Genomic DNA, 57,671 nt, shown 5'->3' with positions numbered 1-57,671 from the left:
CTGCACCTTGAACAGGTCCTGCGGGTAGCGCAGGTGGGCCATCAGCGACGGGGAGATGTCGGACTTCGACTTCACCGTGTGCGGGAACGCCTTCATCCACGTCTTCAGGACGGGGTCCTGGGTGTCCCACTGGTAGAGCTTGACCTCACCGCTGTACGCGTCGACGGTCGCCTTCACCGAGTTGCGGATGTAGTTGACCTGGTTCTGCTGGGCCACCACCGCGCGGTTGTCGTTGGCGGCGGTCAGCGAGTCGGCGGTGGTGTCGCCGAGGGTCGTGCGGGACGCGTACGGATAGCCGTTGGTGGTCGTGTAGGCGTCCACGATCCACTGGATCTTGCCGTCCACGACCGCCGGGTAGGCGTCGCCGTCGATGGTCAGCCACGGGGCGACCGCCTCGACGCGGTCCTTCGGCGTGCGGTTGTACAGGATCCGCGACCCGTCACCGATGGCGCCGGAGTACAGGATCTGCGGCTCGCCGAACGCGACCGCGTACGCCGCCCGGTTGAGCGGGTTGGAGAGGTTGACGCCGCTCTTGCCCTGGTAGCTGGTGGTCTTCTCACCGTTGTCGTCGGAGTAGTCGATCTCCTTCTGGGGACCGCCGACGATCGAGTACGTGGTCGTCTTCTCGCCGTAGTAGACGCGCTGCTGGTACGAGCCCAGGTCGCCCTTGGACGGCAGGTCGGACTCGGTGAACAGCGGGCGCCCCTCGGCGTCGGCGGTGGTGCCCTTGGCGGCGACCACGCCGTAGCCGTGGGTGTAGCGGAAGTGGTTGTTGATCCAGTTCTGCTTGTCCACGCCCGCGAGGTTCAGCTCGCGCAGACCGATCACCGTGTCCTGGTCGGTGCCGTTCTGGTTGTAGCGGTCGACGTCCAGGTTGGTGGGGAAGGCGTAGTACTTCCGCATCTGCTGGAGCTGCTGGAACGTCGGCGAGACGATGTTCGGGTCCAGGACGCGGATGCTGGCGGTCTTGGAGACGTCGTCGCGCAGCGTCGACTTGTCCTGGGTGGTGCTGGTGCCCGTGTACTCGCTGACCTGCGTGTCGTCGATGCCGTACGCCTCGCGGGTCGCCTTGAGGTTCTTCTGGACGTACGGCGCTTCCTTGGCCTGCTCGTTCGGCTGGACCTGGAACTTCTGCACGATCGCCGGGTAGAGCCCGCCGATCAGGATGGCCGACAGGACCATCAGGCCGAAGCCGATGACGGGCAGCTGCCAGGTGCGCCGCCACAGGGTGGCGAAGAACAGCAGGGCGCAGATGACGGCGATGCAGAACAGGATGGTCTTGGCCGGCAGGTAGGCGTTGGCGTCGACGTACCGCAGGCCGGTCCAGTTGTCGGTGGCCTTGAAGTCGCTGGACTTCACCGCGAGGCCGTACCGGTCGAGCCAGTAGGCGACCGCCTTCAGCGCGACGAAGACGCCCAGCAGCACCGACAGGTGGCCGGTGGCGGCCGCGGTGGCGCGGGCCCCGGGGCTGGTGACGCGCAGCCCGCCGTACAGGTAGTGGGTGAGCGCGGCGGCGATCAGCGACAGGATCGTGGCGGCGAAGCCGAAGCCGAGCAGGAACCGGTACCAGGGCAGGTCGAAGGCGTAGAAGGACACGTCGAGGTGGAACTGCGGGTCCTTCTGGTGGAAGGGCACGCCGTTGACCCACATCAGCCAGGTGCGCCACTGGCTGGACGCCGACGCGCCGGCGATCAGCCCGACCAGCGCCGTGATCGACAGCAGCAGCCACTTCTTGTAGGGCGCGATGCCCATGCGGTAGCGGTCGAGGCTCTGCTGCTCCATCGACATGGCGCTCAGCGGCGGCCGCAGCCGGTGGGCCAGCCAGATGTTGAACCCGACCGCGAGCGCCATCAGCAGGCCGAAGACGAAGAACAGCCCGATCTTGGTCCACAGGGTGGTGGTGAAGACCGAGGAGTACTTCACCGACCGGTACCAGAGCCAGTCGGTCCAGAACCCGGCGAACATGGTGAACGCCATGCCGAGCACGGCGAGGACGCCCAGCGTCATCAGCAGGGTCCGGACACGCCGGGACGGACGGCCCACTCTCATCCGCGGCCCTGTCGGGCCTCCGCCGCGGTCCGGCATCTGGAAAGCCAAGGTGCGCACCTCGAAGTTCGCTACTCGATCGGTCGGACCCGCGTGTTCGCCGGCCCCGTGCGGGCCCCGGTGATCGCGGCCCCACACCTATGCAACTTACTCACCGTTTACTCGGTTCCCGATCCGGGCCGGGAACGAGGCAGGATTGTGACCATGTCCAACACTCCCATGGCAGCGAGCCCCCTCACCCGGGCCGTACTCGAGATCGACGAGTACGCCTCCGGCCTCGGCTGGGACCAGCCCGCACGCCTCTTCGCCCTCGTCGACACCGCACAGCTGCGGACCCAGGAACCCGCGCTGGCCGCCCAGCTCGGTCTGGCGGACGGACCCGAGACCACCGGTCTGACCCCGATCGAGCAGGACGAGGTGCCAACGGACAAGCCGCTCGACGAGTTCCTGGCCACCATCGCCTGGCCCGGTGCGGTGACCGGCTGCGCCCTCACCATCGAACGCCTGATGCTCCCGCCGTCCGCCGAGACCCAGGTCCCCGAGGACCTCGACGAGGCGAAGCTGGCGCAGTGGGTCGCCCAGCACCCCGAGCGCCAGGAGGTCCGCATGACGGTCGCGGTGCTGCGCGACGGCTCCCGCGAGTCGGCGCTGCGCCTGCGCGAGAAGGACAGCCCCACCGAGGTGCTCACCGGCTCCGACCTGGTCCCGGGCCTCGCCCAGGCGCTCGCGGCGACGTTCGAGGACTGAGCCGGGGCGCTCGGCCGCCGGCGGCTCCGCCGCGTGCGCGGCGCTTCCCGTACGCGGTGCGTGCCGTGCGCGGTGCGTGCCGCCCGCGGTTGGTGCCGTACGCGGCCGGGGGCGCCCTCGTCGACGAGGGCGCCCCCGGTGCCGTACTGCCGTCGGGCCGGTCAGCCCTTGGTCGTGCACTTCGGCAGGGCGTCGGTGTCCCCGCTGCGGATGTCCTTCAGGGCGTCGAGGGCGTCGTCGATGGTGGAGACCTTGACGAGCCGCAGCCCGCCCGGGGTGTCCTTGGCCGCGGCCGCGCAGTTGTCGGCGGGCGTGAGGAAGTAGCGCGCGCCCTTGCTGCGCGCCCCCACCGTCTTCATCTCGATGCCGCCGATGGGCCCGACCTTGCCGTCGTCGTCGATCGTGCCCGTGCCCGCGACGAACGCGCCGCCGGTGAGGCTGCCCGGGGTGAGCTTGTCGTAGATCCCGAGGGCGAACATCAGGCCGGCGCTGGGGCCGCCGACGTCGGCGAGCTTGATGTCGATACTGAACGGGAACGTGTGGTCGGTGCCCGCGGAGATGCCGACGACGGCCCGCCGGGCGCCGCTGTCGTCCGACTTGGCGGTGGTGATCGTGACCTTCTGGGTCGTGGTCGCCGTCCGGTTCGCCTTCTCGGCGGCGGCCTGCTCCTTGGCCGGGACGATCGTGAACACGACGTCCTGACCGGGCTTGTGCCGGGTGACCAGCTTGGCCACGTCACCGGGCTCCTTGACCGCGGTGCCGTCGACGGCCTTGATGACGTCACCCGCGTGCAGCTTGCCCTCGGCAGGCGAGCCCTTCACCACCGTGGAGACGATCACCCAGGACCGCACGGGGATGTGCAGCGCCTCCAGGGCGGCGACCTTGGCGCTCTCCTGGGACTGGCTGAACTCCTCGGCGTTCTCCTGGGTCGACTGCTCCTCCGTCTTGCCGTCCGGGTAGAGCGTGTCGTGCGGCACGACCTTGTCGTCGTGGGCGAGCCAGCCGTAGACCGCCTCGACCAGGTTCATGCGGTAGTCCGCGCTGGTCACCCGCACGGTCGTCATGTTCAGGTGCCCGTCGGTCGGGTAGGTCTTGCGGCCGGCGATCTGCAGCACCGGCTCGCCGTCGTGCTCCCCGAGCGTGTTGACCGTCGGGCCCGGCGACATCTCCGCGTACGGCACGCGGATCAGCACTCCCGCGCACAGGAGCGCGATCAGGACCAGGGTCGAGGCGAGCATCGTCGCGGTGCGGCGTGGCATGCCTCGACAGTACGGGACGCCTCTGTCAGCGCACCGTCAGGGCCGCCGGGCGGGGGTCGGGGCGTCAGGACCCGGAGTGCGTCGGGGTCCTGTCCTTCTCCATCGCGGCGCGGAAGCGCGCGTACCCGTCGAGCTCGGGCCCGTCGCTGCGGGCCTTGCGGGTGCGGTTGGCCCAACTGCCCCACAGCCCTGCGAAGATCGCTGCCACCAGCGGAATCAGCAACCAGGCGAGCGCCGCCATCCCGACCTCCCAGCCCCACGTGAGCGACCGCAACTGACTGATCAGCAGATTAACCATCCGCACGGACAACGCTCACGCCGGGGGTCCGGTTACGCAACCGGAGTGCGGGGTCAGCAGGCGCCCACCCACTCCTCGGTGCCGTCGGAGAAGGTCTGGTGCTTCCAGATCGGCACCTCGTGCTTGAGGTCGTCGATCAGCTTGCGGCACGCCTCGAAGGCCTCCCCGCGGTGGGGGCACGACACGGCGACGACCACGGCCAGGTCACCCACCCCGAGGTCCCCCACCCGGTGGACGGCGGCGAGCGCCCGCACGGGGAAGTCACCGACGACCTTCTCGGCGATCCGCCGCATCTCGGCCTCGGCGCTCGGGTGGCAGGAGTACCCGAGCCGGTCGACGTCGGCGCCCCCGTCGTGGTTGCGCACGGTCCCCACGAACAGGGCGGTGCCCCCGGACGCGTCGTCCCCGACGGCGCGGAAGACCTCGTCCAGCGACAGCGGGGTGTCCCGTACGGCGATCAGCTTGATCGCGTCGGACGCGCCCTGCTCACCGGGGTGATCACTGATAGGTGCCATGCCCCCATCGTGCCCCACCACCGGAACCCCGTGGAATCGCGGAAAGCCCCGACACACGCGCGTGCGCGTTTGGAGCCTCCTACAGGCGCGTGGGCCGCAGCCGTCCTACCGCCGTCGGGCCTTGCGGGCCCGGCGCACGACGGCCGCCGCGCCGAGCAGCGCCACCGTCGCGCCCGCCGCACCGGCCGCCGTCGCGTCCTTGCGCCCGAGCCGCCGGCCGGCGACCGTGTGCCGTCCGGTGACCTCCGCCAGGAGCTCGGCCAGCACCTCCTCGTTGGTCCACCGCGCCCGCCAGCCGGCGTCGTGCAGTCGGCTGCCGCTGACCACCCACGGGTACATCGTGTAGGCGAGGTCGCCCGCCGGTGACGGGGTCAGCCCGATGCGGTGCAGCCGGGCCGCGGCGCCCAGGGCGACCGCGGACGGCAGCTCCATGCGCCGGATGCCGCTGAGCTCCTCGACCTCCTCCTGCTCCAGCCACCCGTCGCACCCGACCGCCAGCTCCCCGTCCACCTTCTCCAGGACGGCGTACTCCAGGGCGCTGCACAGGTCCTCGACGTGGCAGAACTGCCAGACGGGCCGCGAGCCGGCCACCACCAGCAACCGGGGCGACTCGAAGTACCGGGTCAGGGCGGTGTCGGTGCCGCCCACCAGGATCGCGGGCCGCACGACGGTGACGTTGAGGCCGGGATGCGCGCGCGGGGCGCGGCGGGCCAGCCGCTCGATCTCCAGCAGGTCCCCGACGCCGGTCGCCTCGGCCGTGGCGCGCAGCTCCGCGTCCTCCGACAGGGGGAGCTCGTTGTCGGGCAGCGCGCCGTACACCATCGCGGACGTACAGAGCACGACCCGGTGCACGCCGGCCGCCGCGGCGGCGGTCAGCACGGTCTGCGTGCCGCGCACGTTGTACGCCGTCCGGGCGGCGGCGTCACTCCCCAGGTCGAGATCGAGCGCGAGGTGCACGACGACGTCGGCGCCCCGCAGCTTCTCCGCGATCGCCGGGTCGCGGACGTCGAGGATGTGCCACTCCGCCGCGTCGCACTCCCCGCGCCGCTCGTCGACGGCCACGACCTGCTTGATCTCCTCGGAGGCGGCGAGCCGCTCGGTGAGCAGCGCGCCCACCCCGGTCGCGGCGCCGGTCACGGCGACGACGGGGCGCCGTCCGCCGGCGGGGGTTGTGTGGTTTCGCGCTGCGCGAACCTGCGGATCTGGGGAACTCACCAGGCGTCTCCAGCGGTTGTCATCCATACGAGCGCGAGTGACGCGTACGTACCAGGTGGCATCCATCCTGCCGCAGGCCGCGAGTCGGCGAAGCACCGAGGCCCGATCGGGTCGGGGGTGTCTACGCTGGGTGGTGTTGCAGGGCAGCCGCGCCGCCGGACGAGAACCGGTGGCCTTACCAGCCGAGGAATCCCGTGAGTGACACCCCATTCGGCTTCGGCCTTCCGCCGGAGGAGCCGGAAGACGGCGACGAGGGCAAGCAGAAGGACCCGCAGAGCGGTGGTGGTCAGGGCCCGGCCAACCCGTTCGGATTCGGGGTGCCCGGAGCGGGCGGCCCCGGCGGTGACAATCCGTTCGCGGCCATGTTCGGCTCGCTGAACCCCACCGACCTGGGCGCCGCCTTCCAGCAGCTCGGCCAGATGCTGTCCTACGAGGGCGGCCCGGTGAACTGGGACATGGCCAAGCAGATCGCCCGCCAGACCGTCGCCCAGGGCACGCCGGACGGCGTGAAGGACGCGAGCATCGGCCCCGCCGAGCGCAGCGCGGTGCAGGAGGCCGTCCGCCTGGCCGACCTGTGGCTGGACGACGTGACGTCCCTGCCGTCCGGCGCGGCCTCCGCGGTCGCCTGGTCGCGCGCGGAGTGGGTCGAGGCGACCCTGCCGGCGTGGCAGGAGCTGGTCGACCCGGTCGCCGAGCGCGTGGGCACGGCGATGGGCGACGTGCTGCCGGAGGAGATGCAGGCCATGGCCGGCCCGCTGATCGGCGTGATGCGCTCGATGGGCGGCGCGATGTTCGGCTCGCAGATCGGACAGGCCGTCGGCGTCCTCGCGGGCGAGGTCGTCGGCTCCACCGACGTCGGCCTCCCGCTCGGCCCGGCCGGCCGCGCCGCGCTGCTGCCGGCGAACATCGAGGCGTTCGGCAAGGACCTGGGCGTCCCGAAGGACGAGGTGCGGCTGTACCTGGCGCTGCGCGAGGCGGCCCACCAGCGTCTGTTCGCGCACGTGCCGTGGCTGCGCTCGCACCTGTTCGGCGCGGTCGACGGGTACGCGCGCGGGATCAAGGTCGACACCGCCAAGCTGGAGGACGTGGTCGGCCAGTTCGACCCGCAGAACCCGGAGCAGCTGCAGGACGCGCTCCAGCAGGGCATGTTCCAGCCCGAGGACACGCCCGAGCAGAAGGCCGCGCTGGCCCGTCTGGAGACGGCCCTGGCCCTCGTCGAGGGCTGGGTGGACGCCGTCGTGCACGCGGCCGCCAAGCCGCGCCTGTCGTCGGCGGACGCGCTGCGCGAGACGCTGCGCCGGCGCCGCGCCTCGGGCGGCCCGGCCGAGCAGACCTTCGCCACGCTGATCGGCCTGGAGCTGCGCCCGCGCCGGCTGCGGGACGCCTCCCGCCTGTGGGCGTCGCTGACGGACGCGCGCGGGGTCGACGGCCGTGACGCCCTGTGGGCCCACCCGGACATGCTGCCGACGGCCGGCGACCTCGACGACCCGGACGGCTTCGTCCACCGCGAGCAGATGGACTTCTCCGAGCTGGACAAGATGCTCGGCGAGGCGGCGGGCAAGCCCGACCTGACGAAGGGCCCGGAGAAGGGTTCGGAGCAGGACCCGAAGGGGACGGACGCGACGGGCGACTCCGGCACGGACGCCCGGGGCGAGGGCGACGGCGGCAAGGGCGACGGCACCGAGTGAGCCTGTACGACGACGCGGTCCTGGTCCTGAAGGAGTACGAGGGCCACCAGGACCAAGACGAGCTGCGCCGGCTCTACCTCGACCACCTGGCCGCCCATCCGGACGGCATGTGGAAGGCCTGCGGGGACGGGCACATTACGGCGAGCGCCCTGGTGATCGACCCGGAGCGGGGCCGTGCGCTGCTGACCCTGCACAGGAAGCTGCGGATGTGGCTGCAGATGGGCGGTCACTGCGAGCCGGTCGACGCCACCCTGGCCGAGGCCGCGCTGCGCGAGGGACGCGAGGAGTCGGGCATCTCCGGGCTGACGCTGCTGCCCGGGGGCCCGGTGCGCCTGGACCGCCATCTCACACCCTGTGCCTGGCACCTGGACGTGCAGTACGCCGCGCTCGCCCCGGCCGGCGCCGTGGAGGCGATCAGTGACGAGTCCCTCGACCTGCGCTGGTTCCCCTACGTGGAGGTCGCGTCGGTCGCCGACGACTCGGTCGTACGGCTGCTGGAGGCGACGCGCGCGCGGCTCTGACCGGCCGCCGGGACGCGAGGACGCGCGCGTACTCGTGCGCCGCACGTAAGGGGCGACCGCCCGGACGGTCGCCCCTTACGTGATGCCGTGTCGTTCCGGACGTCGGCCCGGAATCAGCGATCAGCGATCAGCTCCAGGCGTTGCCCTGGTTCTGTGCGCGCGCCCCGTGCTGGCCCATGCCGTACTGCGCGGCGAGGCCCTGGCCGATCTGGGCGTTCTGCGGCGGCAGCAGCTCGCTGGGCTGGACGAGCGCGAAGCCGCTGCCCATGAAGCTCAGCTCCCAGCCCTCACCGGTGGTGCCGCGCCGGCGCCACACGCCCGAGGAGTGCGTCTGGGCCTGCATCTGCACGCGCAGCCCGGTGGACCAGGCCACGATCGCGTCCGCGTCGCAGTTGACGTACTTGTCGGGCGTGACCTGCATCAGCAGCGGGGCGCCGGAGGTCATCAGGGCGACCCTGCCGCGCCCGGTGATGTTCAGCTGGTACTTCCCTGAGCCGGAGATGCCGTACACGCTGTCGACGGCGATGACCTCGTGGTGCAGCGAGGAGTCCATGGCGAGGACGTAGCTGCTGTCCACCGTGAGGCCGTCCTGCTCCACCTCCATCACGTGGATGTGCTGGGCGAGGTTGGCGAAGTACACCGTGCCCTGCCCGTGGCAGCGCATCAGGTCCAGCCCCTCGCCGGTACGCGCGCGTGCGCGGCGCTGGTTGGTGTTCTGCCACTCGGCGTCGAACTCGACGAGGCCCTGGTAGGCGACCATCGTGCCCTTGCGGGCGAGGACGTCGTCGTGGCCCTCCAGGTTGACGCGGAGCATGTGCTTGTTCTGCAGGCTCCAGCGCTCCTGGGTCTGCTGGTCGTTGTACGCGAAAAGCGGGCTCTGCATGGCGTTCTGGCTCCCCCTCAGCCCCGGAACCGGAGGCGGTCGGTGCTGTCCTCGCTGGGCTGGACGACGACGATGCCCTGGCCGGAGAAGGCCATCTGGTAGGCCTCGCCGCTGCCCCGGCCGATGAGCGACTGCGCCTTGAAGCTGCGCTTGCCCTTCACCTTCAGGTTGGGCGACCAGGCGACCAGGGCGTCCGGGTCGACGTAGGTCTCGTCCTCGCCGCCGCCGCAGTCGACGACGATCGGCTTGCCCCGGGAGGTGAGCGCGACCCAGCCCTGCCCGGAGATCTTGGTGTTCCACAGGCCCTGCCCGGCGAACTTCGCGAGCCCCTTGACCCGCTCCACGCCCCAGGTGAGGTGCGCGTCGAAGGCGAGCAGGTTGGTGGCGTTGACGGAGATGCCGTCGCCGTTGAGGTTGATGACGACCACGTCCGCGCCGTAGTCGGCGAGGTAGAGCAGGCCGTCGCCGGAGCACTTCATCAGGGGGGCGCCCTCGCCGGTCATCCAGTCGCGCGCGATCTGGCGCACGGCCGGCGGGTTGGGCTCGTACTGGACGAAGCCCTCGTAGGCGACCATCGAGCCCACGCGTGCGAGGAGGTCGTTCCCGGTCTGCAGGGCGACCTTCAGCATGTGGTTGCCGTGGTTCTCCATGCGGGCGGTGACGGGTGCGGGGGCGAAGCCCGCGAGCTGCTGGTTCATGACGGGCTCCCTCAGACCTCGTACGGCTGGACGACGATGAAGTTGCCGGGGGCGCCCCGGAACTGGGGGTTGATGCTCTCGCCGGTGTCGCCCGGGTACGCGTTGCGGCGCATCCGCACCTGGCTGGAGACGATCACCTGCGCGGCGGACGACCAGGCGACGACGGCGTTGCAGTCGGCGAACGTGGTCGGCGTGACCGGGAGCACCACGGGCGTGCCGTGCGTCTTGACGACGATGGTGCCGGTGCCCTGGAACTGCATGGTGAACAGCGCGCCGCCGGGGATGCCGTGGCCCTCGATGCGGCGGACCTCGTACTGCAGGCTCTCGTCGAAGGCGAGGACGTTCTCCGCGGAGACGCAGATGCCGTCGCCCTGGAGCTCGATGGGGTGCAGCATCGTGGAGTTCTCGGCGAGGAACACCTGTCCCTGGCCGGTGCAGCGCATCAGCTGCATCTCCTGGCCGGTGGCGTTGCCGACGATGCGGCCGGCGAACCCGGCGCCCTTGTAGCTGAAGTCGACCTTGCCCTGGTAGAGCACCATGCTGCCCTGCCGGGCCAGCACCGGCTGGCCGCCGATGCCCAGGTCGACGCGGATCAGCTTGCTGTTCTGCTGGGTCCAGCGCTGCCCGGTGGGCGTCTCCCGGAACTTCTGCAGCGCGGCGCCCACTCCGGCGCCGCCCGGGGGCGCGCCCTGCGGCACGCCGTACGCCTGCTGGCCGGGGATCTGGCCGAAGGGCGGCTGCTGGCCGTAGCCGGGGGGCGGGCCGGGCTGGCCGTAGCCGGGCGGCATCGGGGGCTGCGGGGCCTGCGGGGCCGGGGGCTGGCCGTAGCCGGGCGGCATGGGCGCGGACGGCGCCGGGGGCTGCCCGTACTGCTGCTGGGGCGGCTGGCCGTAGGGCGCGGGGACCGGGCCGGGCGGCGGGACCTGGACGCCACCGGGCGGCGTCATGGGGGCGATGAGGGTCGGCGCGCCGTGCACGGAGGGGTGGGGCGCGGGCGGCGGGGGCGGTGTGGTGCCCGGCGGGGGCGCGGGGGGCGCGAAGTGCTGCGCGGCAGGCTGCGGCTGGGGCGTGGGCGCGGCGGGAGCCGGGGCCGGGGCGGGCGGGGCGCCGAAGGCGGGCGGGGCGAACCCGGGGGCGCCACCCGCCGCGGGCTGCTGCGGCTGCGGCTGCGGCTGCGGCGGCGCGGCGGGGGCCTCCTCCTCGAGGACCTCGCCGCCGAAGTTCTTCAGCAGCGCTTCCAGGCCGCCGTCGAAGCCCTGGCCGACGGCCGCGAACCGCCACACGTCCTTCAGGTAGAAGTCGCCGAGCATCACGGCCCGCTCGGTGGTGAACTCCGAGCCGTCGAAGGAGTACCGGGCCACCTCCTCGCCGCCCGCGACGATGCGCAGGTAACCGGGGCCGATCTGCGACATCTGTCCGGCGCCGTCGATGGTCGCGGTGAAGGACAGCTTCTGGATCCGCGGCGGGATCCGGTCGAGGGTGACCCGGAAGGACTCCGTGTCGCCGGCCTGGCCGCCCAGCAGCTGGACGGACTCCTCCGGGGACTTCGGCTGGTTGAAGAAGATGAAGTAGCGGTCGTCCGAGAGCCGTTCGTCGGCGTCCAGTCCGAAGCAGCTGATGTCGAAGCTCAGGCCGGGGGCGGAGATCTGCACGCCTACGTACAGATCCGTGCCCGCGGTGAGGTCACTGATCCTGGCCTTGTGGCCGCGTTGGAATTCCCTGGCCATGCGTTACGACCGTCCCCCATCCCGAAGTGAGTGCGTCGCGCCAGGCTAACCGCAAACCCCGAGATCGAACGGTGTCGGTACAGACCCGGTACACAACGCGCGCGTGGTCACCGCGCTCACTGTCCGCGCGTGCCCGGCAGGTGCGGCAGCCGCTCGGCGGCCACCACTCCCTCCAGGTAGCCGCGGGCCCGCTCGGTGCGCGGGTAGGCCTCCAGCAACTGCCAGAAGTCGGACCCGTGACCCGGTACCAGCAGGTGGGCGAGCTCGTGCAGCAGCACGTAGTCGATGACGTACTCGGGCATGCCCTTGAGCCGGTGCGACAGGCGGATGCTGCCCTCCGCCGGGGTGCACGAGCCCCAGCGGGTGTTCTGGTTGGTCACCCAGCGCACCGAACGGGGTCGGGCCCGGCCCTCGAAGTACTGCGCGGACAGCCGCTCCGCCCGCTCGGCGAGCTCGGTGTCCCCGGGCACGCGCCGGCTCTCCTGGGCGGCCAGCTTGTCGAGCATGACGCTGACCCAGCGCTGTTCCTCGGCCTTGGACATGCGGGCAGGGATGAGCACGACGGTGCGATCGCCCTCGCGGTACGCGGAGACCGTCCGCCGTCGGCGGGTACTCCGGCGCACCTCGATCGCGCTCGCCCCCGAGCCGCTCGGCGGCTGGCTCGTCGTACTGCGCTGTGGGGTTCCGGCGCGGTGCAGTGGGTCGGCGGGCACGCCTCGACGTTACCCGCTGCACCTGGGGGAAGTCCCGGCTCCGGGACGGTTCGGGGCGCAAGCCGTACCCCCGGTGTGCGGCGTACGACGGATTAGTACGACGAATCGGGGCGCCTGTGGACAACTCGGCGCACCGCTCGGCGGACCCCGGCATGCTGACACTCGTCGGCGGAGCGAGGACCTCCCACGCCCCGCTCCGCCGGCGTACGGGACGTTCGACGGCTACGGGGGCCCTTCATGCATCCGATGGTGAAACCCGCGCTGCGGCGCGGCTGGCGTGACCTCAACACCGTGCAGTTCGGGATGACCCCGGCGCACGCGCTGACGCTCGGGCCGATGGACACGGCGACGGGCAGCTTCCTCGACCTGCTGGACGGCACCCGGGGGCTGCCGCTCCTGCGGGAGGAGGGCCGCCGGATGGACCTGCCGGACGGCCACGTCGACCTGCTGGTGCGGCGGCTGGCGCGGGCCGGGCTGGTCGACGACGCGCATGGGGGCGGTGCGGACGCGGACGCGCTGCGCGCCAGACTCGGGGTGCTGGACCGGCTGCGCCCCGACCTGGCGGCGCTGTCGCTGGTGGCGCCGGGGCCGGGCGAGGCGATGGGCCTGCTGGCCGCGCGCCGGAGGCTGCGGGTGCAGGTGCGCGGGGCCGGCCGGGTCGGCGCGGTGATCGCCTCGCTGCTGGCGGGGGCGGGCGTCGGCGAGGTCGACGTGCGGGACGGCGGCCGGGTGGAGCCGGGCGACGTGGCACCGGGCGGCCTGCCCGCCGACGCGATCGGCGAGCGCCGGGACGAGGCGGCCCGCCGGGCGGCCCGCCGGTCCGCGCCCGAACGGCCGCCCCGCCGGACCCCGGGCCCCTCGGCCGACCCGGAGCCCGACGGTTTCGCCCTCGTCGTCCTCGCCCCGCGCGACGACGTCGCCGTGCACGCCCCCGACCCGGCGGCCGCGCAGCCGCTGCTGGCGTCCGGCATCCCGCATCTGTACGCCGGGGTGGTGGAGGCCACGGGCGTCGTCGGGCCGCTGGTCCTCCCGGGGGAGACGGGCTGCGCCGGCTGTCTGCAGCAGGAGCGGGTCGACCGCGATCCGACCTGGCCGCGGCTGGTCGCCCAGTGGCGGTCGGGGCACCGGCGCCCGGTCCGCGCCTGCGACCTGGCGCTGGCCACGACGGTCGCCGGTCTGGCCGCCGCGCACGCCCTGGCCTTCCTCGACGGCCGCGGCCCGTCGAGCGCCGGGGCCCGCTGGGAGGTCTCGGCACCCACTTTCCAGTGGCATGCTCGGCCGGTGTGGGCGCACCCGGCCTGTCCGTGCGGAGCGGCGGAGGACCGTACGGAGAGCCGTCCGGAGGAAGGTGAGGGAGAACACCCCTCAAAGGACGCGGGCGCACACGCGACAATGGGGGAGCAACGGCATTCGAAGGAGTTGGGCCGTAGGGCACACACGGCGCGGCCGGCTGGGACCTGGAGGGCGCATGTCTGATCTTCCCCGCAAGGCGGTCACCCGGACCGCCAAGCTCGCCGCGCTCCCGCTCGGCTTCGCCGGCCGGGCGACCTGGGGGCTGGGCAAACGCATCGTCGGCGAGTCGGCGGAGATCGTCGGCCGCGAGCTCCAGCAGCGCACGGCCGAGCAGCTGTTCAAGGTGCTCGGTGAGCTGAAGGGCGGTGCGATGAAGTTCGGGCAGGCGCTGTCCGTCTTCGAGTCGGCGCTGCCCGAGGAGGTCGCCGGACCCTACCGGGCGGCCCTGACCAAGCTCCAGGAGGCGGCGCCGCCGATGCCGACGCGCACGGTGCACGCGGTGCTGGCGCAGCGGCTGGGCGAGGACTGGCCCCAGCTGTTCCTGGAGTTCGAGGACAAGCCGTCCGCGGCCGCGTCGATCGGCCAGGTGCACCGTGGCGTGTGGCACGACGGCCGGGAGGTCGCGGTCAAGGTCCAGTACCCGGGCGCGGGCGACGCCCTGCTGTCCGACCTCAACCAGCTCGGCCGGTTCGCGCGCCTGCTGGGTCCGCTCATCCCCGGCATGGACATCAAGCCGCTGATCGCCGAGTGGCGCGACCGCGTCTCCGAGGAGCTGGACTACGAGCTGGAGGCCGACGCCCAGCAGGCCCACGCGGAGGAGTTCGCGGGCGACCCGGACGTGGTGGTCCCGGCCGTGGTGCACCAGTGCGACCAGGTCCTGGTCACCGAGTGGATCGACGGGGTGCCGCTGTCCGAGGTGATCGCCGACGGCACGCCGGAGCAGCGCGACCGCGCCGGTCAGCTCCTGGCCCGCTTCCTGTTCTCCGGTCCGGCCCGCACCGGCCTGCTGCACGCCGACCCGCACCCGGGCAACTTCCGGCTGCTGCCCGGCGGCCCGGAGGGCGAGGACGACTGGCGCCTCGGCGTGCTGGACTTCGGCACGGTCGACCGCCTCCCGGGCGGACTGCCGGCCCCGATCGGCGAGTCGCTGCGGATGACCCTCGACGGCCACGCGGACGCCGTCTACGAGCTGCTGCGCACGGAGGGCTTCGTCAAGGAGTCCGTCGAGCTGGACCCGGACGCGGTCCTCGACTACCTGCTGCCGATCATCGAACCGGCCCAGGTGGAGGAGTTCACCTTCACCCGGGGCTGGATGCGCAGCCAGGCGGCCCGCATCGCCGACCCCCGCTCCCCCGCCTACCAGCTGGGCAAGCGGCTCAACCTGCCCCCGGCGTACCTGTTGATCCACCGCGTCACCCTCAGCACCATCGGCGTCCTGTGCCAGCTCGGCGCGACGGTCCGGCTGCGCGAGGAACTGGAGGAGTGGCTGCCGGGCTTCGTCCCGCAGGAGGAACCGCTGGACGACCGTGAGGACGGTGAGGACGGGGAGGACGGGGAGGACCGGGCGTACGCAGAGGGCGGGGCGGACGAGGACGCCGAGGACGCCGACGAGGACGGGGACTCGGTGGCGCAGGCGTGAGCCTCCGCCGGGTGCCGGTGGCGCCCGCGGCGGTCCGACGGCGGACGCGCCGCGGGGGCCGGTCCGTTCGGTCGGACCGGCCCCCGCGAGGAGAGCTTCGCCTCCCCGGGGTCGGGGAGGCCACCGCTTCAGGTGGACTGGGTCACTGCATCACGGCCATGGCGAGCGCACGGCGGGCACGCATCGAGGCGCGCTCGGCCCGGCGCTGCATCCGGCGGGCGGTGGCCAGGCGCACGGCCCGGCGTTCCCGCTCGGCCTCGTGCAGTCGCTCGTGCATATGCGCACGAGCCAGGGCTTCTGGGATGAGTTGCATCTCTCGGGTCCTGTTCTGACGCGAGTCGATCGCGCCGGTGGTGGTGACGTCTTCGGTCGCGGAGCCGGCGGGCTCGCTGGTGGACGGCTTCATCGGGGCCTGCTTCTTGGGGTCGTGCGTGAGGGGACGGTCGATGGTTCCGGTGGTGTTCATGCCGTGACCGGGTTCTTGCGCGGGCGGCCACGCGGCCGCTTCCGGGCGACGACGACCCCCTGGACGAACAGCTCGCCACCCCAGACACCCCAGGGCTCACGCCGCTCCTTGGCCCCGGCGAGGCAGGCCTCGATCAGCGGGCAGGTGCGGCACAGGGACTTGGCGTACTCGACGTCCGCGGGCGACTCGGCGAAGAAGACCTCCGGGTCGTAGGAGCGGCAGGGGACGGGCACGCCGAGGTTCTCGATGGCGTCGTCGAGCGCGGTGAGCGCGGTGAGCGGAGTGAGCGGGGTCAAGGTGGAGTCCTCCGTGAGGCCGGGCGGCGGGAGCGTTGCGGAAGGCGGTACGGACGGGGCGTGCGCTTCGAGTTGCACGGGTGGTCTTCCTCGTCTGGTCGGTCCGGCCCTGTGGGGCCGGGTGTCGGCTGGGTACCGGGTTCTTTTCTTGTCCCGAGGCCCCTTCTCTCTGCCGTCCCCGTTCGGGGAAAACAGAAGGGCCGCGGATCCCGGATGGGGTTCCGCGGCCCTGAAGGCGCCGGCCTGATCGAGATCAGGCTGGATCACTCCAGGGTTCTGGCCCACGGAAGGCCCACATCAGGTGGTGCTGCGTCGTCTGCTTCCGGAATCCGGCACCGGTCGCCGTAAAGGCATAGGCCTGCGCCTGTGCCACTACTGCTGCTTCCAGTGCCTTGGTCGGTCGCTCGTCACGCTCGCGGACGGGAAGGCCCGCAGGGGCGACGGAGGACGCCGGACGCTCGACACGAATGCCGGACAGACCGGTGCCCCGGTGGGAGGAGCCGAGCAGGCACAGGGAGACGACCGAGCGATCGGTCAGTTTGGCGCTGTTGATGGAACCGGCGTTGTTGATGCTGATCACTGGAATCGCCTCCTCTCGGCGTCTCAAGGGACCGGGCGTGAACCCGATCCGGCGGATACGCAAGTACAGCACGGAATCAGGGCCTTCGAGAAGGCCGCCGTTCCCGTGCCTAAGAACCTATGGGGATTGCTGGGGCATGTGCAAACTATTTTTTGGAAGAGTTCCGATCAGTCCGCCTCGTCCTCCCCGCCCAGGTCCTGACCTGCGCAGAGGGCCAGGACATCGGTCCCGTAGCGGTTGAGCTTGCGCACGCCGACCCCCGGGATACGGGCCAGCTCACCCGGTTCCTCGGGGACGGTCTCGGCGATGGCCATGAGGGTCTTGTCGGTGAAGACGCAGAACGCCGGCTGCCCCGAGCGCCGTGCCTGCACCGCGCGCCAGGACCGCAGCCGCTCGTACAGCCCCTCGTCCATGTCGGACGGGCAGTCCTCGCAGCGCAGCAGCTTCAGCTCCCCGGCGTCGGTCAGCGTGCGTCCGCAGACCCGGCAGCGGGCCGGGGCGCGCTGGGTGCGGCGGGGCACGGCGGGCGCGCTCGCGGTGGGTGTGCCGGCGGGGCCGCGTTCGATGCCGCCGCCGGCCCCGGCGGGACTCCGGCCGGCCGCCGTGCCGGAGCCGGGGCGCAGGCCGTCCAGGAAGCGGCTGGGCCGGCGGTTCGGACGGCCGCCGGGTGCGCGGGACAGGGCCCAGGAGACGTGGAGCCGCTCGCGGGCCCGGGTGACCCCGACGTAGAGCAGCCGGCGCTCTTCCTCGATCTGCTCGTCGGTCCTGGCGTAGGTGATCGGCATCATGCCCTCGGCGACCCCGACGAGGAACACGGCGTCCCACTCCAGGCCCTTGGCCGAGTGCAGGGAGGCGAGGGTGACGCCCTGGACGGTCGGGGCGTGCTGGGCGCCCGCCCGCTCGTCGAGTTCGGCGACGAGGTCGGCGAGGGTGGCGTCCGGCTTGGCGGCGGCGAAGTCCTGGGCGAGGTTCACCAGCGCGGCCAGCGACTCCCAGCGCTCCCGGACCGCGCCCGAGCCGGCCGGGGGCTGCGGGGTCCAGCCCTCGCCGGACAGGACGGCCCGCACCTGGGAGGGCAGGTCGACGGCGTCCTCCAGGGCGGAGTCGTTCCCGCCGAAGCGGGCGGCGCCGCGCAGCGCGATGCCCGCCTTGCGCACCTCGGGCCGGTCGAAGAAGCGCTCGGCGCCGCGCAGCTGGTAGGGGATACCGGCGTCGGCGAGCGCCTGCTCGTACGTCTCGGACTGGCCGTTGGTGCGGAACAGGACGGCGATCTCCGAGGCGGGGACGCCGGAGTCGAGGAGGTCGCGGATGCGGCGGGCGGCGCCCTCGGCCTCGGCGGGTTCGTCGGCGTACTCGGCGTAGACGGGTTCGGGTCCCGGGGAGCGCTGGGAGACCAGCTCCAGCCGGTGGTCGGCGGCCCGGCCGCGGGCCTGGGCGAGCAGGCCGTTGGCCAGGTGGACGACCTGGGGGGTGGAGCGGTAGTCGCGGACCAGCTTGACGACGGTGGCACCGGGGTGGCGGGTGCGGAAGTCGAGGAGGTGGTCGGGGGTGGCTCCGGTGAAGGAGTAGATGGTCTGGCTGGCGTCGCCGACGACGCACAGGGTGTCGCGGTCGCCCAGCCACAGCTCCAGCAGGCGCTGCTGGAGGGGGCTGACGTCCTGGTACTCGTCGACGACGAAGTGCTGGTACTGGGAGCGGACCTGCTCGGCGATGTCCTGCCGGTCCTGCAGGACGGCGACGGTCAGCAGCAGGACGTCCTCGAAGTCGATGACGGCGCGGTCCCGCTTGAGGTCCTCGTAGGCGGAGTAGAGCTGGGCGATCTCGGCGGGGTCGCGCGGGGTCTCGCGGCCGGCCTGGGCGGCGGCGCGGGGGTAGTCGGCGGGGACGGTCTGGGTGACCTTGGACCACTCGATCTCCGCGGTGACGTCCCGCAGCTCGCCGCGGTCGAGACGGATGCGGCAGGCGGCGGCCGCGTCGGCGACCAGCTGGACCTTGCGGTCGATGAGCCGGGGCAGGGAGCCACCGATCGCTTTCGGCCAGAAGTACTGCAGCTGACGCAAGGCGGCGGAGTGGAAGGTGCGGGCCTGGACGCCCTGGGCGCCGAGCTGGCGGAGCCGGCCGCGCATCTCGCCGGCGGCCCGGGCGGTGAAGGTGACGGCGAGCACGCTGGAGGGCTGGAGGATGCCGGCCCGGACGCCGTAGGCGATGCGGTGGGTGATGGCGCGGGTCTTGCCCGTGCCGGCTCCCGCCAGCACGCACACCGGTCCGTGCAGGGAGGTGGCGACCTCGCGCTGCTCGGGGTCGAGCCCTTCGAGCACCGCGTCGGCCGAGTCCGGTACCTGCGGGAAGAGGGAGGAGTGCGTTGCTGCTGTCACACCGCCATGCTGCCAGGTCGTGGGAGACGGCCGAGCCGGTTGTCCACAGGCGGGCACTGATTGTCGTACCGATGCGGCAGACGTCACGTGGGCGCGGCGGGGACCTCCGGGGACGGGCGTGCCCCGGCGGGGAATGGTCGGGCGGTGGTGTGCGTTGCTCCCCCTAGTAGGACCTGTTCCCGAGCCGGCTGAGGAGCGCGCGAGACATGCAGGGCACTGTGACGATGTACAGCACCACCTGGTGCGGCTACTGCCAGCGGCTGAAGAAGCAGCTGGACCGCGAGGGCATCGGATACACCGAGATCAACATCGAGCAGGACCCGGAGTCCGCGGCCTTCGTGGAGAAGGCGAATGGCGGGAACCAGACGGTCCCGACCGTGCTCTTCGCGGACGGTTCGACGCTGACGAACCCGTCGCTGGCGCAGGTGAAGCAGAAGATCGGCGCCTGAGCGGCCCCCGTGGACGCCTGAACGGCCATGTCGAAGGGCGGCCTCCCCGTAAGGGGGGCCGCCCTTTCGTCGTGTCCGGTCCCGGCGGCGACCTGCCTAGAGGAAGCCGCGGGTCGGCAGGGGCTTGCCGTACCAGAGCTCGATCAGCCGGGCCGCGATGGAGATGCCGTAGGGCGGCAGGACCTCGCCGGACTCGAAGGCGGCGCCCAGCTCGTCCCGGGAGAACCAGCGGGCCTCGTGGATCTCGTCGCCGTCCACGTCGATGTCGGTGGTGGTGGCGCGGGCCATGAAGCCCAGCATGAGGCTGGACGGGAAGGGCCAGGGCTGGCTCGCGATGTACTCGACCGGGCCGACGGTGACGCCGACCTCCTCGGCCACCTCGCGGCGCACCGCGTGCTCGATGGACTCGCCGGGCTCGACGAAGCCCGCGAGCGTCGAGAAGCGGCCCTCCGGCCAGTGCATCTGGCGGCCGAGGAGGATGCGGTCGTCCTCGTCCGTCACCGCCATGATCACGGCCGGGTCGGTGCGCGGGTAGTGCTCGGCGCCGCACGCGGGGCAGCGGCGGATGTGGCCGGCCGCGGCGATCACCGTGCGCTCGCCGCAGCGGGAGCAGAAGCGGTGGGTGCGCTGCCAGTTCTCCAGGCCGACGGCGTGCACCATCAGGCCGATGTCGCGCGGCGACAGCAGCAGGCCCGCCTCGCGCAGGCCGGCCGGGCGCGCGGACTGGTCGATGCGGCCGGGCAGCGCGTCCTTCTGGAGGGCGAAGTAGCTGACGCCGTCCTCGTCGATGCCGAGGAAGTAGCGGTGGGCCTCGGTGAGCGGGGCCTCGAAGGACGGGGTCATGACGAGCTCGGTGCGGCCGTCGGGTGTCTCGTCGATGAGGACCTGACCGCCGGAGACCACGAAACAGCGCGTCGTGGGGTGGCTCCACGCCGCCGCGAGCCAGGCCTCGTCGAGCCGGTGGTGCGCGGCCCGGTCGATGCCGCTCGGGGCGGTGAGCGAGAGGGGTCGATCGGCGTTCTGGTCGGTCCAGGTGGTCACGGGTGCTTCCAACTCCCCCGGTGGAACGGTGGTTTCGGGCGGGCGGTTCAGCGGGACGTGCGGCAGGGGGCGACCGGGTCCGGTGCGGGGCCGGGGTGGGGTGGTCCTCCCAGTGTGCCCCCGCCGTCGTCCGCCCCGGCCCGTGCGCAGGTGTCAGGGCGCATGGCGCCAGGTCGCGGCGAGGTCGCCCCACAGGTACGCGGTGGTCTCGACGCCCTTGAGCAGGAGGTCCAGTTCGACCTTCTCGTCGGGGGCGTGCCAGCCGTCGGACGGGACGGAGATGCCGAGGAAGACGACGGGGGCCCCGAGGACCTCCTGGAGGTCGGCGGCCGGACCGGAGCCCCCTTCGCGGGTGAAGCGGACGGGCCGGTCGAAGGCGCGCCCCATGGCGCGGGCCACCGACTGCAGCGCCGGGTGGTCCAGCGGGGTCAGGCACGGGCGCGTGGCGGGGCTGAACTCGATCTCGCTGCGGATGCCCGCGGGCAGCTGCCCGGCCGCCCAGTCGCGCACGGCCTTCTCGACGTGGTCGGGGTCCTGTCCCGCGACGAGCCGGAACGACAGCTTCACCATGGCGGAGGCGGGGATGATCGTCTTGCTGCCCGGGCCCTGGTAGCCGCCGCCGATGCCGTTGACCTCGGCGGTGGGGCGGGCCCAGATGCGCTCCAGGGTGGTGTGCCCGGCCTCGCCGTGGGTGGCGTGCGACTTGGCGGTGCGCAGCCACTGCTCCTCGTCGAAGGGCAGCTCGGCGAAGAGCGCGCGCTCGCGCTCGGTCAGCTCGACGACGCCGTCGTAGAACCCGGGGACCGCCACGCGCGCGTGCTCGTCGTGCAGCGCGGCCACCAGGCGGGCGGCCGCGGTGGCCGGGTTGGGCACGGCACCGCCGAACGACCCCGAGTGGATGTCCTGGTCCGGGCCGTACAGCCGGATCTCGCAGTCGGTGAGGCCGCGCATGCCCGTGCACACGGTGGGGGTGTCCTCGGACCACATGCCGGTGTCGGAGACGATCACGGCGTCCGCGGCGAGCCGCTCGGCGTTCGCCTCGACCAGCGCGCGGAAGTGCGGGGAGCTGGACTCCTCCTCGCCCTCGATGAGGAGCTTGAGGTGGACCGCGGGCGTGGTCCGGCCGGTGGCGGCGAGGTGGGCGCGCACGCCGAGGGTGTGGAAGAAGACCTGGCCCTTGTCGTCGGCGGCCCCGCGCGCGTACAGCCTGTTGTCGCGGACGACCGGTTCGAAGGGGTCGGTGTCCCAGCCGTCCTCGCGGGCGGCGGGCTGCACGTCGTGGTGGCCGTAGACCAGCACGGTGGGCGCCCCGGGGTCGTCGGAGGGCCACTCGGCGTAGACGGCGGGGGCGCCGGGGGTGGGCCAGACCTCGACCGTGGGGAAGCCGGTTCGGCCAAGGGCCGCGGCGAGCCAGTCCGCGCTGCGCCGTACGTCGTCCGCGTGGTCGGGCTGGGCCGACACCGACGGGATGCGCAGCCACTCGGCGAGGTCGTCGAGGAACGCGGCGCGGTGCCGCTCGATGTAGCGGCGGACGGCGCTGACGTCACTGTCAACGGATTGGCTCATGGTCACGAGCCTATCGGCCCGCGCCGGCATCCCCGCCGGGCGGTTGGGCACCGTCCGGCGGTCCGGAGCCGTCCGCGTACGCGTGCGTGAGGGCCTCTTCCTGCGTCAACAGCCGCTCCAGCGCGGCCCGGTCCGGCAGGCCGGCCGGCCGGACGACCTCCCCGGTGCGGACGTAGAGGAAGGCCGCCGTGACCGATTCCACAGGGACACCCTGCTGCTCGGCCCACGCGAGCCGGTACAGGGCGAGCTGGAGCGGGTCACCGGACCGGCCGCGGCCGGTCTTCCAGTCGACGATCTCGTACGTCGCCGTGGCGCCGTCGCCCTCCTTGTAGACGGCGTCGATGCGGCCGCGCACGACCCGGCCGGCGAGGGCGAGCTGGAAGGGCGCCTCGACCCGGTACGGGGTGCGCCGGGCGTACGCGGTGCGCTCGAACGCCTCCTTGAGGGCCTCCAGGTCCCGCTCGTCGGCGATCTCCGCGTCGCCGCCCGGCAGTTCCTCCGGGTCCAGCAGGGGCAGCGTCAGCTCCTCGAAGCGGGCCTCCACCCACGCGTGGAACCGGGTGCCCCGGCGCGCGGCCGGTTGCGGGGGGCGCGGCATGGGGCGCGCCAGGTCCCGCGCGAACCCGTCCGGGTCGGCGGCCAGGCGCATCACCTGCGAGGCGGTGAGCGTCGTCGGCAGGGGCACGTCGGTGACGGCCCGCCGGGCGCGCAGCAGCTCCCCGGTGAGCGCGTCGAGGTCGCGGTCCCAGGAGGCGACGGCGCGGGCCTCCTCGGGGGTGAGCCGGTCGCGCGCCGGGGGGACCTCGGGGGGTGCCGCCTGGTGCGGGACGGTGGGGCGCGGTCCGGGGGCGTGCGGCGGCTCGTCGTGGGGCGGCTCGTCGTAGGGCGACCCGGGGTCGTACGGCGGCTCCTGCGGTGGCGGCTCGTCGTACGGGGGTTCGTCGTACGGGGGTTCGTCGTCCTCCTCCGGGGGCGGGGGCCAGTCCGGGTCGTCGTAGGTGTCGCGCTCGTGGGCCGCGGCGGGGTGGGAGTCCTCACGGGTGGCGAGGTCGTCGAGGTGGGCCAGGACCGTCGCGGCGGCGGCGCGACGGCGGGCCAGGGCGGCGTCGTCCAAGGGCAGGGGCCAGACCTGGTCGACGGTGGCCTGGTGGAGGGTGGGGTTCTCCTCGCCCTCCTCGGGCGGGTCGGCCCAGACCTCGATCTCGCCGTGGCCGGCCGCGCAGTGCTCGTACAGGGCCAGCAGGAAGTCGGACGGGCCACGCGGCTTCTTCTGGGTGGGGCCCCACCAGTGGCCGGAGCCCAGCAGGAGGGAGCGGGGGCGGGTGAAGGTGACGTAGCCGAGGCGCAGTTCCTCCGTGTGCTGGTGGTCCTTCATCGCCTCGTGGAAGCCGCGCATGCCGCGCGCGTCCCACGACTCGACGTCGGGGAGGGTGTCGGCGTCGCCGCGCAGTGCGTGCGGGAGCACCTTGGCCTGCGAGGTCCACTTCTCGCGGCCCTGTGCGCTGGGGAAGGTGCCGGTGACCAGGCCGGGGACGGCGACGACGTCCCACTCCAGGCCCTTGGACTTGTGCGCGGTGAGCACCTTGACGGTGTTCTCGCCGCCCGGGAGCGCGTTGTCGAGGCCCTTCTCGTACTGCGCGGCGGTGCGCAGGAAGCCGAGGAAGGCCAGCAGGCTCGCCTCGTTGTCGTGGGCCGCGAAGGAGGCGGCGACGTCGAGGAAGTTGGACAGGGTCTCGCGGCGGCGGGCGGCGAGCGCGTGCGGGGACGCCGACAGCTCGACCTCGAGTCCGGTGACGGCGAGGACCCGGTGCAGGACGTCCATCAGCGGGTCGGACAGCGAGCGCCGCAGGTCGCGCAGCTCCGCGGCGAGCCGGGCGAAGCGCACGCGGGCGTCCGGCGAGAACGGCAGCCCGTCGTCGTCCCCGGCGTTGTCCAGCGGGGTCTCCAGGAACGTGTCGAGGGCGTCGGCGAGCGATATCACCTCGGCCGGGTCGACCCCCTCGACGGCCTCGGCGAGGCGGCGGTCGGGGTCGTCGGCGTCGTCCGCGCGCGCGTGGGCCACCAGCAGCCGGGCCCGCCGGCCGAGGAGGGCGAGGTCCCGCGGGCCGATGCGCCAGCGCGGGCCGGTCAGCAGGCGGACCAGGGAGGCGTTGGCGCCGGGGTCCTGGAGGACCTCGCAGACGGCGACCAGGTCGGCGATCTCCGGCAGGTGCAGCAGCCCGGACAGGCCGACCACCTCGACCGGCACGTCCCGTGCGACCAGGGCGCCCTGGATCTCGGCGAAGTCGGTCGCCGTGCGGCACAGGACGGCGATCTCGCCGGGTGGGGTGCCGGTGCGCACCAGGTGGGCGAGGGAGTCGGCGAGCCAGTCGATCTCCTCGGCGTGGGTGGGCAGCAGGGCGCAGCGCACCACGCCGTCGCGTTCGGCTCCGGGTGCCGGGCGCAGCGCCTCCACGCCCGCGTGCAGGGCGCGCAGGGGTGCGGCGAGGCCGTTGGCGAGGTCGAGGAGGCGGCCGCCGCTGCGGCGGTTCTCGCTGAGGGCCCGTCGGCCGGCGGGGTCGCCGTCGGCGTGCGCGAAGTGCTCGGGGAAGTCGTCGAGGTTGGCGACGGAGGCGCCTCGCCAGCCGTAGATGGCCTGGCAGGGGTCGCCCACGGCGGTGACCGGGTGGCCGGTGCCGTCGCCGAACAGGCCGGCCAGCAGGACGCGCTGGGCCACGGAGGTGTCCTGGTACTCGTCGAGGAGGACCACGCGGAACTCGTCGCGCAGGACGCGGCCCACCTCGGGGATGCCCGCGAGCCGCGCCGACAGGGCGATCTGGTCGCCGAAGTCGAGCAGGTCGCGCTCGCGCTTGGCCGCCCGGTAGCGGATCACCAGCTCGGCCAGGTCACGCCGGGCGGCGGCGGTCTCGGGCACCTTGCGCAGGTCGGCGTTGGTCAGTTTCGCGTTCCGCAGCGTGAGCAGCAGCTCGGCGTCCCAGGCGCGCAGCTGCTCGGGCCGCACGAGGTGTTCGGCGAGCTCGGCGTCGAGGGCGAGGAGGTCGCTGACGAGGTCGGCGAAGGAGCGGGTGAGCGCCGGGTACGGGCCGGGCGCCTCGCGCAGCACGCGCGCGGCCAGCTGGTAGCGGGTGGCGTCGGCGAGGAGGCGGGAGGTGGGCTCCAGGCCGAGGCGCAGGCCGTGGTCGGTCAGCAGCCGCCCGGCGAAGGCGTGGTAGGTGGAGATCACCGGCTCGCCGGGCGGGTTGTCCGGGTCGATGACGTCGGGGTCCGTGACGCCCGCCCTCACCAGGGCCTTGCGCACGCGCTCGGCGAGCTCTCCGGCGGCCTTGTTGGTGAAGGTCAGGCCGAGGACCTGCTCGGGGGCGACCTGCCCGGTGCCCACCAGCCACACCACGCGCGCGGCCATCACGGTCGTCTTGCCCGACCCGGCGCCGGCCACGATCACCTGCGGCGCGGGCGGCGCGGTGATGCAGGCCGTCTGCTCCGGGGTGAACGGGATGCCGAGGAGCTCCTTGAGCTGCTCGGGGTCGGTGATACGGGCGGGCATGTCGTCAGAGGCTAGCGGCGGGCACTGACAGCCGAGGCCGCTTCCGTGCTGCGGGACGACAGACGTGCAGGTCAGCAGGGGTGGTGCGATACGTCACTCCCGTTGACCGGGCCCTCCGTCCCGTCCCACGGCACTGCCGGTTCCCCGCTCCTCGTCACTCGACGACGTGGCGTCCCTCGGGCCGTGCGCTGCACGACGCCCGGAACGCGCAGTGGGTGCAGTGCTGGCCGGCCGAGGGGGTGAACCGTTCGTCGAGGACCTTGCCGGCCGCCGTGGCGAGCAGGTCGCCGACCCACTCCCCCTGCAACGGCTCCTGCGCCTGCACCTTGGGCAGGGTCTCGCCGCCGTCGCGCTGGGCGGCGCCCTGGCGGAGGTGGACGAGTTCCGCGCCGCCGGGCTCGGGACGCGCGCCGTCGAACACGTCGTCGACGGCGCCCGCGCGGACCGCCAGCTGGTAGACGGCCAGCTGGGGGTGGCGCTCCACCTCGCGCGCGGTCGGCGCCTGCTTGCCGGTCTTGAAGTCGACGACGTAGGCGCGGCCGTCGCCGTCGGCCTCGACGCGGTCCATCTGGCCGCGGATGCGCACCTGGTAGTCGCCGGCCTCGAGGGTGACGTCGAAGTCGTGCTCGCTCGCCACCGGGGTGCGGCCGGTGCGGTCCATGACGTGCCACTTCAGGAACCGTTCGAGCGCCACGCGCGCGTGGTCCTTCTCCTGCTGCGACTTCCAGGGCGCGTCGAAGGCGAGCGCGTTCCACACGGAGTCCAGTCGTTCCATGAGCACGTCGAGGTCGGCCGGGGTGTGGCCGGAGGCGACCTCGTCGGCGAGGACGTGCACGACGTTGCCGAAGCCCTGCGCGACGGTCGCGGGCGCGTCCGCCTTCACCTCGCGGCCCAGGAACCACTGCAGGGAGCATGTGTTGGCGAGTTGGTCGAGCGCGCTGCCGGACAGCACGACGGGTTCGTCGCGGTCGCGCAGCGGCACCTTGCTCTCGGTCGGGTCCCACATGCCCCACCAGCGGTACGGGTGCGCGGACGGCACCAGCGGGCGGCCGTCCTCGTCGGTGAGCGCCGCCAGGCGGGCCAGGCGCCGCGCGGCGGCCTCCCTGAGGGGGGTGGAGGTGCGCGGGTCGACGGTGGTGGCGCGCAGTTCGGCGACGAGCGCGGCGACCGACAGGGGGCGGCGGGGGCGGCCGGTGACGTCGCGCGGTTCGACGCCGAGTTCGGCGAGGAAGCGGGAGGGTTGGTCGCCGTCGTCGGCGGGCGCCTTCACGGCGGTGACGACGAGGCGTTCGCGCGCGCGGGTGGCGGCGACGTAGAACAGGCGGCGCTCCTCGGCGAGCAGCGCGCCCGGGGTCAGCGGCTCGGCCAGCCCGTCGCGGCCGATCCGGTCGGCCTCCAGCAGCGAGCCGCGGCGGCGCAGGTCGGGCCACAGCCCCTCCTGGACGCCGGCCACGACGACCAGCCGCCACTCCAGGCCCTTGGAGCGGTGCGCGGTCATCAGGCGCACGGCGTCCGGGCGCACGGCCCGCCGGGTGAGGGTGTCGGCGGCGATGTCCTCGGCCTCGATCTGCTCCAGGAAGTTCAGGGCGCCCCGGCCTCCGGTGCGCTCCTCCGCGCGGGCGGCCGTGGCGAACAGGGCGCACACGGCGTCGAGGTCACGGTCGGCGTTGCGTCCGGCCGCGCCGCCGCGCCGGGCGGCCCGCTCCAGGCGGTTCGGCCAGGGCGTGCCCTCCCACAGGTCCCACAGCGCCTCCTCGGCGGTGCCGCCGCCGGCGAGGCGCTCGCGGGCGTTGCGGAGCAGCGCGCCGAGGCGCTGCGCCCCGCGCGCGTACGTGGGGTCGTGCACGGCCAGCCGCTCCGGCTCGGCGAGCGCCCGGGCGAGCAGTTCGTCGGAGGGCGGGGGCAGCGGGTTGCCCGCGGCGCGCTCCTCGTCGCGCAGGGCGCGCCCGAGGCGGCGCAGGTCGGCGGCGTCCATCCCGGCGAGCGGGGAGGTCAGCAGGGTGAGGGCGGTCTCGGTGTCGAGCCAGCAGGGGGTGTCCGCCTCGGCGCGGTCCTGCGGGTCGGGGTCGCGCTCGTCCGCACCTGGGTCCGCCGCATCCGCCGGGCGGCCCTCGGTGACCGGCTCGTCCGTGTCCTCCGCCGAGGCCTGCGTGTCTGCCGAGGGCCCCGTGTCCGCCGAGGGTTCCGCGTCTGCCGAGGGCTCAGCAGCCCCTGCCACGGGGTCCGCAGCCCCCGTCGAGGCCCCGGCGGCCCCCGTCGAGACCTGGGCGCCCCCGGACGTGCCTCCGCCGTCCTCCGTCCGTTCCCCCGCCTCCGCCGTGGCCACCGCCCGCAGCGCCGTCAGCAGGGGGGCGACGGCCGGTTCGTGGCGCAGCGGCAGGTCGTCGCCGTCGATGTCGAGGGGGACGCCGGCGGACGTGAGGGCGCGGCGGACCGTGGGGATGGTGCGGGCGCCCGCGCGCACGAGGACGGCCATCTCGCCCCAGGGCACGCCGTCCTCGAGGTGGGCCCGGCGCAGGATGTCGGCGACGTTGTCCAGTTCGGTGCCGGGCGTCGGGTACGTGTACGCCTCGACGCGGCCGCCGTCGCGCACGGGGGCGAGGTCCCGGTGGGCGCGCACCTTCTCGGCCGGGAGGCGGGTCAGCGGCATGCGCTGGGTGAGCAGCCGGGTGGCGGCGAGCAGCGCGGCTCCGGAGCGGCGGGAGACGCGCAGCACGTCGACCGGTGCCGGGCGGCCGTCGCTGCGGGGGAACGCGCGCGGGAAGTCGAGGATGCCGTTCACGTCGGCGCCCCGGAACGCGTAGATCGACTGGTCGGGGTCGCCGAACGCGACCAGGGTGCGGCCACCGCCCGCGAGCGCGTGCAGCAGGCGTACCTGGGCGGGGTCGGTGTCCTGGTACTCGTCGACGTAGACGGCGTCGTACTGCGCGGCGAGCCGCGGGGCGGTCTCGGGGCGGCGGGCGAGGAGCACCGCGCGGTGGACGAGTTCGGCGTAGTCGAGGACGCCCTGGAGGTCGAGCACGTCCAGGTACTCGGCGAGGAAGGCGGCCGCGGCGCGCCAGTCGGGGCGGCCGATGCGGCGCGCGAAGGCGTCCAGCGCGCCGGGGTCGAGTCCCAGTTCGCGGCTGCGGGCGAGCACCGCGCGGACCTCGTCGGCGAACCCGCGCGTGGTGAGGCAGGCGCGCAGGTCGTCGGGCCAGCGCACATGCGCGAGGCCGAGGCGCTGGAGGTCGACCTGGCCGGCGAGCAGTTCACGGACCGTGACGTCCTGCTCGGGGCCGGACAGCAGGCGCAGGGGCTCGACGAACAGGTCGCTGTCCTGGTGGGCGCGGACCAGGGCATAGGAGAACGAGTGGAAGGTGGTCGCCTGGGGGGCGTGGGCGGCACCCATGCGCAGGGCCATGCGGTCGCGCAGCTCGACGGCGGCCTTGCGGCTGAAGGTGAGCACCAGGATCCGCGCGGGGTCGGCGCCGCGGGCGACGCGCGCGGCCACGGACTCCACCAGGGTGGTGGTCTTCCCGGTGCCCGGACCTGCGAGGACGAGCAGCGGCCCGGCCCGGTGGTCAACCACGGCGCGCTGGGCTGCGTCCAGTTCAGGGGGATCCACACGGGCCGCAGGAGTGCGGACCAGTCGGTAAGCGCCACGGCTCCCCTGCCGCGCCTGGGGGTGCGGCAGTCGTCCGGTGGAGGAGGAGGAGCTCACGTGGTTCGCCGGTCCTGGTGGGTGTGCTGGTGGTCGGTCCGCCGCTCGTGCCGGGCGGTGGTCGCGGGATGAGGGGGACGCGTGCAGCCGACGCTACGCCCGGGACTTCACCGGAAGCAGGACTTCCGGTTCTTCCCATCGGCCTCGCGGGTCACGTGCGCCCCTCGCCCCTCGAACGTACGTCATGCCACGGATGTGCCCTTCTTCCCCCGTTCGGAGCAGAGGTCACTCGGTGCGCCGTCCGATGGCGGAAGCTGTCAGGTGTGACCCTGCGCGTGTTCGCCGCCGTCCCAGCGCGCCCGTCTCATGTCGAGGCGCGGCAGGTGGCCCTCGGCGGCCCGGCCCGCCTCCTTCAGCGGGGTGCCCTCCGTCCGGTAGCGGCCGAGGGCGTCCAGCTCGTGCCCGGGCAGCAGCACGCCGTCGGCGCGCACCACGCGCCACCAGGGGACGGCTCCGCCGTAGAGGGCCATCACCCGGCCGACCTGGCGGGGCCCGCCCTCCTGGAGCCACTCCGCGACGTCCCCGTACGTCATGACCCGGCCCGGCGGGATCCGCTCGGCCACGTCGAGGACCCGCTCGGCGTACTCCGGCAGGGCGTCGGTGTACTCCGGGCGGGCGTCGTCGTCCGGAGGGCTCAGCTCGCTCATCCGCCCCATCCTGCCCCACCCCACCGACAGTGCGACGGGCCGGCGACGGTGGGTGACCCTCGCCCCGCGGCGCCGCTTCGGGCAGACTGTGCGCCCCCGCACGCGCACCCTGAATGCCCCGAGTGTCGGTGGGACGTGCCACCATCGTGCGGGCGGTGACCGGTGATACGAGATCAAGAAGAGTCGATGAAGCAGCAGGGTGCGCACCCCGAGGACGCGGAGGAGACCTCCGCTGCTGCGTCACGCCCGGACACCGCGAAGAAGGCCGCTTCCGCAGGTCGGAACGGCAAGGGGGAGCCCTCCGCGGACGCCGGAGACCCTCCGCGCGCACCTGCCCCTGAAGCCGGGGACACCGCGGACGCGGAATGCGGGGAGGTGACGCACGTCGACGAGGTCGAGGGCGACGAGCCGCTGCTCCCCGCACGCGTGCACCGCCCCTCCGACCTCATGCGGCTGCTGGTGGGCGTGCTCGCCGTGGTGGTCCTGCTCGCCGTCGCGGCATTCGCCCACGGCACCACCTCCGGCCTCGAACAGGACATCAACAAGGGCACCGGCCAGGCGCCCGACCTGCTGATCAAGTTCGCCGGGCTGGTGTCCAGCATCGCGATCCTGCTGGTGCCGGTCGCGTTCGCGATCGAGCGGCTGATCAAACGGGACGGGCTGCGGATCGCCGACGGCGTGCTCGCCGCGGTGCTGGCCCACGGTGTGACGCTCGCCACCGACCTGTGGGTGGCCAAGGCGGCCCCCACTTCCATCCAGGACGCGCTGACCCAACCCTCCCCCGGTGACGTCCACGCCCTGACCGACCCGGTGCACGGCTACCTGGCCCCGGTCATCGCGTACATGACCGCCGTCGGCATGTCCCGCCGCCCGCGCTGGCGCGCGGTGCTGTGGATCGTGCTGATGCTCGACGCCTTCTCGATGCTGGTCACCGGGTACACCACACCGTTCTCGATCATCCTCACCGTCCTGATCGGCTGGAGCGTGGCGTACGGCACCCTGTACGCCGTCGGCTCGCCGAACGTCCGGCCCACCGGGCGCACCCTCATGGCGGGCCTGCGGACGGTCGGGTTCCACCCGGTGAGCGCGGCCCGGGAGGAGATGGCGGCGGAGACCGCGGAGAACGGCGACCGCGGCCGGCGCTATTTCGTCACCCTGGAGGACGGCCCGCCCCTGGACGTCACGGTCGTCGACCGTGAGCAGCAGGCGCAGGGCTTCTTCTACCGCGCGTGGCGCAACCTGACCCTGCGCGGCTTCGCGACCCGCAGCAGCCTCCAGTCGCTGCGCCAGGCGCTGGAGCAGGAGGCCCTGCTGGCCTACGCGGCGATCGCGGCCGGCGCCAACGCGCCCAAGCTCATCGCCACGAGCGAGCTGGGACCCGACGCCGTGATGCTCGTCTACGAGCACACCGGCGGGCGCACCCTGGACTCGCTGGCGGACGAGGAGATCACCGACGACCTGCTGCGCTCCACCTGGCGCCAGGTGGAGGCCCTGCAGTCACGGCGCATCGCGCACCGCAGGCTGGCCGGCGACGCGATCCTGGTGGATCGTTCCGGCGCGGTGATCCTCACCGATCTGCGCGGCGGTGAGATCGCGGCCGGTGACCTGCTGCTGCGCATGGACGTCGCCCAGCTGGTCACGACGCTCGCCCTGCGGGCCGGGGCCGAGCGGGCGGTGGCGTCGGCGGTGGACGTGCTGGGGCCGGACACCGTGGCGGACTGCCTGCCGATGCTCCAGCCGATCGCGCTGACCCGCTCCACGCGCGCGACGCTGCGCCGGCTGGCCCGGGAGCGCGCGCAGCGCGAGCGCGAGGCGGTCCTGGAGGCGTCCCGGCTGTCCCGGCAGGTCCGCGCGGAGGGCGACGGGGAGGACAGCGCGGAGACCGTCCCGGAGATGACCGGCAAGAAGGCCGTTCGCGCGCAGGCGCGGGCCGACAAGCGGGCGATCGACGAGGCGCTGGAGGAGGCGCGCGAGGAGGACCTGCTGACGCAGATCCGCCACCAGGTGCTGCGCATCCGGCCCCAGGCGCCGGTCGAGCCGGCCCGCCTGGAGCGGGTGCGGCCGCGCACGCTGATGAGCTTCATCGCCGGGGCGATCGGCGCGTACTTCCTGCTGACGCAGCTCACCCACATCGAGTTCGGGCCGCTCGTCGCGAACGCGCAGTGGGGCTGGGTCGCGATGGCCGTGCTGTTCTCCGCGCTGAGCTACGTGGCCGCCGCGATGAGCCTGCTCGGCTTCGTGCCGGAGCGGGTGCCGTTCCCGCGGACGATGGCGGCGCAGGTCGCCGGGTCGTTCGTGAAGATCGTGGCGCCCGCCGCGGTGGGCGGTGTCGCGCTGAACACGCGCTTCCTGCAGCGCGCGGGGGTGCGTCCGGGGCTCGCGGTGGCGAGCGTGGGCGCCTCGCAGCTGTTCGGGCTCGGGTGCCACATCCTGATGCTGCTGTCGTTCGGCTATCTGACCGGCACGGAGAAGACGCCGTCGCTGTCGCCGTCCCGCACGGTCATCGCGGGTCTGCTGACCGTGGCGGTACTGGTGCTCGTGGTGACCTCGGTGCCGTTCCTGCGGAAGTTCGTCGTCACGCGCGTGCGCTCGCTGTTCGCCGGGGTGGTGCCGCGCATGCTGGACGTGCTCGCGCGGCCGCAGAAGCTGGTCACCGGCATCGGCGGCATGCTGCTGCTGACGGCCTGCTTCGTGATGTGCCTGGACGCCTCGATCCGCGCGTTCGGTGACGACTCGACCTCGCTGAGCATCGCCAGCGTCGCCGTCGTCTTCCTCGCCGGCAACGCGCTCGGCTCGGCCGCGCCCACCCCGGGCGGTGTCGGCGCGGTGGAGGCCACGCTGACGGTCGGCCTGATCGCCGTGGGCCTGCCCAAGGAGGTCGCCGCCCCCGCCGTCCTGCTGTTCCGGCTGCTCACGCTGTGGCTGCCGGTGCTGCCGGGCTGGCTGGCGTTCACCCAGCTCACCCGCAAGGGCGCTCTCTAGCGACGGCCGGTTCCACGGCGTCCGGGTCGGTAGCCCGGACGGCCCGCGTCCCGCGCGCGTGAGGGAGTGCGGCGCCACGATGGGGTCATGCCCTCCTCGCGCCTGCGTGCCGCCGCGCTGACCGCCGTCGTCCTGCTGCCGTCGCTGGTGGCCGGGTGCTCGAACGGTGACTCCCGGGACGAGGACCTCACGGCGCAGAAGCTGCACTGGAAGGACTGCCCCGCCCCGTCGCGGGCGGAGGGCGGCGGCAGCGCCCCCACGCCCCTGCCCGACGGCGACCCGTGGCAGTGCGCCACCATGAAGGCACCGCTGAACTGGGACGACCCCAAGGGCGACACCCTGGGCATCGCGCTGATCCGCGCCAAGGCGAGCGGCGACCCCGGGCGGCGGATCGGGTCCCTGGTGTTCAACTTCGGCGGCCCCGGCGGCTCGGGCGTCACCACGCTGCCCGCGTTCGGCGAGGACTACGCGGCCCTGCGCACCCGCTACGACCTGGTGAGCTTCGACCCGCGCGGGGTCGGCCGCAGCGACGAGGTGCGGTGCGAGAACGACCAGCAGCTCGACGCCTACTTCCAGCAGGACATGACGCCCGACGACGCGGCGGAGCGCACCACGCTGCTGGACAACACCAAGCAGTTCAACGCGGCCTGCGAGAAGAACAGCAAGAAGGCCCTGCCGCACGTGCGGACCACCGACGCGGCCCGCGACATGGACCTGATGCGCCAGGTCCTCGGCGACGCGAAGATGCACTACTTCGGCATCTCCTACGGCACCGAGCTCGGCGGCGTCTACGCCCACCTCTTCCCCCGCACCGTCGGGCGGGCCGTGTTCGACGCGGTCGTCGACCCGACGCAGACGTCGGAACAGGGCGCGCTCGGCCAGGCACGCGGCTTCCAGCGCGCGCTCGACAACTACGCCGAGGACTGCACGTCGAAGACCGAGGACTGCCCGGTCGGGGACACCCCCGCGGACGTGAAGAACCGTATCGCCCGGCTGCTGGCCCAGCTCGACGCCAAGCCGCTCCCCGGCGTCTTCCCGCGCGAGCTGACCCAGAGCGCGGCGACCAACGGCATCGCGCAGGCCCTGTACTCGAAGGACTTCTGGGAGTACCTCACCGAAGGGCTGGAGCAGGCCTACGACGGGGACGGCCGCACCCTGATGCTGCTGTCCGACTCGATGAACGGCCGCGGCGAGAACGGCGAGTACAGCAACCTGGTCCCCGCCAACATCGCCATCAACTGCGCCGACGACCGGGCGCGCTACTCCCCCGCCTATGTCGAGGGCCGCCTGCCCGCCTTCCGGGCCGCGTCCCCGCTGTTCGGGGACTTCCTGGCCTGGGGCATGGTCAGCTGCACCGACTGGGCCGTCCCGGGCGCCGCCGACCACCCGGACGTCAGCGCCCCGGGATCGGCGCCGATCCTCGTCGTCGGCAACACCGGCGACCCGGCCACGCCGTACGAGGGGGCCCGGAAGATGGTGGACGCCCTCGGCGACGGCGTCGGGGTGGAGCTGACGTACAGGGGGCAGGGGCACGGCGCCTACGACAGCAAGAACAAGTGCGTGCAGGCCGCGGTGAACGGCTACCTCCTGGACGGCAAGGTGCCCGCCGCGGGGACCGTCTGCTCCTGACCGAAGCCCCGCCGAACTTCTACCGATGCACTGAATGCGCAGGTCAGAGCGTTATCCACAGGCTTCGATGGGGTCGGTTGGATCCGCCTAGTATGGCCTGACCGCCGTTCGCCGCACGGTGCGGACGGCACACGAGGGGGGAAGAGCACATGGCGCGTTTCGTACGCCTGGCGGCGCTCGGGGCCGCCGCCGCGCTGCTGGTGGGGGGCTGCAGCGGCGCGTCCGAGGACGGCAAGGACGACAAGGCCGGCGAGCGGTCACCGACCGCGCCACCGTCGACCGGCGACTCGCCGGCCACAACGGCCCTCCCCGCGTCCCTTACCGGGCAGAAGCTCGACTGGGGCCGGTGCGGGAGCACCGCAGACTCGCCCGCACCCGGCCGCGAGTGGCAGTGCACGAACCTGAGGACACCGCTGGACTGGTCCCGGCCGGACGGCCCGACGATCGATCTGGCACTGGTGCGCGCCAAGGCCCGCGGCGGCGACCGGATCGGGTCGCTGCTGTTCAACTTCGGCGGCCCCGGCGGCTCGGGCGTGTCCGCCCTGCCCGGCTTCGCCTCCACCGTCTCCTCCCTGCGTGAGCGCTACGACCTGGTCAGCTGGGACCCGCGCGGGGTGGGCGCCAGCGAGGGTGTCCGCTGCCGGAGCAACAAGGAGATCGAGGCGGCCGAGTCGATCGACGCCACCCCGGACACCCCGGCCGAGGAGCAGGCGTACCTCGCCGACGCCACCGACTTCGGCAAGGGCTGCCGGAAGGCCGCCGGTCCGCTGCTGGCGCACGTGTCGACCACGGACACCGCCCGCGACATGGACCTCATGCGCCAGGTCCTCGGGGACGCGAAGACGCACTACTTCGGCATGTCCTACGGCACCGAACTCGGCGGGGTCTACGCCCACCTGTTCCCGCAGCACGTGGGACGGGTGGTCCTCGACGCGGTGGTCGACCCGACCGCCGACACCGTGGGCCACGCCGAGAACCAGACCCTCGGCTTCCAACGGGCCCTCGACGACTACCTGAAGTCCACCGGCCAGGACCCCGAGAAGGGCACGCGGAAGATCGCCGCCCTGCTGGACCGGATCGACGCCCACCCGCTGCCGACGTCGTCGGCGCGCGAGCTGACGCAGACGCTCGCGGTCACCGGCATCATCCTGCCGCTGTATAGCGAGTCCGGCTGGCCCACCCTGACCAGCGCCCTCGACGCGGCCGAGGAGGGCGACGGCTCGGAGCTGCTGGAGCTCGCCGACTCCTACAACGAGCGGAACTCCGCGGGGAAGTACGGCACGACGGCCCACTCGCAACGGGTCATATCGTGCTTGGACGACAAGCAGCGCCCGACGCTGCAGGAGACGAAGGCGTCGCTGGCCCGGTTCGAGAAGATCTCGCCCGTCTTCGGCGACTTCCTGGGCTGGGACACGGCCGGCTGGTGCCACGACTGGCCGGTGGCCGGGCAGTTCGACACCCCGGAGGTGAGCGCGCCGCGGGCGGCGCCGATCCTGCTGGTGGGCAACACCGGCGACCCGGCGACGCCGTACGAGGGTGCGCGCAGGATGGCCGACGAGCTGGGCAAGGGTGTCGGGGTGCTGCTCACCTGGAAGGGCGAGGGGCACGGGGCCTACGGCAACGGCAGCTCATGCGTCGACTCGGCGGTGGACGCGTACCTGCTCAAGGGCACGGTGCCGAAGGACGGCAAGGTCTGCTCATGACGACGGCGGGGGCCCCGGGCACCCGTGGTGCGCGAGGCCCCCGCCGCTGGGACCGGGAGTCCGGCTCAGTAGACCGGCTTGCTCGGTTCGATCTGGTTGACCCAGCAGATCACGCCGCCGCCGACGTGGACGGCGTCGGAGAAGCCCGCGGACTTCAGCACGGCGAGGACTTCCGCACTGCGGACACCCGTCTTGCAGTGCAAGACGATCTTCTTGTCCTGCGGCAGGCCCTCCAGGGCGGTGCCGAGGAGGAACTCGTTCTTGGGGATCAGCCGGGCGCCCGGGATGGAGACGATCTCGTACTCGTTCGGCTCGCGGACGTCGATGATCTCGATGTTCTCGCCGTCGTCGATCCACTCCTTGAGCTGCTTGGGAGTGATCGTCGAGTCGGCGGCCGCCGCCTGGGCCTCCTCGGACACGACGCCGCAGAAGGCCTCGTAGTCGATGAGCTCGGTGACGGTCGGGTTCTCGCCGCAGACCGCGCAGTCGGGGTCCTTGCGCACCTTGACCTGGCGGTACTGCATCTCCAGGGCGTCGTAGATCATCAGTCGGCCGACCAGCGGCTCGCCGATGCCCGCGAGGAGCTTGATGGCCTCGTTGACCTGGATGGAGCCGATGGACGCGCACAGCACGCCCAGGACGCCGCCCTCGGCGCAGGAGGGGACCATGCCGGGGGGCGGGGGCTCCGGGTAGAGGCAGCGGTAGCAGGGGCCGTGCTCGGACCAGAACACCGACGCCTGGCCGTCGAAGCGGTAGATCGAGCCCCACACGTACGGCTTGTTCAGCAGCACGCAGGCGTCGTTGACCAGGTAGCGGGTCGCGAAGTTGTCGGTGCCGTCGACGATCAGGTCGTACTGGCTGAAGATGTCCATCACGTTGTCGGCCTCGAGCCGCTCTTCGTGCAGGACCACGTTCACGTACGGGTTGATGCCCTTGACGGAGTCCCGCGCGGACTCGGCCTTGGAGCGGCCGATGTCGGCCTGGCTGTGGATGATCTGACGCTGGAGGTTCGACTCGTCGACCTCGTCGAACTCCACGATGCCGAGGGTGCCCACGCCCGCGGCGGCCAGGTACATCAGCGCCGGCGAGCCCAGGCCGCCGGCGCCCACACAGAGCACCTTGGCGTTCTTCAGCCGCTTCTGCCCGTCCATCCCGACGTCGGGGATGATCAGGTGGCGGGAGTACCTGCGGACCTCGTCTACGGTGAGCTCAGATGCTGGCTCGACCAGGGGTGGCAGCGACACGGGGACTCCGTTGCTCGGTCGATCACTACGGTGGTTCTGTCCGTAACACTGCCACGGCCTTTTTCATTCCGAGACACCTGTTCCGATCCGCGAGACGATTTCGTCCCAGTAGCCGGGCATGGTCTCCCACGGGTCGACGCGTCCGTGGCCGTCGGTGCGGTCCGTGAACCAGATCGTCCCGGCGCCCTGCCAGCGCGCGATCCGCAGCGCCTCCTCCAGGTGGGGACGGGGCACGCCGTGCACGAAGTGGCAGAAACGCTCGGGCGGGTGGTCGGCCGTCCACTCGGCGACCTGCGACCAGCGGTAGTCCGCCCAGCGGCCGCAGAAGGTGACGAGCTGGTCGCCGAGCTCCAGGAAGCCGGGGTGCGGGTGGGTGCCGTGGCCCAGCACGATGTGGGCATCGTCACGCAGGCCGCGCAGGGCGCCGACGGTGCGGCGGACCGTGGACAGGGCGTCGCGGTCACCGGGGCAGCGGTCCAGCAGGAAGCCGCCGACCCGGTACCAGTCGGTGAACCGCTGGGCGTCGGCGACCAGGTCGCCGCGGGAGCGGAACCCGTGGGCGGCGTCGAGGTGGCCGAGGACCCGGACGCCCGTGGTGCGCAGCCGGCCCACGGCCTCCAGACAGTGCGGGTCGGGCCGCAGGCCGGGGCCGTCGGCGACGTCGAGGACGACCCAGTGCAGGGGCGCGCCGGGGCGGGCGAGTTCGCCCCACTCGGTCGGGGCCAGCAGGGGGTGCGCGAGTCCGGGGATGCCGAACCCGGCATGGTCCCCACCACCGGTCCGGGTGCCGGCCGCGGTGCTGGTCAGATACGGCATGCGGCCTCCATCCAGATGTCGGCGAGGGACTCCTCGAGGTTGATCCGGGGCCGCCAGCCGAGCCGGTCGCGGGCGGTGCGCACGTCGGCCTGCTGCCAGCTGCCGCAGCCGTCGGGGTACGGGTACGCGACCGGGGCCGGGTGGTCGGGGTCGTGGCGCGGGTGGCCGATGGTGGCGCGCAGCGGCCCGGGCGGGCCGTCGAGTTCGTGGAGGGCGCCGCCGTACCCGGCGACCCGGGCGAGGACCGCGGCGGCGTCGCGCAGCCGCACGGCACGGCCGGAGCCGATGTTGATGACACCCTGCGCGGCGGACAGCGACGCGGCGTGCACCGCGCGGGCCACGTCACGGACGTCGACGAAGTCCCGCTGGGCGCCGAGTCCGCCGAGCTTCAGCTCGCCGTCACCGGACTGCATGGCGCGGCGCATGGCCTCGGCGAGCCGGCCCAGCGGGGAGCCGGCCGGGGTGCCGGGTCCGGCGGGCGAGAACACGCGCAGGACGACGGCGTCGAGGCCCGAGCCGAGGACGAGTTCGGTCGCGGCGAGCTTGCTGACGCCGTACGGGCCGCCGGGGCGCGGGACGGCGTCCTCGGCGGTGGAGGAGCCGGGCTGGCTCGGGCCGTACTCGGCGCCGCAGCCGATCTGCACCAGCCGCGCGCCGCAGCCGCTGCGCCGCAGGGCCTCGCACACGGTGGCGACGGCGACGGTGTTGTGCCGGGTGAGTTCGCGGGCACCGCCGCGGGTGGCGCCCGCGCAGTTGACGACGACCTGGGGGTGGACCGCGTCGAGGAAGCGGGTGAGCGCGCCGGGGCTGCCGGTGGCGAGGTCGAAGCGGACGTCGGCGTCGTCGCCTCGCCCGAGCGCGGTGAGCTGGACGGCCGGGTCGGCGAGCAGGCGGTCGGCGACGAAGCGGCCGAGGTAGCCGTTGGCTCCGATCAGCAGGACCCTCATCGTGCGGCTCCCGGGGTGTGCGCGCCGGTCGCTCCGGATCGGGAGGTGGTCATCTGGTTGCTCCTTCGGGGTGTTGCGGTTGCCTGCACGTGGGGGGCGGCGAGGGCGAAGTCAGAGGGCGTCCGGGCGGGCGTGGGCCGACGCCCGGGTGAGGGTGCGGGTCGCGTGGACCAGCAGGACCAGCGCGGCGCCCCCGCACACGAGGGCCGGGACACCGGCCGGGCCCCAGGCGTCCGCGACGGTCTCGACGGGCACGGAGAGGCCCGCGCAGCGGGGCAGCCGGGCCGCGAACACGGTGGCCAGGGCGAGCGCCTGCGCGCCCACGGCCGCCGTCAGGACGAGCCTGGGGGCGCGGGTGAAGCGGTGCACGGTGAGGAGGCGGGCGAGGAACAGCAACGATCCCAGGGTGAGCGTCCTGCCGTAGGCGGGCGGCTCGCCGAGGAACGCGCCGCACAGGGCGGCCAGCCCCGCGAGCGCGCCGAGGAAAAGGGCGAACGTGCCGAGCAGCAGGGGTCGTACGGAGGCGGCGAACTCCTCCAGGCCGCGGCTGGCGGTGAGCTTGCTCCGGGCGCCCGCGACGAGGAGGTGGGCGCACCAGGCGGCGGGCGCGCACGCCAGCGCCAGCGTCAGCAGGGGCGCCGTGGGGAGCGGCCAGGGACCGTCGGCCGCCAGGGTGGGCGGGGTGTCGGGACCCCCGTGCAGGGCGGCGCGCAGGAGTCCGTCGCCGAGGGCGGCGTAGGCGAGGAGCCAGCAGGTCCGGACGACCGTGCCGTGCGCGGCGGGGTGGCGGCGGCTCAGGGGGCCGCGGCGCAGGGCGGCGTGCAGGCCGAGCGCGACGGCGAGCGTTCCGGCGACGGCGATGCCGGGACGGGTCCGGCCGTCGGTGAGCCGCAGCCCGGCGACGGTCGCGGCGCACAGCAGACCCGGCAGCAGGGACAGCAGGACCCAGTCGGCGCGGGGACGGAGGCCGGCCCCACGGGCCGCGGGCGAGGAGGACGCCCGATCCCCACTCCGGTCCCGGTCCCGGCCCGCGGGGCGGCCGGTGGTGCCCGTCGTCGGCCCGGACGGGTCGCCGTCGCGGGGGACGCGGGCGTACATCTCCTCCGCGAGGGAGAAGACGTCGCGGTGGCGGAACCGGGCGGCGGTGCGGTCGGTGACGCCGTGCGCCTCCAGGCCGGCGGCGATCTCCAAGGCGTCGACGGCGCGTGCGCACAGGTCGCGGTGACGGTGCATCAGGGCCTTGACGGGGTCGACGGCGCCACGACGCGGGGGCTTCGGCCGGGTGGCTGTGGGCCGCGAACCCGAGGCGTCGCCGACGGGGACCGCAGGGCGGCCGTCGACGGGGCCCACGGGGTCGTCCGCAGGGACCGTCGGGCCGTCCACGGGGCCCGTGGGGTCGTCCGTGAGGGCCCACTCCTCGGACCGTTCGTCCCAGGCGCCGGGGCTCGCCGGTGTGCCGGGGCGGTCCAGTTCGCCGAGTCCGCTCATCGGGCCGCCCCCTCACCCGCGGCGACCGCAGCTCCCGGTGTCATCCCCCGCACCGGCGGACCCGCCGCCCATCCCGGGCCGCGTCGCATGGCGAAGCGGGACGACAGGCCGGTCCAGCGGCCCGCGACGTGCGCCTCGGCGGGGACGGCGAACGGCAGGGGCTCGCCCGACTCGTCGAGGACGACGCGCCGGACGGGGCACTGGGAGACGACCTCCAGGTAAATGCCGTGAAATGCCGCGACGTTCTGCTCGACGGTGAACAGTTCGAGCGCGCGGGCGCGGGCGGCGGCCCCGAGGCGCGCACGGCGCTCCGGGTCGCGCAGCAACGCCACGCACGCCTCCGCGAGCGCCCGCGGATTGCGCGGCGGGACGACGAGCCCGGTGCCGCCGATGACCTCGACGACCGCGCCGACGTCGGTCGACACGGTGGCGCGTCCACAGAACATCGCCTCGACCAGGCCGGTGGGGAAGCCCTCGACGACGCTGGAGAGCACGGTGACGGCACCCGCGCCGTAGGCGTCGGCGAGCGTGGGGACCTCGGGACCGCCGATCTCCTCGAAGGAGACGGGGTTGTCGCCGACCGAGTGCAGCCCGTCGGCCTCGTCGGGGAAGAGCTGGGCGGCGAGTACGCGGCAGTGGCCGAGGTACGCCTCCCCCTCGGGGCCGGCCGGTGCGCCGATGACGCGCAGCCGGGTCCCGGGCTCCTCCTTGCGGACCTCCGCGAAGGCGTGCAGCAGGGACACCAGGTCCTTGGCCGGTTCGATCCGGCCCACCCAGACCAGGGTGTCGGGGTCGGCGGTGTCCGGCCCCTCGCCCACCTCCGCGAACGGGGTGGCGTCCATGCCCGGGTGGACCGTGCGGATCTTGGCGCGGTCGGCGCCGCAGTGCTCCTGCCAGCGACGGGCGTGCGCGTTGCCGGGGGTGATCCGGGCGGCCTGCCGGTAGATCTCGGCGGCGAGCCGGCCGTGGAAGGCGGCGAGGAGGGCGCGTACGGCGGGAGTCACCGCCCTCGCCGACGCGACCGGCCCCACCACCTCACGCCGTACGGCCCCTCGCGCGTCCCCGCCGGCGCCGGGACCGACCCCGGTTCCCCCACCGGCGCGCGAACCGACGCCGACTCCGCCACCGTCACCCGCCCCACCACCCGCAGAACGCCCCGCATCCGCACCCCCACCCGGCACCGCCGCTTCCCTCAGCCCCCCGCCGAGGTAGTGGCTCCGCAGCCGCACCCCGTACTCCGTGACCACCAGCGGCACCCCGCAGAAGTGCCGGGCGAGCAGCCCCGGCAGGGCCGCGGGGCCGCCCGAGGCGGCGTGGCAGAGGTCGACGGCGCCGAGGGCGTCGTCCTCGTACCAGTCGAGGGAGAGGGGGCGCAGAGCGCGTTCCAGGTGCGCGGTGACCGTCAGCAGGTCGGCGACGCGTGCCTCGCGCGCCGTGCGCAGCGCACCCGGCGCCCGGCAGGCGCGTTCGAGGGCGCGCACCGCCTGCTCCGAGCGGAGCGTTCCCACCAGCCCGCCCTCGTCGCGGGCGAGGTCGGCGAGCCCGTACAGGGCGTTGGCGAAACGGTCCGCCTGGGGGGTGGCAGTCTCGCGCGCGGCCTCGGCGCCGGGTCCCTCGCACAGTACGGCCGCCAACTCGCCGTAGTGCTCGGCGAAGCGCCGGCGCGCGCGCCGCCCGTGGACGACCCCGTCGTCCCCGGCCGTCCACGACGGCGCGGTGCGGACGCGGGTGACCTGCGGCGGCAGGGCGACCCGGCCCCGGCCCTCCTGGTGTTCGGTGCGGCCGAGCGCGTACAGCTCGAACTCGTGCTGCGCCAGCCCGCGCACGAGCCGGTCGCACCAGAGTCCGGCGTCACCGCTCACATACGGATGGCCACCCTCGGTCAGCAGTCCGATGCGCACTGGTGCACCCCCGATCTCCCGTTTGGGGAGCCGCCGTTGACCCGGCGGCTCGCAGCGGGACGAACGTATGCGGACAAGGCGGTGGTGCGACGGACGGTTGTCCGTCGCACCACCAAAAGGGGTGAACGGTCGTAACTTTCCCGTGCGGGGCGCGTTCCGTAGCGCTAGGAGTTCAGGCGCGCACGTACCGTCACTTCGCGCTCGGATACGGCCAGGGGTTGGGCCGGCAGTGGATGCCGTCGTGGTCGAGGAACTTGGTCTGCTGCTGCATGACCGGCGCGAGTTCGCCGTTCTTGTCGCACGTCACGTGCGCGTACCCGAGCCGGTGGCCGACCTCGTGGTTGATGAGCATCTGCCGGTAGGCGTGGATGGCGGCGCCGTACGTGCGCGAACCCTGGGCCCAGCGGTAGGCGTTGATCATCACGCGCTCGGTGGCGGCGGAGTCGCAGGAGACGTTGTCCTCGGTGGTGTCCAGCCCCGACTTGGCGCACCACTTGGCGGTGGTGCCCGGACTGGCCAGCGTGATCACGAAGTCGGGCTTGCCCGTGTGGATCCGCTCGAAGGTGCGGGCACCGCCGTGCGCCCAGCTGCGCTTGTCGTTGAGGGTCGTCTGCACGGCCTGCGCGAACAGTTCGCCGTCGAGGCCGAGCCCCTGCTCGACGTCCACGCGGTAGGTGTACTTCCGCCCCTTGCCCGGCGCCTTCGCCACGCCCGGCACGGCGTCGAACTTCCCGGACCCGGTGAGGGCGGCGCCGAGCGCGTACCGCGTGCCCATCTTCTGCTCGTACGTCAGCGGCGTGGCGCTCGGGGAGGCGGAGGGGCCCGTCCCGCCGCCGGGTGCCACGGGAGCCTGGGCGTCCGCCGCCCGGTCGGCCGCCGAGCGCGACGGGGCGGAGCCGTCGGCCTGCCCGTCGGTCACCTGTCCGGCGACGACGACGGCCAGCACGGTGGTGACGGCGGCCGCCGCGATGCCGGTGAACGCGCGGCCCTTGCCGCCCCTCGCGGGGGTGGGTTCACCGGTGGGCGGGGTGCCGTCCTCGTTGCCCTCGCCGCCCTCGCCGTCGGACGCGGTCCGCGGCGGGGCGGGGTTCCAGTCGGTGATCGAGGCGTACGGGTCTTCGGCGAGGGCCGTGGCGGCGGCGCGGCGGCGCGTGAAGACGTCGTCGCCCTCCTCGAAGGCGTCGAGGTAGTCCTGGCGCGGGCCGCCGCGCGCCGGCCGGGGAGCCGGGGGCGGAACGGGCCGCTGACGCGGCACCACCGGCCCGGCGCCGCGCGTCGTGGGCCCCCGCAAGTCCCCCCAGCCGCCCCCGCCTTCACGCTGCTCGGGATGCCCGCCACGCACCTGCGGCACACCGCGCGCGGGGGTGCCGTCGGAAAAACGCGGGACACCGCGCGCGGGAGTGCCGTCGGCGAGGCGCGGCACGCCATGGGCCGGAGTGCCGTCCGGGAAGCGGCGCGCCCCCGACGTCGGCGCCTCCTGAGCCCCCCGGGCGCCGGCCGCACCCGAGGCCCCGGGCCCACCGGACCCGGCAGCCCCTCCGGACCGGCCGCCCCATCCGGACCGGCCACCCCCACCGGACCCGTCCGCACCACCGGCCCCGCCGGACGCACTGGGCGCGCTGCTCCCACTCGGCGCGCTCGCCCCACTCGGCCCACCGGCCGTGCTCTTCTCCGCCCCCTTGGGTGCGGACCCACGTCGACTGTGGCGTCCCACCGGTCCCCTCAGCTCCTCGTGGCCGCAGTGCCCGCGGCGCCCGCGGCGCCCGTGCTGTTCGTCGTGTCCGCCGCGTCCGCCGTGTCCGCCGCGTCCGCGAGGAGTTCGCGGACCGCCGTCGCCACCGTCTCCGGGTACTCCATCATGGCCACGTGCCCCGCCTCCGGGAGGGTCAACAGGCGGCAGTCGCGGAAGGCGCGCGCGGCCCGCTGGGCCATGCGGAAGCCCACGAGCTGGTCCCGGCCGCCGTAGATGAGCAGGGTCGGTGCGAGGACGCGTTCGGCCTGGCGCCACAGCCCGTGCTGGCCGCCGAGGGTGTAGGCGTTGAGGATCCCGCGCGCGGAGCGCGTCATCGCGTCCCAGAAGTACGGCAGCCGCAGCCGCCGTTCCAGTTCCTCCACGGCGTACCGGAACGCCTCCTCCGACACCCGCCCGGGGTCGCCGTAGCAGAGCGCGAGGACCCCGCGGACGCGCTGCTCGGCCGTCCACTCGCGCGTGAAGCGGCTGAACAGGGCGGCCACTCCGGGCACGCCGAGCAGTCCCGTCGGCACGGCGGTCCGCTGGACGCGCAGTTCGGGCAGGGCGGGCGAGACGAGGGTCAGCGTGCGCACGAGGTCGGGCCGGACGGCGGCCACGCGTGTGGTGACCGCGCCGCCCAGGGAGTTGCCGAACAGGTGGACGGGGCCGCGGCCGGACGCTTCGAGGTAGCGGATCACGGCACGCGCGTGCCCCGTGATGGAGTAGTTGCCGTCGTCCGGTGGCGGCGAGTCGCCGAAGCCGGGCAGGTCGACCGCCTCGCTCGCGACGTCGCCGTCGAGCATGGCCATCAGCGCGGACCAGTTCTGCGAGGACCCGCCGAGCCCGTGCACGAACAGCGCGGGCTGGAGGCCTTCGCGCGCCGGCGGGCGCGAACGGACCGTCAAGGTGACGCCCGGCAGCCCGACCGACCGCAGTCGCTCGCCCTCGGCGACCCGCACGGGCACCGACTTGGGGAGCACGCTGGTCGGCGGTACGGACGGCAGCTCGGTCGAAGACATGCGGCAATGTTACGAGACGATCACGTCCCCCCGTCACGTGTCCGGCGTCACAGGAGTCACCCCTAACTCCCCTGGGGAACCGTGCAGAACGGGGTCGCGCGGAAGGACGGACGGACCGCGCGGATCGCCTGGCGACCGCATCGGGTGTCTCCTAGTCTCGTACAGAGGGCACCCGCGTGTGGCCCCTGCATGTCTCAGGGACGTCCGTAGGAAGGGAGCCCACCATGACCGTAGACCCCACCGATCCCGACACCTTCGCGGAGCGGGAGGCGGAGGACACCCCGGAGTTCGACGTGGAGGCGCCGGAGCACGACGCCGCCGAGCAGCAGGCCGCCCTCGCGCCGGACCGCGACGACCCGCTGGAGGACGTGGACCCGGCCCGGGCGAACGAGGCGGACCAGGTCGAACAGGCCCGTGTCGTCTCCCTCGACGAGGACGACTACCGCTGAGACGTCCACTGAGACGCTGAGACGTCCGCCGAGACGCCGGCGGAAGGGCGCGATGGCGCGCCATTCTGCCCGGCGGACCCGGCTTTGAAACCCTTCGTACGGCTTTCGTCGGCGTCCGGTCCGTGAAATTCTGCGCTGGCACCGCGCGCGCCAGGGTTACCGAAAAGTACGATGGCGGCGCGGCGCACACCGCATGTGGACGATCTTGGGAGGCGGCGTGACAGCCATCGAGCAGACAGAGGCGGCACGCCCGCGAGGTACGCGCCTGCCGCGCCGTGCCCGACGGAACCAGCTGCTGGGCGCCGCCCAGGAAGTCTTCGTGGCGCAGGGCTACCACGCGGCCGCGATGGACGACATCGCCGAGCGCGCCGGTGTCAGCAAGCCGGTGCTGTACCAGCACTTCCCCGGCAAGCTCGACCTTTACCTCGCCCTGCTGGACCAGCACTGCGAGGCGCTGATCCAGTCCGTGCGCAACGCGCTCGCGTCGACGACCGACAACAAGCAGCGCGTCCGCGCCACCATGGACGCCTACTTCGCGTACGTCGAGGACGACGGCGGCGCGTTCCGCCTGGTGTTCGAGTCGGACCTGACGAACGAGCCCGCGGTGCGCGAGCGCGTCGACAAGGTGACGAACGAGTGCGCCGAGGCGATCTGCGAGGTCATCGCCGAGGACACGGGCCTGTCCCGCGCGGAGTCCATGCTGCTCGCCTCCGGCCTCGGCGGACTGGCCCAGGTGGTGGCGCGCTCCTGGCTGCACAGCGACCGCAGCGTCCCGCGCGACGAGGCGGTCCAGCTCCTGGCCTCGCTGGCCTGGCGCGGCATCGCCGGCTTCCCGCTGCACGGCACCGAACAGCACTGAACCGGCCCGGCCGGGCGCCCGGTCGGCGTCCGGCCTATTTGTTCCCGTCGCCTGTTCGCTCCTGGCGTGGACGGCCGCACCGTGTCCGTCCCCTCACCGGGCTAATGTGTGCAGCGTACGGCGCGGACGTCCGCGCACCTCACTGACCGTCGGAGGGACATAGCCGTGGAGGTCAAGATCGGCGTGCAGCACGCGCCGCGCGAGATCGTTCTGGAGAGCGGTCAGAGTGCCGAGGAAGTCGAGCGCGTGGTGGCCGAGGCGCTGGCCGGGAAGTCGCAGCTGCTCAGCCTCACGGACGACCACGGCCGCAAGGTCCTGGTCCCGGCGGACCGCCTCGCGTACGTGGAGCTCGGCGAGCCGGCCCCGCGCAAGGTGGGCTTCGGCGCGCTCTGAGCCCGGTTCGGGCGGATGCCTCGGGAAGGGCCCGGTGACGGTGACGTCGCCGGGCCCTTCCCCCATTCGGGCTCCTGGGGTCGTTCACAGATGGCGCACGAGCCCCTCACAGGGGAGGATTGCATTCCGCAGGTCACGGGTAAGACCGGCTACGACCTTGCTGCACAGCCCGGCCGTCTGGGAGGGACCCGCATGATCTTGGAAGCGCTCGGCTCCGCTGTGCTCGGCATCGTGCTCGCATGGGCGGCGGTCCAACGCCTGTCCCACCGCCTGCCGGCCACCCGCCTGGTCTTCGCGACCGGCATCGCCGGCGCCCTGTTCGGCGACTTCGTCACCCACAGCGCGCTGGACTCCGGCTCGCTCCTGGTGAGCCTCCTCGGCGCGGTGGTCGTCTCCGCCGCCTCCGTCTCACTCCTCCTCCGCCCGTCAGGCCGCCTCCGCCACTCGGCAACGGCGTAAGCGAGGCGCCGGGGGGCGAAGGCGCAGCCGCGCCCCCGGCGCCAGGGGCGCGGGGAACTGCGCGACCAGCCCCCACCCAGCCGCAGCCGTGCAACGACAGCAGCCGCCCCTCCACGGACCGCTACGCCGCCAACCCCAGCGCAGCCATCCGCTTCGTGTGCGCCTCCGTGATCCGCGAGAACATCCTGCCGACCTCGGCGAGGTCGAACCCGTCGGCCACCCCGCCCACCAGCATCGTCGACAGCGCGTCCCGGTCCGCGACCACCCGCTGCGACTGCGACAGCGCCTCGCCCATCAGCCGCCGCGCCCACAGCGCGAGCCGGCCCCCCACCCGCGGCTCGGCGTCGATCGCGGCCCGCACCCGGTCGACGGCGAACCCGGCGTGCCCGGTGTCGTCCAGCACGGCCAGCACCAGCGCGCGGGTGTCGGCGTCGAGCCGTGCGGCGACCTCCCGGTAGAAGTCGCTGGCGATCGAGTCGCCGACGTAGGCCTTGACCAGGCCCTCCAGCCAGTCCGAGGGGGCTGTCTGACGGTGGAAGCCGTCCAGCGCGGCGACGAACGGCTCCATCGCGCGCGTGGGCTCCTCACCGATCTCGGCCAGCCGGTTGCGCAGCCGCTCGAAGTGGTGGAACTCGGCCGACGCCATCTTCGCCAGCTCCGCCTTGTCCTCCAGCGTGGGCGCCAGCTTGGCGTCCTCCGCGAGGCGCTCGAACGCCGCCAGCTCGCCGTACGCCAGTGCGCCGAGGAGGTCCACGACGGCGGCCCGGTACTGCGGGTCGGCGGCGGCCGTGGCCCAGTCCTGGGCGGCGACACCGGTCGGCGCGGGGGCGTTCTCCGCGGACGGGCCGGCAGGGGTCTCGGTGGCGTGGTCAGGCTTGTCAGAGCTCGTCATGAAGCGCACAATAGCCCGCTCACCACCCGACGGAAGCCCCTGGCCAGTCACACCGCGGCCGGTGTCAGAGGGGGTGCCGGGAGGCGTGATTCCGTGTGACGACGGCAACGTGACCGAATCGGCCGTCACGAGTGCGCGATTCCGGGGTATGGTGGTAATGCGCCTGCTGGTACATCGGCACTTCACGAGTGCGACGTACCTCGACAGGCCGCACGTATGAGGATGCCCGGTCGGTGGCCCGATCGGCTCCGACCCGACAGCCCTCCCTGACCGTACGGCACTGTGCGTACGACGATCGGAGGGAACCTCAGCGGTACGAGCGCTAGAGCGTCGGCAGTGGTCCCGATCCGTACGGCGTGCCCCTCGCGGCCCGCCCGTAGGGCAGCCGACGTCCCCCGGCACGGTCCGTCAACGACCCCCGCGCTCGCCTCGCACCGCGTACACAGAAGAGGCAGCACCCTGACTACCACGTTCAGAGATCTCGGAATCCTCCCCGAGACCGCCGAGGCCCTCGAAGCCGTCGGCATCATCACCCCCTTCCCCATCCAGGAGATGACGCTCCCCGTGGCCCTCTCGGGCACGGACGTCATCGGCCAGGCCAAGACCGGCACCGGCAAGACGCTGGGCTTCGGCCTGCCGCTGCTGGAGCGCGTGACCGTCCCCGCCGACGTCGAGGCCGGACGCGCCCGCCCCGAGGACCTCACCGACGCCCCGCAGGCGCTCGTCGTCGTCCCCACCCGCGAGCTGTGCACGCAGGTCACCAACGACCTGCTGACCGCGGGCAAGGTGCGCAACGTCCGGGTCACCGCGATCTACGGCGGCCGGGCGTACGAGCCCCAGGTCGAGGCCCTGAAGAAGGGCGTTGACGTCGTCGTCGGCACCCCGGGCCGGCTGCTGGACCTCGCGGGCCAGAAGAAGCTGGACCTCAAGCACGTCAAGTCGCTCGTCCTGGACGAGGCCGACGAGATGCTCGACCTGGGCTTCCTGCCCGACGTCGAGAAGATCATCGGCATGCTGCCGGTCAAGCGCCAGACCATGCTGTTCTCGGCGACCATGCCGGGTGCGGTCATCGGCCTCGCGCGCCGCTACATGTCGCGGCCCACGCACATCCGCGCCACGGCGCCGGACGACGAGGGCGCGACGGTCGCGAACATCAAGCAGTTCGTCTACCGCGCCCACAACATGGACAAGCCGGAGATGATCGCCCGCATCCTGCAGTCCGAGGACCGCGGGCTGGCGATGATCTTCTGCCGCACCAAGCGCACGGCCGCCGACATCGCCGAGCAGCTCCAGCGCCGCGGCTTCGCCTCCGGCGCGGTCCACGGCGACCTCGGCCAGGGCGCCCGCGAGCAGGCGCTGCGTGCCTTCCGCAACGGCAAGGTGGACGTCCTCGTCTGCACCGACGTCGCCGCGCGCGGCATCGACGTCGAGGGCGTCACCCACGTCATCAACTACCAGTCCCCCGAGGACGAGAAGACGTACCTGCACCGCGTCGGCCGCACCGGCCGCGCGGGCGCCAAGGGCACGGCGATCACGTTCGTCGACTGGGACGACATCCCGCGCTGGCAGCTGATCAACAAGGCGCTGGAGCTGAACTTCCCGGACCCGGTGGAGACGTACTCGAGCTCCCCGCACCTCTTCTCCGACCTCGGCATCCCCGAGGGCACCAAGGGCGTCCTGCCGCGCGCGGAGCGCACGCGCGCCGGGCTGGACGCCGAGGAGCTGGAGGACCTGGGCGAGCCGGGCGGCCGCGGACCGCGCGGTCGCGGTGGCCGGGGCGGCCGGCCCGGTGGCCGGGACGAGTCCCGTTCCGCCGGCCGCGAGCGCACGGACCGCTCCGACCGCTCGGACCGGTCGGAGCGCACGGACGGATCGGAGCGCACGGACCGGTCGGAGCGCACGCCGCGCCGCCGTCGCCGCACGCGCAGCGGTACGCCGCTGGACGCCACCCTGGCGCCCGCCGGCACGGCTCCCGAGGCCCCGGAGCAGGCGCCCGCGGCCGACGAGGCCGCCGGTTCCCGCACCCCGCGCCGTCGGCGCCGCACCCGCAACGGCTCCTCGGCGGAGGCCCCCGCCGTCACGACCGCTGCCGCCCCCGAGGCCGCCCAGGCCGCGGTGGCGACGGCGGAGCGCCCGGCGCTCGACATCCCGGCGCCCGCCGCGTCCCCCGAGGCGCAGTCCCCGGAGACGGACAAGCCGCGCCGCCGCCGTACCCGACGGACGGCGGAGGCCACGCCGACGGCCGTCGAGACCGGCACCGTGACGGTCCCCGAGCCGGCCGCCCCGGTCGGCACCGAGACCGCCGCCGCACCGGCCGAGGTCACGGAGGCCGCGCCGCGCCGCCGCACCCGCAAGGCGGCCGTGGCCGCCGAGCCGACGGCCGGGGCGACGCAGGCCGTCGCCACGTCGGCGCAGCCCGCCGCCGAGGTCGCCGAGGCCGCGACGGTCACCAAGCCGCGCCGCACCCGCAAGACAGCCGCCGCCAAGGCCGCGGAAGCCGCCGCCGAGGCCGTCGACACGGCGCAGGCCGCCGAGGCCCCGGTCGAGGCTCCCGTCGAGGCCAAGCCCCGCCGCACCCGCAAGGCAGCGGCGCCCAAGGCCGAGGCCACCCAGGCCTCCGAGGCCGCGGTGGACACCGCCGAGGCCACCGAGGCAAAGCCGCGCCGTCGTGCGACGCGCAAGGCCGCCCCGGCCGCCGAGGTCACCGAGGCCGTCGCGTCCGCCGTCGAGGCGAGCGCCACCGCCGAGGCCCCGGTCGAGGCCCCCGTCGAGGCCAAGCCCCGCCGCACCCGCAAGGCCGCGGCGCCCAAGGCCGAGGCCGCCGTGGCCACGGCGGAGGGTGCCGAGGCTGCCGTCGAGGCCAAGCCCCGCCGGACGCGCAAGACGGCCGCCGCCAAGGCCGCCGAGGCCGCGGTCGAGGCCACCGAGGCAGCCCCCGAGGCCAAGCCGCGCCGCACCCGCAAGACCGCCGCCGCCAAGGCGACCGAGGCCGCGCAAGCCGCCGAGGCCACCGAGGCAGCCGTCGAGGCCAAGCCGCGCCGGACCCGGAAGACCGCGGCAGCCGCCGAGGTCCCCGGTGACGGTGGCGAGGTGAAGCCGAAGGCCCGGCGCACCCGGAAGGCGACGGCGGCCGTGGAGGCCATCGAGCCCACGGACAGCTGACCGCACCCCGCACAGCGCGCCTGACGGCCCGGTCCCGTACCCACGGGGCCGGGCCGTCGGCGTGCGCGGACCACCACGGGCCGCGGACCGGCCCAGGCGGTAGCCTCCCTCCGTGACCACGCCGAGCCCCTTCGTCCCGCCGCCCGGAGCCCGTGCGTACGCACTGCGCACCGCACGCGGTGAGTTCGCCGTCGTCGACGCGCCCGTGGCCGCCGGGGTCGAGCCGAGGGGCGTGGCGCTCCTGGTGCCCGGGTTCACCGGCAGCAAGGAGGACTTCCACCTGCTGCACGAGCCGCTGGCCGCCCGCGGCTACCGGACGGTCGCGGTGGACGGACGCGGTCAGAACGAGTCGGAGGGGCCGGCGGACGACGAAGCGCCGTACGCGCAGGAGGAGTTGGCGCGGGACCTACTGGCGCAGGCGAACGCCCTCGGCACCCCCGTGCACCTGATGGGGCACTCGCTGGGCGGGCAGGTCGCGCGGGCCGCGGTGCTGCTGGACCGCACGCCCTTCGTGTCGTTCACGATGATGTCGTCGGGTCCGGCGCGGATCTCCGAGTCCCAGCAGCAGCGCGTGAAGCTGCTGCACGACGCGCTCGCGGTGATGACGATGGCCGAGGTGTGGCAGGTGATCGCCCTGATGGGTCCGCCGGAGGAAGTCGGCGGCCCGGCCAGGGGGTTCGGCGGTCCGGAGCTGCTGCGGCGGCGCTGGCTCAACCACAAGCCGACCCAACTGCTCGCCGCCGGGACCCAGTTGTGCGTCGAGCCGGACCGCGTGGCCGAACTCGCGGCCGTCGCGCTGCCCTTCCACGTCCTGTCGGGCGCCCGTGACGACACCTGGCCGGTGCCCCTGCTGGACGAGATGGCGCAGCGACTGGGGGCGCACCGCACGGTGATCCCGGGCGCCGAGCACTCCCCCAACGCCGACCGCCCCGCGGCCACGGCCCAGGCCCTCGCCGACTTCTGGGACGCCCACCCGTCCCGGCCCCAGCCCTAGTACTGCGTCCGCAAGTGCTCCCAGAAGCCGTCGCGCAGCGCGCGCCGGAGGTCGGCCTGGCCGCGCAGCGAGTACTGCAGCAGGCCCTCGGCCTCGACGAGGAGGTCCTGGTCGACGGAGCCGGGCAGGTAGGGGTGCCCGGGCAGGAGCTCGCCCAGCGAGTCGCGGCCCCGCGCGGACAGCCACTTCGCGGCGATCTGGGCGCCGACGAAGCGCACGTCGTCACGCGTGGGCCGGGCGGTCGGCGGGCCCTCGTGGACGGCGGAGGTGCGGCGGGCGACGTACGGCTTGAAGAACTCCAGGTCGAGGGTGCGCTGGCTGTCGACCTCCCAGAGCAGCGGCTCGGCCTGGTTGCGGCCGTCGGGCGCCTCGACGCCCCACAGGTGCACGCGGGCGCCGTACCCCTGGGCCGCCTCCACCGCCGAGACCAGGTCCTCGTCGCCGCCGAGCAGGGCCGCGTCGCTGATGGCGCGGTGGCGGGCCAGTGACTCCAGGTCGCTGCGGATCAGGGAGTCGACGCCCTTCTGCTGGTTGTTGGCGTTGAGGTTGCCGAGGCGGACCTTGACGTCGGGCAGCTCCGCGATGGTCTGCTGCTCGGCCGTGTGGATGCGGCGGCGGGCGCCGTCGTACCAGTACACGCGCAGCAGCCTGCTGTCCGCGAAGACCGAGCGGGCCCGGTCGATGAACGCCTCGATCAGGCCCTCGGCGTCGAGGTCGAAGGCGCGCCGGTCCTCGGTGCCGGCCACGAGCCGGCCCGCGGCCGCGTAGAGGTACCCCGCGTCGACGAAGATCGCATGGGTCGAGGGTGTCTTCGCGACCTCGGCGAGCATGCGGGTCAGCAGCTCGTTCGTGCGGTCGATGCGGGCGGCGAGGGCCGCGAGGTCGTCGTTCATCACGCCCATTGTCCCGGCGGTCACGCTGCGGACACAACCGGTCCCGAACAGTCGGGGGCAACCCTCTTACTCGTCAGTAATTAGTCGTTCGAAAAATTTATTTAGCGTAGGGAATGTTTGTAACGCGGGACAGGTTGACTCTCATGGAACAGGGAGCACGGACGCGCCCTGCACCCCACCAGTAGTTCTCCTCAGGAGGATGACCAGACGAAGGGAGAAGCCCATGCGCTTCGAAATCATGCGACTCGACGACGTCAACGGTACGACCGTGGACAGCACCGTCGTGGACGCCGCCTCCGTCAACCGGATCGTTCAGCAGGCCGCCGCCATCGGGCAGCGCCTGTGGATCCGCCCGGCCGACACCCCGGCCTCGTAACGCGGATCGATTTACGACAGGCTTCGGAGCCCCGTACGGCAGCGTGCCGTGCGGGGCTCTGCGCGTTACGGGACGTTTCTTCCCGCGCCCGCTCAGCCGCCCCGGACCACCTGGGTGATGCCGTTAATGATCTGCTGCACGGCGATGGCGGACAGCATCATGCCCGCGAGCCGGGTCACCAGGACGACCCCGCCGTCCTTGATGACGCGGATGATCAGCAGCGAGTAGCGCATTACCAGCCACAGCACGACGTGGATGGCGAGGATCGCCGACCACACCGAGACCTGGGTGGTGACGGAGTCCGCCTTCTGCACGGCGAGGATCACCGAGACGATCGCGCCGGGCCCGGCCAGCAGCGGCATGCCCAGCGGGACGAGCGCCACGTTGACGTCCTTGGTCTGCTTGGGCTCGTCGGTCTTGCCGGTCAGCAGGTCCAGCGCGATCAGCAGGAGCAGCAGTCCGCCCGCGATCATCAGGGCGGGCACGGAGACGTGCAGGTAGTCCAGGATCTGGTGGCCGAGCAGCCCGAAGACGGTGATGACACCGCCCGCCACGCAGACGGCCTGCAGGGCCATCCGCTTCTGCGTCCGGCCGGGGCGCCCGGCGGTCAGGGCGAGGAAGATCGGGGTGATCCCCGGGGGGTCCATGATGACGAAGAGGGTCAGGAACAGGGAGCCGAAGACGGCGACGTCGAACATTGAGGTGCCTTGCGGAACGGAGCCGCCCGCCCGGGAGCCGGGAGGACGTGCGGGCACGCCCGGCGGCGCCGGGTACGGGGAAGCGGGGAGGGAGGGGAAACAGGAGAGGGCGGGTGGGAGGGCCGGAAGGGCTCCCGTTCGGCTCAGATTCCGCCCGCGCCCGGGACGGGGAACGCGCCCGTGGCGCGGCGGGTGATCTCGCCGTACACCTCGGGGTCGGTGGTGTACTCGCCGAGCGCGACGGTCTTGCGGCTGCCGTGGTAGTCCGAGGAGCCGGTGACCAGCAGCCCCAGGTCCGCGGCGAGTCCGCGCAGGCGGGCGCGGGTGTCGGCGTCGTGGTCCAGGTGGTCGACCTCGATGCCGTCCAGGCCGGCCGCGGCCAGCTCGGCGATCGCGGACTCCGGCACCGTCCGGCCCCGCTTGTCGGCGCCGGGGTGGGCGAACACGGTGACCCCGCCCGCGCCCTTGACCAGGCGGATCGCCTCGAACGGGTCGGTCTCGTGCTTGGCCACGTAGGCCCGTCCGCCGTCGGCCAGCCACTCTTCGGTGAAGGCGTCGCCGACGGTCGGGACGACGCCCAGCTCGACGAGCGCGGACGCCACGTGCGGGCGGCCCACGGAGCCGTCGCCGGCGATCCGGGCGACCTGCTCCCAGGTGACCGGCACGCCGAGCTCGTTGAGCCTGGCCACCATGCCCTGGGCGCGCGGCACCCGGTCGTCGCGCACCAGCTCGCGCTCGGCGAGCAGGGCGGGCTCCTCGGGGTCGAAGAGGTAGGCCAGCATGTGCATCGAGACGCCGTCCAGTCGGCAGGACAGCTCGGCGCCGGTGACCAGGGTGAGCCCGGCGGGCAGCGCGGCGACCGCCTCGGCGTGCCCGCGGGTGGTGTCGTGGTCGGTCAGCGCGACGACGTCCAGACCGGCCGCGGACGCGTGGCGCACCAGCTCGGCCGGGGTGTCCGTACCGTCGGACGCGGTGGAGTGGCAGTGCAGGTCGATACGCACGACACGAACTCCAGGCGGTCACGAACGGAAGGGGCCGCTCAAGGATAACCGCCCACAGACCCCCTCATGTCACACCCGCACAGCCCCGGCGCCCCCTACAACCTCCGACCCAGCCGCCCCACCTCAGGGAGCGCGGCGAACCCCCACACTCCGCCCCAGCTTCCCCACCTGAGGGACGCGGGGAACTGCGCGAGCACCCCCCACCGCCCCGCAGTCGCCGACACCCCCACACCACCCCACCCCTCAGGCGCAACACCCACCACACCCCACCGCACGCCCACCACGCACCCCCACCCCACCCACCTCACGGCTCCAGCAAGCGCGGCGACAACGCTCCGCAGGGCACCAACTCCACCTCCGCCCCCGCGTCCCGCAGGTCCGTCAGCACCAGCTCGTCGTACATGAGCAGCCCCGACTGCTCGGGCCAGACCACCGCCCACAGCCACAGCCCGCGGGCCTCGCCCGCGAAGACCGCGCGGTCGGCCGGGCCGTCGGAGACGTGCCACAGCGGGGTGGGCCGGCCGGCGGCCAGCACCTTGGCCTGGGGAGGCTTCTCGACGTCCAGGTGGGGGCCGGGGTCCGGGCCGTCCATGCCGGCGTAGTGCGCGCCGAGGCCGACGCCGAGTTCCTCGGCGACCAGGATGAGTTCGCCCATGCCGCCGAGCGGTCCCGGGCCCGAGCAGGCGACGGCGGTCGCGCGGCCCCCGCTGCGGTCGTCACCGGCGTAGGCCACGCCCGTGAACAGCCAGCCGACCGGCAGTGGCCAGGGCATCCACACCGGCACCCGGGTCCGGGCCACGACCACGCCGAGGGCCTCGACACTGGGCGGTATCACGGGCTGCAGCGGATGCACCGTCCCGTGCGCGTCGCACTGCCAGGAGTCGGAGAAGAGGCCGGGAGCCCTGACCCGGCCACCACACTTCGGGCAACTGGGTTCGCCCCTCATAGGCCCCCACGGTCCTACCCGGACCCGCCCGCGTCAAGGACGATCACCCGTCCGGACGGCCCGCCACCAGCCTAAACTAGATGCATCTTGCATTAATTAGCATGGCTAACGTACTATGTGTAAACACCAACCATCTGTCGCAACCGGACGGGAGCAACCATGTCCACAGGAGGTACCGGGACCTCGGACCCCTTCGACGCCGGAGCCGGCGGCATCCTGCGCCAGCCCAAGGCGGTGTGGGCCACGGCCGGCGCGTCGGTCGTCGCCTTCATGGGCATCGGGCTCGTCGACCCGATCCTGCCGTCCATCGCCCAGGGCCTGCGCGCCACGCCCAGCCAGGTCTCCCTGCTGTTCACCTCCTACTTCCTGATCACCGCGATCGCGATGCTGGTCACCGGCTTCGTCTCCAGCCGCATCGGCGGGCGCAAGACCCTGCTGCTGGGCCTCGCCCTCGTCGTGGTGTTCGCCGGCCTGGCCGGCACCTCCGACACGGTCGGCCAGCTCGTCGGCTACCGCGCGGGATGGGGGCTCGGCAACGCCCTCTTCGTGTCGACGGCCCTCGCGGTCATCGTCGGCGCGGCGGCCGGCGGCAGCGCGGCGGCGATCCTGCTCTACGAGTCCGCCCTCGGGCTCGGCATGGCCTGCGGACCGCTGCTCGGCGCACTGCTCGGCGACGCCAGCTGGCGCTACCCGTTCTTCGGCACCGCCTTCCTCATGGCGGTCGGGTTCCTGTGCATCGCGGTGTTCCTGAAGGAGCAGCCCAAGCCGGCTCGGAAGACCTCGCTGCTCGACCCGCTCAAGGCGCTCGGCCACGGCGGCCTGGCCTCGGCGGCCGTCTCGGCGTTCTTCTACAACTACACGTTCTTCACCGTGCTGGCCTTCACCCCGTTCGTGCTGAACATGACCCCGTACAAGTCGGGTGCCGTGTTCTTCGCCTGGGGCGTGCTGCTCGCCGTGTTCTCGGTGCTCGTCGCGCCGCGCCTGCAGAAGCGGTTCGGCTCGCTGAAGGTGCTCGGCGGCTCGCTGGTGCTGCTCGCGGCCGACGTGCTGGCCCTCGGCCTCGGCGACCACACCACGGCCGTGGTGTGCACGATCCTGTCCGGTGCCTTCATCGGCGTGAACAACACCGTGTACACCGAGCTGGCGCTCGGCGTGTCGGACGCGCCGCGCCCGGTGGCG

General features: G+C 73.5%; 47 protein-coding genes (2 of these 47 cut by a window edge). 17 read left to right on the top strand and 30 right to left on the bottom strand.

The genetic code is table 11. The annotated features are described in order from the left end of the window. Positions 1-2,085: the 5' portion of a UPF0182 family membrane protein gene (locus E4U91_RS22950; RefSeq protein WP_137310964.1), read on the bottom strand. It extends 903 nt beyond the left edge of the window; the window shows 2,085 of its 2,988 coding nt (coding positions 1-2,085); it begins with the start codon at positions 2,083-2,085; its stop codon lies beyond the left edge, outside the window. A gap of 165 nt (positions 2,086-2,250) precedes the next feature. Here E4U91_RS22950 and E4U91_RS22945 point away from each other — a divergent pair, with 165 nt between their 5' ends. After that, positions 2,251-2,793: a PPA1309 family protein gene (locus E4U91_RS22945; RefSeq protein ID WP_137308583.1), complete on the top strand. Its 543-nt coding sequence runs from the start codon at positions 2,251-2,253 to the stop codon at positions 2,791-2,793. A 161-nt stretch (positions 2,794-2,954) separates the two neighbouring features. Here E4U91_RS22945 and E4U91_RS22940 read toward each other — a convergent pair whose 3' ends face one another. The 4 genes from E4U91_RS22940 to E4U91_RS22925 all read right to left on the bottom strand — a co-directional run bounded on the left by E4U91_RS22940 (position 2,955) and on the right by E4U91_RS22925 (position 6,080). Beyond that, positions 2,955-4,052, bottom strand: a complete 1,098-nt coding sequence (locus E4U91_RS22940; protein WP_137308582.1) for a YlbL family protein — start codon at positions 4,050-4,052, stop codon at positions 2,955-2,957. 64 nt (positions 4,053-4,116) lie between these two features. Then, positions 4,117-4,350, bottom strand: coding sequence for a hypothetical protein (locus E4U91_RS22935; RefSeq protein ID WP_137301913.1), 234 nt, complete (start codon positions 4,348-4,350; stop codon positions 4,117-4,119). A gap of 53 nt (positions 4,351-4,403) precedes the next feature. Next, the gene (locus tag E4U91_RS22930; RefSeq protein WP_137308581.1) at positions 4,404-4,865 is read right to left on the bottom strand and encodes a molybdenum cofactor biosynthesis protein MoaE; all 462 of its coding nucleotides are present in this window, start codon (positions 4,863-4,865) and stop codon (positions 4,404-4,406) included. 105 nt (positions 4,866-4,970) lie between these two features. Further along, positions 4,971-6,080 carry an SDR family oxidoreductase gene (locus E4U91_RS22925; RefSeq protein ID WP_137308580.1) on the bottom strand — a complete coding sequence of 370 codons (1,110 nt, stop codon included), beginning with the start codon at positions 6,078-6,080 and terminating at the stop codon, positions 4,971-4,973. 194 nt (positions 6,081-6,274) lie between these two features. Between E4U91_RS22925 and E4U91_RS22920 the strand changes: the two genes are divergently transcribed. Both E4U91_RS22920 and E4U91_RS22915 read left to right on the top strand, forming a co-directional pair. Further along, positions 6,275-7,768 (top strand): zinc-dependent metalloprotease, encoded by a 1,494-nt coding sequence (locus tag E4U91_RS22920; RefSeq protein ID WP_137308579.1) that lies wholly within the window; start codon positions 6,275-6,277, stop codon positions 7,766-7,768. After that, entirely contained in the window at positions 7,765-8,289 is a 525-nt protein-coding gene (locus E4U91_RS22915; RefSeq protein ID WP_137308578.1) for an NUDIX hydrolase, read from the top strand. The genes E4U91_RS22920 and E4U91_RS22915 overlap by 4 nt, the downstream gene beginning before the upstream one ends. A gap of 127 nt (positions 8,290-8,416) precedes the next feature. On the opposite strand, the gene E4U91_RS22910 is transcribed toward E4U91_RS22915, so the two are convergent. From E4U91_RS22910 to E4U91_RS22895, 4 genes are all read right to left on the bottom strand, one after another. Continuing rightward, positions 8,417-9,172, bottom strand: coding sequence for an AIM24 family protein (locus E4U91_RS22910; protein WP_137308577.1), 756 nt, complete (start codon positions 9,170-9,172; stop codon positions 8,417-8,419). Positions 9,173-9,189: 17 nt separating this feature from the next. Next, positions 9,190-9,870, bottom strand: a complete 681-nt coding sequence (locus E4U91_RS22905) for an AIM24 family protein (RefSeq protein ID WP_137308576.1) — start codon at positions 9,868-9,870, stop codon at positions 9,190-9,192. 11 nt (positions 9,871-9,881) lie between these two features. Continuing rightward, positions 9,882-11,597, bottom strand: coding sequence for a TerD family protein (locus tag E4U91_RS22900; protein ID WP_137308575.1), 1,716 nt, complete (start codon positions 11,595-11,597; stop codon positions 9,882-9,884). A 116-nt stretch (positions 11,598-11,713) separates the two neighbouring features. Continuing rightward, on the bottom strand, positions 11,714-12,310 hold the full coding sequence (locus tag E4U91_RS22895; RefSeq protein WP_137308574.1) for a M48 metallopeptidase family protein: 597 nt from the start codon (positions 12,308-12,310) through the stop codon (positions 11,714-11,716). Positions 12,311-12,547: 237 nt separating this feature from the next. On the opposite strand from E4U91_RS22895, the gene E4U91_RS22890 reads away from it, so the two are divergent. Together E4U91_RS22890 and E4U91_RS22885 are read left to right on the top strand one after the other, a co-directional pair. Next, entirely contained in the window at positions 12,548-13,786 is a 1,239-nt protein-coding gene (locus E4U91_RS22890) for a TOMM precursor leader peptide-binding protein (protein WP_137308573.1), read from the top strand. After that, positions 13,779-15,242 (top strand): ABC1 kinase family protein, encoded by a 1,464-nt coding sequence (locus E4U91_RS22885; protein WP_241678667.1) that lies wholly within the window; start codon positions 13,779-13,781, stop codon positions 15,240-15,242. Before E4U91_RS22890 ends, E4U91_RS22885 begins: the two co-directional genes overlap by 8 nt. Positions 15,243-15,384: 142 nt before the next feature. Here the strand turns inward: E4U91_RS22885 and E4U91_RS22880 are convergent, their stop codons facing one another. From E4U91_RS22880 to E4U91_RS22865, 4 genes are all read right to left on the bottom strand, one after another. Then, positions 15,385-15,708 (bottom strand): hypothetical protein, encoded by a 324-nt coding sequence (locus E4U91_RS22880; RefSeq protein WP_137308572.1) that lies wholly within the window; start codon positions 15,706-15,708, stop codon positions 15,385-15,387. Next, positions 15,705-16,082 (bottom strand): WhiB family transcriptional regulator, encoded by a 378-nt coding sequence (locus E4U91_RS22875; RefSeq protein ID WP_137308571.1) that lies wholly within the window; start codon positions 16,080-16,082, stop codon positions 15,705-15,707. Before E4U91_RS22875 ends, E4U91_RS22880 begins: the two co-directional genes overlap by 4 nt. A gap of 175 nt (positions 16,083-16,257) precedes the next feature. Beyond that, entirely contained in the window at positions 16,258-16,584 is a 327-nt protein-coding gene (locus E4U91_RS22870; RefSeq protein WP_079084189.1) for a hypothetical protein, read from the bottom strand. A 167-nt stretch (positions 16,585-16,751) separates the two neighbouring features. Next, a complete protein-coding gene (locus E4U91_RS22865) occupies positions 16,752-19,016 on the bottom strand; it encodes an ATP-dependent DNA helicase UvrD2 (RefSeq protein ID WP_422070939.1) in 2,265 nt (754 codons plus the stop codon). 149 nt (positions 19,017-19,165) lie between these two features. On the opposite strand from E4U91_RS22865, the gene E4U91_RS22860 reads away from it, so the two are divergent. After that, positions 19,166-19,408 carry a mycoredoxin gene (locus tag E4U91_RS22860; protein ID WP_137308568.1) on the top strand — a complete coding sequence of 81 codons (243 nt, stop codon included), beginning with the start codon at positions 19,166-19,168 and terminating at the stop codon, positions 19,406-19,408. 96 nt (positions 19,409-19,504) lie between these two features. Here E4U91_RS22860 and nudC read toward each other — a convergent pair whose 3' ends face one another. From nudC to E4U91_RS22835, 5 genes are all read right to left on the bottom strand, one after another. Continuing rightward, entirely contained in the window at positions 19,505-20,449 is a 945-nt protein-coding gene (nudC, locus tag E4U91_RS22855) for an NAD(+) diphosphatase (protein WP_137308567.1), read from the bottom strand. Positions 20,450-20,602: 153 nt separating this feature from the next. Continuing rightward, positions 20,603-22,015, bottom strand: a complete 1,413-nt coding sequence (locus E4U91_RS22850; protein ID WP_137308566.1) for a dipeptidase — start codon at positions 22,013-22,015, stop codon at positions 20,603-20,605. Positions 22,016-22,025: 10 nt separating this feature from the next. After that, entirely contained in the window at positions 22,026-25,559 is a 3,534-nt protein-coding gene (locus tag E4U91_RS22845; RefSeq protein ID WP_137308565.1) for an ATP-dependent helicase, read from the bottom strand. 154 nt (positions 25,560-25,713) lie between these two features. Then, positions 25,714-29,262 (bottom strand): ATP-dependent helicase, encoded by a 3,549-nt coding sequence (locus E4U91_RS22840; protein ID WP_137308564.1) that lies wholly within the window; start codon positions 29,260-29,262, stop codon positions 25,714-25,716. Between the two features lie 257 nt (positions 29,263-29,519). Further along, positions 29,520-29,909 carry an MGMT family protein gene (locus tag E4U91_RS22835; protein ID WP_168218147.1) on the bottom strand — a complete coding sequence of 130 codons (390 nt, stop codon included), beginning with the start codon at positions 29,907-29,909 and terminating at the stop codon, positions 29,520-29,522. Positions 29,910-30,095: 186 nt separating this feature from the next. On the opposite strand from E4U91_RS22835, the gene E4U91_RS22830 reads away from it, so the two are divergent. From E4U91_RS22830 to E4U91_RS22820, 3 genes are all read left to right on the top strand, one after another. Then, positions 30,096-32,891, top strand: coding sequence for a lysylphosphatidylglycerol synthase transmembrane domain-containing protein (locus E4U91_RS22830; protein WP_174867851.1), 2,796 nt, complete (start codon positions 30,096-30,098; stop codon positions 32,889-32,891). A gap of 87 nt (positions 32,892-32,978) precedes the next feature. Continuing rightward, entirely contained in the window at positions 32,979-34,520 is a 1,542-nt protein-coding gene (locus E4U91_RS22825; protein WP_137308561.1) for an alpha/beta hydrolase, read from the top strand. Between the two features lie 149 nt (positions 34,521-34,669). Continuing rightward, entirely contained in the window at positions 34,670-36,223 is a 1,554-nt protein-coding gene (locus E4U91_RS22820; protein ID WP_137308560.1) for an alpha/beta hydrolase, read from the top strand. Between the two features lie 65 nt (positions 36,224-36,288). Here the strand turns inward: E4U91_RS22820 and moeZ are convergent, their stop codons facing one another. The 7 genes from moeZ to E4U91_RS22785 all read right to left on the bottom strand — a co-directional run bounded on the left by moeZ (position 36,289) and on the right by E4U91_RS22785 (position 45,370). Further along, the gene (gene moeZ, locus E4U91_RS22815; RefSeq protein ID WP_137308559.1) at positions 36,289-37,467 is read right to left on the bottom strand and encodes an adenylyltransferase/sulfurtransferase MoeZ; all 1,179 of its coding nucleotides are present in this window, start codon (positions 37,465-37,467) and stop codon (positions 36,289-36,291) included. Positions 37,468-37,530: 63 nt separating this feature from the next. After that, positions 37,531-38,283: a spherulation-specific family 4 protein gene (locus E4U91_RS22810; protein WP_137308558.1), complete on the bottom strand. Its 753-nt coding sequence runs from the start codon at positions 38,281-38,283 to the stop codon at positions 37,531-37,533. Beyond that, the gene (locus tag E4U91_RS22805; RefSeq protein WP_067236766.1) at positions 38,271-39,230 is read right to left on the bottom strand and encodes an NAD-dependent epimerase/dehydratase family protein; all 960 of its coding nucleotides are present in this window, start codon (positions 39,228-39,230) and stop codon (positions 38,271-38,273) included. The genes E4U91_RS22810 and E4U91_RS22805 overlap by 13 nt, the downstream gene beginning before the upstream one ends. Positions 39,231-39,341: 111 nt before the next feature. Continuing rightward, positions 39,342-40,718: a hypothetical protein gene (locus E4U91_RS22800; RefSeq protein ID WP_137308557.1), complete on the bottom strand. Its 1,377-nt coding sequence runs from the start codon at positions 40,716-40,718 to the stop codon at positions 39,342-39,344. Then, a complete protein-coding gene (locus E4U91_RS22795; protein ID WP_137308556.1) occupies positions 40,715-42,619 on the bottom strand; it encodes a DUF3492 domain-containing protein in 1,905 nt (634 codons plus the stop codon). The genes E4U91_RS22800 and E4U91_RS22795 overlap by 4 nt, the downstream gene beginning before the upstream one ends. Before the next feature lie 190 nt (positions 42,620-42,809). After that, entirely contained in the window at positions 42,810-44,333 is a 1,524-nt protein-coding gene (locus tag E4U91_RS22790; protein WP_174867850.1) for a DUF3152 domain-containing protein, read from the bottom strand. 8 nt (positions 44,334-44,341) lie between these two features. Next, positions 44,342-45,370, bottom strand: coding sequence for an alpha/beta fold hydrolase (locus E4U91_RS22785; RefSeq protein ID WP_137308555.1), 1,029 nt, complete (start codon positions 45,368-45,370; stop codon positions 44,342-44,344). A 224-nt stretch (positions 45,371-45,594) separates the two neighbouring features. On the opposite strand from E4U91_RS22785, the gene E4U91_RS22780 reads away from it, so the two are divergent. The 4 genes from E4U91_RS22780 (at position 45,595) to E4U91_RS22765 (ending at position 47,530) form a co-directional block, all read left to right on the top strand. Then, entirely contained in the window at positions 45,595-45,819 is a 225-nt protein-coding gene (locus E4U91_RS22780; RefSeq protein ID WP_137308554.1) for a hypothetical protein, read from the top strand. Between the two features lie 217 nt (positions 45,820-46,036). Continuing rightward, the gene (locus tag E4U91_RS22775) at positions 46,037-46,678 is read left to right on the top strand and encodes a TetR/AcrR family transcriptional regulator (protein WP_137308553.1); all 642 of its coding nucleotides are present in this window, start codon (positions 46,037-46,039) and stop codon (positions 46,676-46,678) included. Between the two features lie 165 nt (positions 46,679-46,843). Further along, entirely contained in the window at positions 46,844-47,071 is a 228-nt protein-coding gene (locus tag E4U91_RS22770) for a DUF3107 domain-containing protein (RefSeq protein WP_067236753.1), read from the top strand. A gap of 192 nt (positions 47,072-47,263) precedes the next feature. Then, entirely contained in the window at positions 47,264-47,530 is a 267-nt protein-coding gene (locus tag E4U91_RS22765) for a hypothetical protein (RefSeq protein WP_137308552.1), read from the top strand. Between the two features lie 121 nt (positions 47,531-47,651). Here E4U91_RS22765 and E4U91_RS22760 read toward each other — a convergent pair whose 3' ends face one another. Beyond that, positions 47,652-48,431 (bottom strand): ferritin-like fold-containing protein, encoded by a 780-nt coding sequence (locus E4U91_RS22760; protein WP_137308551.1) that lies wholly within the window; start codon positions 48,429-48,431, stop codon positions 47,652-47,654. 543 nt (positions 48,432-48,974) lie between these two features. On the opposite strand from E4U91_RS22760, the gene E4U91_RS22755 reads away from it, so the two are divergent. Both E4U91_RS22755 and E4U91_RS22750 read left to right on the top strand, forming a co-directional pair. Continuing rightward, positions 48,975-51,584: a DEAD/DEAH box helicase gene (locus E4U91_RS22755; RefSeq protein WP_241678664.1), complete on the top strand. Its 2,610-nt coding sequence runs from the start codon at positions 48,975-48,977 to the stop codon at positions 51,582-51,584. Positions 51,585-51,696: 112 nt separating this feature from the next. Then, positions 51,697-52,578: an alpha/beta fold hydrolase gene (locus E4U91_RS22750; RefSeq protein ID WP_137308550.1), complete on the top strand. Its 882-nt coding sequence runs from the start codon at positions 51,697-51,699 to the stop codon at positions 52,576-52,578. Here the strand turns inward: E4U91_RS22750 and E4U91_RS22745 are convergent. Then, a complete protein-coding gene (locus E4U91_RS22745; protein ID WP_137308549.1) occupies positions 52,575-53,471 on the bottom strand; it encodes an NYN domain-containing protein in 897 nt (298 codons plus the stop codon). The genes E4U91_RS22750 and E4U91_RS22745 overlap by 4 nt on opposite strands. Positions 53,472-53,694: 223 nt before the next feature. Between E4U91_RS22745 and E4U91_RS38140 the strand changes: the two genes are divergently transcribed. Further along, positions 53,695-53,847, top strand: coding sequence for a hypothetical protein (locus E4U91_RS38140; RefSeq protein ID WP_168218146.1), 153 nt, complete (start codon positions 53,695-53,697; stop codon positions 53,845-53,847). A gap of 92 nt (positions 53,848-53,939) precedes the next feature. Here the strand turns inward: E4U91_RS38140 and E4U91_RS22740 are convergent, their stop codons facing one another. The 3 genes from E4U91_RS22740 to E4U91_RS22730 all read right to left on the bottom strand — a co-directional run bounded on the left by E4U91_RS22740 (position 53,940) and on the right by E4U91_RS22730 (position 56,492). After that, positions 53,940-54,545, bottom strand: coding sequence for a MarC family protein (locus tag E4U91_RS22740; protein ID WP_067236738.1), 606 nt, complete (start codon positions 54,543-54,545; stop codon positions 53,940-53,942). Between the two features lie 143 nt (positions 54,546-54,688). Next, on the bottom strand, positions 54,689-55,546 hold the full coding sequence (locus E4U91_RS22735) for a PHP domain-containing protein (RefSeq protein ID WP_137308548.1): 858 nt from the start codon (positions 55,544-55,546) through the stop codon (positions 54,689-54,691). A gap of 304 nt (positions 55,547-55,850) precedes the next feature. Further along, positions 55,851-56,492, bottom strand: coding sequence for a DUF6758 family protein (locus E4U91_RS22730; RefSeq protein WP_137308547.1), 642 nt, complete (start codon positions 56,490-56,492; stop codon positions 55,851-55,853). Between the two features lie 159 nt (positions 56,493-56,651). Between E4U91_RS22730 and E4U91_RS22725 the strand changes: the two genes are divergently transcribed. Next, positions 56,652-57,671 carry the 5' portion of an MFS transporter gene (locus E4U91_RS22725; RefSeq protein ID WP_137308546.1) on the top strand. The gene runs 228 nt beyond the window's last position, so 1,020 of the gene's 1,248 nt are visible here — the first part of the coding sequence; its start codon is at positions 56,652-56,654; its stop codon lies beyond the right edge, outside the window.

Source organism: Streptomyces lasalocidi, assembly GCF_005280215.1.
In the GTDB taxonomy this organism is placed as follows: domain Bacteria; phylum Actinomycetota; class Actinomycetes; order Streptomycetales; family Streptomycetaceae; genus Streptomyces; species Streptomyces longwoodensis.
Note: the sequence above shows the minus strand (reverse complement) of the source record. Positions and strands in the feature narration are given on the sequence as shown.

What these genes read in the sequence shown, in the direction of transcription:
- E4U91_RS22830 (WP_174867851.1), top strand. Translation starts at nt 30,096, where the DNA reads ATGAAGCAGCAGGGTGCGCACCCCGAGGACGCGGAGGAGACCTCCGCT.
- E4U91_RS22910 (WP_137308577.1), bottom strand. Translation starts at nt 9,172, where the DNA reads ATGCAGAGCCCGCTTTTCGCGTACAACGACCAGCAGACCCAGGAGCGC.
- E4U91_RS22945 (WP_137308583.1), top strand. Translation starts at nt 2,251, where the DNA reads ATGTCCAACACTCCCATGGCAGCGAGCCCCCTCACCCGGGCCGTACTC.
- E4U91_RS38140 (WP_168218146.1), top strand. Translation starts at nt 53,695, where the DNA reads ATGCGCTTCGAAATCATGCGACTCGACGACGTCAACGGTACGACCGTG.
- E4U91_RS22835 (WP_168218147.1), bottom strand. Translation starts at nt 29,909, where the DNA reads ATGAGCGAGCTGAGCCCTCCGGACGACGACGCCCGCCCGGAGTACACC.
- E4U91_RS22820 (WP_137308560.1), top strand. Translation starts at nt 34,670, where the DNA reads ATGGCGCGTTTCGTACGCCTGGCGGCGCTCGGGGCCGCCGCCGCGCTG.
- E4U91_RS22940 (WP_137308582.1), bottom strand. Translation starts at nt 4,052, where the DNA reads ATGCCACGCCGCACCGCGACGATGCTCGCCTCGACCCTGGTCCTGATC.
- E4U91_RS22885 (WP_241678667.1), top strand. Translation starts at nt 13,779, where the DNA reads ATGTCTGATCTTCCCCGCAAGGCGGTCACCCGGACCGCCAAGCTCGCC.
- E4U91_RS22765 (WP_137308552.1), top strand. Translation starts at nt 47,264, where the DNA reads ATGATCTTGGAAGCGCTCGGCTCCGCTGTGCTCGGCATCGTGCTCGCA.
- E4U91_RS22850 (WP_137308566.1), bottom strand. Translation starts at nt 22,015, where the DNA reads ATGAGCCAATCCGTTGACAGTGACGTCAGCGCCGTCCGCCGCTACATC.
- E4U91_RS22800 (WP_137308557.1), bottom strand. Translation starts at nt 40,718, where the DNA reads ATGAGCGGACTCGGCGAACTGGACCGCCCCGGCACACCGGCGAGCCCC.
- E4U91_RS22930 (WP_137308581.1), bottom strand. Translation starts at nt 4,865, where the DNA reads ATGGCACCTATCAGTGATCACCCCGGTGAGCAGGGCGCGTCCGACGCG.
- E4U91_RS22745 (WP_137308549.1), bottom strand. Translation starts at nt 53,471, where the DNA reads ATGAACGACGACCTCGCGGCCCTCGCCGCCCGCATCGACCGCACGAAC.
- E4U91_RS22755 (WP_241678664.1), top strand. Translation starts at nt 48,975, where the DNA reads ATGACGCTCCCCGTGGCCCTCTCGGGCACGGACGTCATCGGCCAGGCC.
- E4U91_RS22810 (WP_137308558.1), bottom strand. Translation starts at nt 38,283, where the DNA reads ATGCCGTATCTGACCAGCACCGCGGCCGGCACCCGGACCGGTGGTGGG.
- E4U91_RS22935 (WP_137301913.1), bottom strand. Translation starts at nt 4,350, where the DNA reads ATGGTTAATCTGCTGATCAGTCAGTTGCGGTCGCTCACGTGGGGCTGG.
- E4U91_RS22880 (WP_137308572.1), bottom strand. Translation starts at nt 15,708, where the DNA reads ATGAACACCACCGGAACCATCGACCGTCCCCTCACGCACGACCCCAAG.
- E4U91_RS22900 (WP_137308575.1), bottom strand. Translation starts at nt 11,597, where the DNA reads ATGGCCAGGGAATTCCAACGCGGCCACAAGGCCAGGATCAGTGACCTC.
- E4U91_RS22890 (WP_137308573.1), top strand. Translation starts at nt 12,548, where the DNA reads ATGCATCCGATGGTGAAACCCGCGCTGCGGCGCGGCTGGCGTGACCTC.
- E4U91_RS22905 (WP_137308576.1), bottom strand. Translation starts at nt 9,870, where the DNA reads ATGAACCAGCAGCTCGCGGGCTTCGCCCCCGCACCCGTCACCGCCCGC.
- E4U91_RS22730 (WP_137308547.1), bottom strand. Translation starts at nt 56,492, where the DNA reads ATGAGGGGCGAACCCAGTTGCCCGAAGTGTGGTGGCCGGGTCAGGGCT.
- E4U91_RS22860 (WP_137308568.1), top strand. Translation starts at nt 19,166, where the DNA reads ATGCAGGGCACTGTGACGATGTACAGCACCACCTGGTGCGGCTACTGC.
- E4U91_RS22825 (WP_137308561.1), top strand. Translation starts at nt 32,979, where the DNA reads ATGCCCTCCTCGCGCCTGCGTGCCGCCGCGCTGACCGCCGTCGTCCTG.
- E4U91_RS22785 (WP_137308555.1), bottom strand. Translation starts at nt 45,370, where the DNA reads ATGTCTTCGACCGAGCTGCCGTCCGTACCGCCGACCAGCGTGCTCCCC.
- E4U91_RS22845 (WP_137308565.1), bottom strand. Translation starts at nt 25,559, where the DNA reads ATGCCCGCCCGTATCACCGACCCCGAGCAGCTCAAGGAGCTCCTCGGC.
- E4U91_RS22740 (WP_067236738.1), bottom strand. Translation starts at nt 54,545, where the DNA reads ATGTTCGACGTCGCCGTCTTCGGCTCCCTGTTCCTGACCCTCTTCGTC.
- E4U91_RS22780 (WP_137308554.1), top strand. Translation starts at nt 45,595, where the DNA reads ATGACCGTAGACCCCACCGATCCCGACACCTTCGCGGAGCGGGAGGCG.
- E4U91_RS22805 (WP_067236766.1), bottom strand. Translation starts at nt 39,230, where the DNA reads ATGAGGGTCCTGCTGATCGGAGCCAACGGCTACCTCGGCCGCTTCGTC.